The sequence below is a fragment of the Streptococcus infantis genome (assembly GCF_047465035.1).
Classification (GTDB): Bacteria; Bacillota; Bacilli; order Lactobacillales; family Streptococcaceae; genus Streptococcus; species Streptococcus infantis_T.
Genome location: NZ_JASHAQ010000005.1, coordinates 1 through 57,671 on the forward strand (window position 1 = coordinate 1; position 57,671 = coordinate 57,671).

Here is a 57,671-nt window from a genome sequence, read left to right on the forward strand (position 1 = left end):
GATAGGAAATATCCCTTTTTATTTTTCTCAAATACAGATTTTCGGATGGAATATCAGATGATGAGACAACATATTTTTGAAAAGTAAAAAAGACAAACGCCAAAAATGACATTTGTCTTCGTTCTGACCTGTATATGATACAGGTTTTACAATTCATTGACGACATAGTCGAAAAGTGTTTTATCTTTGGGGCGATTTTCAAAAAGAAATTCCGGATGCCATTGAACACCGAGGTAAGGGAAACCATCAGTCGTTGTTACAGCCTCGATAATACCATCTTTAGGATCATGAGCGACAACCTTTAGATTTGGAGCAAGGTCTTTAATGCTCTGATGGTGGAAAGAGTTGATATGAGAGATTTCTCCATAGATATCTCGAAGAATAGTATCAGGCTCAGTTACTAAACGTTGTGTTGTGTACTCGGCAGAACAATCCTGCCAGTGGTCTTCAATATCTTGATAAAGAGTTCCTCCCATAGCCACATTAAAGAGCTGGGTGCCTCGACAAACAGAAAAAATCGGTTTCTTTTGTTTGATGGCTTCTTTTATAAGAGCTAGCTCAAAAATATCTCTTTGAAGGTGGTAGTCATCGCTGTCGATTGTTTTAGGCTCACCGTAGAACTTGGGATCGACATTTTGTCCACCAGTTAAAATGAGTTTATCAATCAAGCCAATGTAGTAACTGGCCATTTCTTGATCACCAATTGGTAGGATAATGGGAATTCCCCCAGCTTCCTTGACTCCTTCAACAAAGCCCTTTGCAGCATAGCTCATCATAAGCTCATCATCAGGATGAGCTTTTTCGTTTCCTGTAATCCCAATAACTGGTTTTTTCATAAATGCTTACGCTTTCTAATCCTCTTTTCTCATGAAATAGAGGAGAGTTTGCAATTCACTAGTTAAATCCACATATTGAGCTACCACATCTTTTGGTAGTTGAAGATGAACGGGTGAAAAGCTTAAAATTCCTTTAATACCAGCATCGACAAGGAGATTGGCTACTTCTTGTGACTTGACACTCGGTACAGTTAAGATTGCAGTTTTAACATCTGCATTCTTTATTTTATCCTTGATTTGGGAAATTCCATAAATTGGGATTCCATCAGGGGTTTTCGTCCCAACTTCAGGATGATCATCCAAATCAAAAGCCATAATGATTTTCATTTTGTTTCGTTCGTGGAAACGGTAGTGAAGGAGTGCATGCCCCATATTACCAATCCCCACTAACATAACATTCGTAATAGAATTATCATTTAGAAGATCAGCAAAAAACGTCATTAGTTTTTTGACATCGTAGCCAAATCCACGGCGACCAAGTTCACCAAAGTAGGAAAAATCTCGTCTAACGGTAGCAGAATCAATACCAATGGCCTCGGCAATTTGTTTTGAGTTGGCTCTTTCAATCTTTTCTGCATGAAATCTTTTAAAGATACGATAATAAAGAGAAAGTCTCTTTGCTGTTGCTTTTGGAATAGCAGACTGTTTTTCTTTCACAAAATCACAACCTTTCTAAATACTATTTTATAGAAAGATTGTGAAAAAATCAACAAAAATAAGAAAAAACTAAGAAAATCTTAGTTTATCTTTGTAAAATCATAGTGAAATAGAAAACGATAGAGATCTCCCAGAAGACCTTGATAGATTTCTTTTCCCTTATAGGTAAGAGAAGTAATGACGGTCGTATCTGGAAGAGTCACACATCCTGAAAGTGACAACATGAGTGCTTCGTAATCTTCGTATTCTAAAATGCGATCGACTTGATAGGTATCCTTATAGGTTAATCGAAACATAGGGACCTTCTATCTTTCACTTTTAGTGAAGACACCACGCTCCACAAGACTGTCCATCAAGAAGTAGAATTTCTCTTGGTGGATATGAGTTTCTTCTGACTTAAAGATATCAACCAAACGTAGACCAAATTTATCAGTGATGTTGATTTTTGCACCAGTTAAGTCTTTGTTGATGATAATCTTAAGTTGGAAACCTTCTCCACTATTTGGAACCTTCTCAAGAAGGCGTGTTAATTCATAGTTACCAACCTTTGTTTCAAAAAAAGTGTTATCTTTTAGAGTAAACTTTTTGACAGTAGGGCTAAGTGTGTAATTATAACGGCAATTTTTAAGACTAATGGTTTTTTCGAATGCCATTGAGTTAACCTCCAATGATTTCTTTTAGAGTTTGTGCGAGAGTGATTATTTCTTGCTCTGTATTTTGAGGTGAAATGCTGACGCGAACGGATTCGTGTAAGCGAGGAGAGTCTTCACCGTAGAAAGCCTGAAGAACATGACTAACTTGAACGACACCTGCAGTACAAGCAGAGCCAGTTGAAATAGAAATACCTTCAAGATCTAGACGAAGGAGTAGTAGATCATTACGTTGACCTGGGAATCCAATATTAAGGACATAAGGTAGCTGGTCATTTCCTTGATTGAGGTAATAGTCTGTGTCAGCCATTTCCTTTAAGAATGTTTCTTTTAGTTTTTGAACCTTTTCAAAGTTTTGTGCTTGGTTTTCAAGATCATCCTTTAGAGCTGCTACCATTCCCACAATGGCAGGAAGATTTTCTGTTCCTGCTCTTTTTTTCTGCTCTTGATCGCCACCATGAAGGTAGGAGTCAAAATCTGTAGATGCAGCATAGAGAAAACCAACTCCTTTTGGACCATAAAATTTGTGTGCAGAAGCGCTAAGAAAATCAATTCCCAATTTTTCGGGAAGAATCTCTAATTTACCAACTGCCTGAACCGCATCGACATGATAGACGGCTGGATGATTTTTTAGAACTTCCCCAATTTCAGCAATAGGTAAAAGTGTACCAGTTTCATTGTTTGCAAACATAGTAGAAACAAGAATGGTATCTTCACGCAGTGCATTTTTGACCTGGTCTGCAGTAATTTCTTGATTTTCAGGCTGTAAAATAGTCACTTCAAAACCGAAATTTTCAACCAAGTATTTGATGGGTTCTAGAACAGCATGGTGCTCAATCGCAGTAGTGATAATGTGCTTTCCACGATTTTGATGGCGAAGGCAGTAGCCGATGATAGCAGTATTATTGCTTTCAGTACCACCAGTGGTAAAGAATATATGTTGTGGCTTTGTTCCTAGTAAACTTGCTAGTTCTTGACGAGCTTCTCGTAATAGTTTACCTGCTTGGCGCCCATGTCCATGAATACTAGAAGGGTTGCCATAAGTTTCTTGCATGACTTGAGTCATTGCTGAGATAGCTACTGAAGACATCGGAGTCGTTGCAGCATTATCCAAATAAATCAAAAACTCACCTAATTTCTATTTAAATAGTGGACTAACTGGTTTTCTTTCATGAATACGAACCATAGCATCACCAATCAATTCGCTAGCAGTGATATATTGTACGTTTTTAGGTTTTCTACTTTCTGTCAATACAGAATCTGTAACCAAGATTTCCTTAATATTTGTTGCATCTAATAACTCTGCAGCACCGTTAACAAATAGTCCATGACTTGAAACCGCGTAGATTTCAGTAGCACCATCGCGTTCCAAAATTTTAGCAGCTTCAGAGAAGGTACGGCCAGTGTTCAGAATGTCATCGATCAAAATTGCCTTTTTACCTTCGACATCTCCGATGATGTAACCTTGACTGCGTTCAGAATCATCTTGTGCATAATCAATGATGGCAATTGGAGCATCAAGATATTCAGCAAGACTACGAGCACGTTTTACACCAGAGTTTTTAGGACTAACAACAACCACATCGGAGCCAGTCAACCCTTTGTCACAGTAGTGTTTTGCAAAAAGTGGGATAGTATAGAGGTTATCAACTGGAATGTCAAAGAAACCTTGAACCTGAACGGCATGGAGGTCAAGAGTCAATACACGACTAACTCCTGCTTTCACCAACATATTTGCAACCAGTTTTGCAGTAAGTGGTTCGCGCGAAGAAGCGATACGGTCTTGGCGAGCGTAGCCGAAGTATGGAAGTACAACGTTAATGGTATTAGCACTAGCACGAACACAAGCATCAACCATAATCAAGAGTTCCATCAAGTGGTTATTTACTGGATAACTAGTTGATTGGATGATATAAACATCATATCCACGAACACTTTCTTCGATGTTAACTTGGATTTCACCATCTGAAAATTGGCGTGAAGATACTTTTCCAAGTGGAACACCTGCAGCATCTGCGATTCTTTGAGCAATTTCCTGGTTGGAAGATAGTGCGAAAAGTTTCATGTTTTTTGTATCTGACATCGATAAACCGTCCTCTTTAAACTATGTGAATCGCTGTAGTAAAACACTTTTAATGATAAATGCTCTCTACAAAAGATTCTATTATTTTTCATCCCTTTTATTTTATCAAAAAAAGAAGATTATTTCAGTATTTTTTCATATTTTCTATAAAACGAACCAATTTCGAAGGAGCTTTTTTGTAATGGATTTCATTGACTTGTAAAAATTCTTGGAAATCAAGGCTACCTTGCTTACCATCTTCTACTTCTAATTCAAGCTCATAGTCAACAATATCAAAGTATTCACTTTGATCAAGAGCCATGAGTCCGATAGGAGTTTGCTTTTCGTAACGAACAGTAGTTAGGCAACCTAAAACTACCCAGCCACTGGTTGAAAGTCCACGGCTAGTCAATTCGTCAAGAATCATTCCTTGTGGAAGTTTACATTCTTTGAGACAATAGTTTGCTTCCTCTAGGCTTAAATCTTGATTGTACTCCATATTTCCAACTTTTTGTGGAATTTTTATGGTCAATTCAGCGCTATTTTCAAAAGTACGAATGCGCATAGCAATTTTATGCTTACGAATGTAAAAATCAGGCGTGTCTAGGTAGTAATTTTTTTGTGTAATAGGTGTGACTCCTGAAAAGTGCTCCTGCAATCTTTGATATTCATCCTTTTCTAGAAGTGTTTTCATTTCAATTTCTAAATGTTTCATTTTTTTTACTTTTTCCTTATCTTTGAAAGCGATTGTATGGTATAATAAGCATTGTATTTATTGTATAAGATTTTTCCTAGAAAATCAAAAACTAGATAAATCGAAGTGTATAGAGAATTGGATGAAAAAGATATATGATTACAGAATGGGAAGAATTTTTAGATCCTTACATTCAGGCTGTCGGAGAGCTGAAGATAAAACTCCGAGGTATTCGAAAACAATACCGCAAACAAAATAAACATTCTCCAATTGAGTTTGTAACTGGTCGAGTCAAACCGATCGAAAGTATAAAAGAAAAAATGGCTCGTCGAGGGATTGGATACGATACGTTGGAACAGGACTTGCAAGATATTGCAGGTTTACGCGTCATGGTTCAATTTGTAGATGACGTGAGCGAGGTTGTTGCCATCCTTCGTAAGAGGCAAGACATGAGAGTGGTACAAGAACGTGACTACATTACTCATCGAAAGGCTTCAGGCTATCGTTCTTACCATTTGATTATTGAGTATACTGTGGATACGATCAATGGGGCAAGAACGATTCTGGTGGAGATTCAGATTCGTACCTTGGCTATGAATTTCTGGGCTACCATCGAGCATTCTCTTAATTATAAATATCAAGGGGATTTTCCAGAAGAAATTAAGAAACGTCTGGAAATCACAGCAAGAATCTCTCACCAATTGGATGAAGAAATGAGTAAAATTCGTGATGATATCCAGGAAGCACAGGCACTCTTTGATCCATTGCATAGAAAGTTAAATGACGGGGTAGGTAATAGTGACGATACCGATGAAGAATACAGGTAAACGAATTGATCTAATCGCTAATCGCAAACCTCAAAGTCAACGAGTCTTATATGAATTAAGAGATCGACTAAAAAAGAATAACTTTATATTAAATGATAAACATCCCGATATCGTGATTTCCATAGGTGGGGATGGGATGCTTTTGTCTGCTTTTCACAAGTATGAAGACCAGTTGGATAAGGTTCGCTTCGTTGGTGTTCACACAGGTCATTTAGGCTTCTATACGGACTACCGTGATTTTGAACTAGATCAACTGCTTACTAATCTACAGTTGGATACTGGGGCTCGTGTGTCTTACCCACTGTTAAATGTAAAGATATTTTTGGAAAATGGAGAAGTGAAAATTTTCCGAGCTTTGAATGAGGCTAGCATTCGGAGAGCTGATAGGACTATGGTTGCCGATATTATCATTAACCAAGTGCCATTTGAACGTTTTAGAGGAGATGGCCTAACGGTATCTACGCCAACTGGGAGTACAGCCTATAATAAATCTCTTGGTGGAGCTGTTTTACATCCTACTATTGAGGCCCTACAATTGACAGAAATTGCGAGTCTTAACAATCGTGTCTATAGAACCTTAGGTTCTTCTATCATTGTACCTAAGAAGGATAAGATAGAATTGATACCAACTCGTAATGACTATCATACGATTTCTGTTGACAATAGCATTTATTCTTACCGTAATATTGAAAGAATAGAATACCAGATAGACCATCATAAGATTCATTTTGTAGCAACACCAAGCCATACTAGTTTTTGGAATCGTGTCAAAGATGCCTTTATTGGTGAGGTGGATGAATGAGGTTTGAATTTATTGCTGACGAACACGTCAAGGTAAAGACATTTTTGAAAAAGCATGAAGTCTCTAAAGGTTTGCTGGCCAAAATCAAGTTTCGAGGTGGAGATATTCGCGTAAACGGTCATCCACAAAATGCAACCTATCTCTTAGATATTGGGGATGTGGTTGTCATCGACATTCCTCCTGAGGAAGGTTTTGAGACACTGGAAGCAATTGATTATCCACTGGATATTCTGTTTGAAGATGATCATTTCTTAATTCTAAACAAACCCTTTGGTGTGGCCTCGATTCCTAGTGTCAATCATTCCAATACCATTGCCAACTTTATCAAGGGCTACTATGTGAAACAGAACTATGAAAATCAGCAGGTTCACATTGTAACCAGACTAGATCGCGATACTTCGGGTCTCATGCTTTTTGCTAAACATGGTTATGCTCATGCTAGACTAGACAAGCAGTTGCAGAAGAAAGCCATTGAAAAGCGCTATTTTGCTCTGGTTAAAGGAGATGGGTTTCTGGAACCTCAAGGTGAAATCATTGCTCCAATAGCCAGAGATGAAGATTCTATCATCACTCGCAGAGTAGCAAAAGGTGGCAAGTATGCCCATACTTCCTATCGAATAGTGCAGTCTTATGGCAATATTCATCTAGTTGATATTCGACTACATACGGGAAGGACACACCAGATTCGTGTTCATTTCTCCCATATCGGTTTCCCTTTGCTTGGCGATGACCTCTATGGTGGTAGTCTTGAACATGGCATAGAGCGCCAAGCTCTACATTGCCATTACTTATCGTTTTATCATCCTTTTCTTGAAGAGCAGCTGGAGATGGAAAGTCCACTGCCGGATGATTTCAACACTCTTATAACTCAGTTATCAAATAATAATATATCTTAAAAGGAGTCAAAACTCATGGAAGTTTTTGAAAGTTTAAAAGCCAACTTAGTTGGTAAAAATGCACGTATTGTCTTGCCAGAAGGTGAAGAACCACGTATTCTTCAAGCTACAAAACGCATCGTAAAAGAAACAGAAGTTATCCCTGTCCTACTAGGAAATCCTGATAAAATTAAAATCTATCTTGAAATCGAAGGAATCATGGATGGTTATGAAGTCATCGACCCAGCCCACTACCCTCAATTTGAAGACATGGTAGCATCACTTGTAGAACGTCGTAAAGGAAAAATGACTGAAGAAGAAGCTCGCGAAATTTTGGTTAAAGACGTGAACTATTTTGGTGTTATGTTGGTTTACATGGGCTTGGTAGATGGAATGGTTTCAGGAGCTATTCACTCTACTGCGGCAACTGTTCGCCCAGCCCTTCAAATCATTAAAACTCGTCCTAATGTTAGCCGTACTTCAGGTGCCTTCCTCATGGTTCGTGGTACTGAACGTTACCTCTTTGGTGACTGTGCCATCAATATCAATCCTGACGCTGAAGCTTTGGCAGAAATTGCGATTAACTCTGCAATTACAGCTAAGATGTTTGGTATCGAACCAAAAATTGCTATGCTAAGCTATTCAACTAAAGGTTCTGGTTTTGGTGAAAGCGTTGATAAGGTCGTTGAAGCAACTAAGATTGCTCATGATCTTCGTCCTGACCTTGAAATCGATGGGGAATTGCAATTTGATGCTGCCTTCGTTCCAGAAACAGCTGCTCTCAAGGCACCAGGAAGCAAGGTTGCTGGACAAGCAAACGTCTTTATCTTCCCAGGTATCGAAGCAGGAAATATTGGCTACAAGATGGCAGAACGTCTCGGTGGCTTTGCAGCAGTTGGTCCAGTATTGCAAGGTTTGAACAAACCAGTTAATGACCTTTCTCGTGGATGTAACTCAGATGACGTCTTCAAACTTACACTAATCACAGCAGCACAAGCTGTACACCAATAAAATAAAAGATAGCTCCTTTTCTGTTAAAGGAGCTTTTCGTTGAATTTCAAATCTAAAGATGATAAAATGTATTTACAAATCATCTTTACAAAGAGGTATTAATCATGGCAAGTACTCAACCTGTTAATTTTAGAGCAGATTCGACTTTTTACCAACAAACGAAAGAAATCTTAGCTGATGAAAAGTTAACCCTATCAGATATTTTTAATGCTGCACTTCGTAAAATTGCGACAGGTGCAGTTGATCCTAAAGAGTTCGTATTTAGTGATTTACAAGAGACTCAATATCAGGTTGCTTTTGAAGACTTGAAAAAGGAAATCTTGATGGGACATCAAGAAATTGAGCAAGGTAAACTAACGTCTTTGGCAGGTGTAAGAAAGGAATTTGGACTTGACTAAGCATAAGCGTTACCATGTTTCTCTTACGGATCAAGCTAAGAAAGACTTGAGAGAAATACATGATTATATTGTACTGAATTTTTACAGCCAGCAATCTGCCGATAGTAAACTAGACCTTATTCTAACGGCACTAGAAACTTTAGAAACCTTTCCAGAAGCATGTCCTTTGGTTTCAAGTCGAGGTTATGGTGAATTAACAGATGACGGAAAACGTTATCGATATATGCCAATTGAAAATTACTTAGCTTTTTATTATATCGACAAATATGAGGTTTATGTCTCCAGAATTTTAAATTCCAAGCAGAATTGGGCTAAGTTATTCAATAAGTAGAGGTAAAATTTTTTAAATTTTTTTGAATCATTTAGTCCCACTCTTTGTCCCCTCAAGAAAGGAAGTTTTTAAAATTGAAATACAAATTTCTATTATTCGACCTAGATCACACACTGCTCGATTTTGATACTGCTGAGGATATAGCTCTGACGCAAATCTTAGAAGAAGAAGGAGTTGAGGATATCCAAGCATACAAGGATTATTATGTACCTATGAACAAATCACTTTGGAAGGATTTGGAACAGAAAAAAATTACAAAAAAAGAATTGGTCAATACACGTTTTGCAAAATTGTTTGCTCATTTTGGTATTGAAAAAGATGGGGCCTACTTAGCAGAGCGCTACCAGTTTTTCCTATCGAAACAGGGGCAGACTTTCCCAGGTGTGGAAGATTTATTAAAAAATTTGATACATCAGGGCTATGAACTCTATGCTGCTACAAATGGAATTACCTCTATTCAGACAGGTCGTTTGGAGCAATCTGGTATTGCACCATTTTTCAAGAAAATCTTCATTTCAGAGCAACTCCATACCCAAAAACCAGATGCAGCATTTTATGAGAAAATTGGAGCTCGAATCCCTAACTTTGATAAAGATCATGCCCTTATGATTGGTGATTCCTTATCAGCTGATATTCAGGGTGGAAATAATGCGGGGATTGACACGATTTGGTACAATCCTCATCATCTCGAAAATCACACACAATCCCAGCCGACTTACGAAGTCCATTCTTATCAAGGCTTGCTGGATTGCTTAGATAAACTGTAAAAAGTGGTTTCCATAGCCACTTTTTGCTATAATAGAGGCAGTATTAACGAAGGAGTCGGCTATGGAACACTCATCTTGGCATGCTTTGATCAAGGAGCAATTACCTGAGGGTTATTTTGGAAAAATCAATCACTTTATGGAGCAAGTCTATGCTCAGGGAACTGTTTATCCGCCTAAGGAAAAAGTTTTTCAGGCTCTTATAACAACTCCTCTGGAAGAGGTTAAGGTAGTGATTCTGGGACAGGATCCCTATCATGGGCCTAGTCAAGCTCAGGGCTTGAGTTTTTCAGTTCCAGATACTATTCCAGCACCTCCTTCTTTGCAAAATATTTTAAAAGAGCTTGCGGATGATATTGGGGTAAAACCGTCACATGACTTGACCTCTTGGGCAGAGCAGGGTGTTTTGCTTCTCAATGCTTGCTTGACTGTCCCTGCTGGGCAGGCTAATGGTCATGCTGGTCAGATATGGGAACCTTTTACAGATGCTGTGATCAAGGTTGTCAATAACCTAGATAAACCCGTAGTTTTTGTACTCTGGGGAGCCTATGCACGTAAGAAGAAGTCCTTGGTTAAAAATCCTCAACACTTAATTATCGAATCAGCTCATCCAAGTCCTCTTTCTGTTTACAGAGGATTTTGGGGCTCCAAGCCTTTTTCCAAGGCCAATGCATTCTTAAAAGAAACAGGACAAGAGCCAATCGATTGGCTTAGATAAGGAGAGAATATGCCTCAGTTAGCGACAATTTGCTACATTGATAATGGAAAAGAATTGCTCATGCTCCATCGCAATAAAAAGCCTAATGATGTCCATGAAGGAAAATGGATTGGTGTGGGTGGTAAGCTGGAGCGTGGTGAGACTCCACAGGAATGCGCAGCGCGTGAAATTCTCGAAGAAACAGGGCTCAAAGCCAAGCCAGTTCTAAAAGGTATCATCACTTTTCCTGAATTTACGCCAGATTTAGACTGGTACACCTATGTTTTTAAAGTGACGGAGTTCGAGGGTGACTTGATTGACTGCAATGAGGGAACGCTAGAATGGGTTCCTTATGATGAAGTTTTAAGCAAACCGACTTGGGAAGGAGACCATACCTTTGTCGAGTGGCTCTTAGAGGATAAGCCTTTCTTTTCAGCCAAGTTTGTCTATGATGGTGATAAGTTATTGGATACCCAAGTGGATTTCTACGAATAAAGGAGTAAAGCGATGTTAGTAATCAAAAACGGCCGTGTGATGGATCCAAAGTCTGGTTTGGATCAAGTTTGTGATGTTTTGGTTGATGAAGGGAAAATTGTTCAAATCTCTCCTGAAATCCAGGAAGAAGGTGCTCAAGTAATAGATGCTACTGATCTTGTGGTTGCGCCTGGATTGGTAGATATCCATGTTCATTTCCGTGAACCTGGTCAAACACATAAAGAAGACATCCATACAGGAGCACTAGCAGCAGCTGCAGGTGGTTTTACGACAGTCGTAATGATGGCTAATACCAATCCAACTATCTCAGATGTTGAGACTTTGCAGGAAGTCCTTCAATCTGCGGCCAAGGAAAAAATTAATGTAAAATCTGTCGCAACGATTACCAAAAACTTTAATGGCCAAGATTTGACAGATTTTAAGGCGCTTTTAGAAGCTGGTGCTGTTGGTTTTTCTGATGACGGAATTCCTCTTGAAAGTAGTAAAGTTGTCAAGGAAGCTATGGAAAAAGCTAAAAAACTCAACACCTTTATTAGCTTGCATGAAGAAGATCCTGGTTTAAATGGTACGCTTGGTTTTAACGAAAATATCGCAAAAGAACATTTCCATATCTGCGGTGCTACTGGGGTTGCAGAGTATGCAATGATTGCGCGTGATGTCATGATTGCCTATGCAACCAAGGCTCATGTTCATATCCAGCATTTGTCTAAGGAAGAAAGTGTTAAAGTTGTAGAGTTTGCTCAAAATATGGGAGCAAACGTAACTGCAGAAGTAGCACCACAGCATTTCTCTAAAACAGAAGCACTCCTTTTGACACAAGGTAGCAATGCTAAGATGAATCCTCCACTTCGTTTGGAATCAGATCGTCGTGCCGTGATTGAAGGTCTCAAGTCGGGTGTCATCACAGTTATTGCGACAGACCACGCGCCTCATCATGCAGATGAAAAAAATGTTGAGGATATTACCAAAGCGCCATCTGGTATGACAGGTTTGGAAACATCTCTTGCTCTCGGTTTGACTTATTTGGTCGAAGCTGGTGAGTTAAGTTTGATGGAATTGCTCGAAAAGATGACCTATAACCCAGCCAAACTTTATAACTTTGAAGCAGGTTACTTGGCTGAGAACGGTCCAGCAGATATCACTATTTTTGATGCCAAGGCTGACCGTCTTGTGGACTCCCATTTTGCTTCTAAAGCGTCTAACTCACCATTTATCGGTGAAAAGTTAAAAGGGCAGGTTAAATATACTATCTGTAAGGGCCAAATCGTTTATCAAGCAGAGTAGGAGCTTGAGGATGAATTATTTTCGTAAACTTAGAGATAGAAAAAGAAAGGCTTGTCACGGAGTGTTTTGTCCTGCTGCCAACCGTACTAAACTTCAATATGAAACCAAGGAAAAAGCTGACCACGCCGTAGACTATGATAATGGTGGCTTGGTTAGGAGCTATTATTGCGACACTTGTAATTGTTGGCACACGACATCGAAAGCTAGTAATCCACCATTAAGCTTGAAAAAATACGGCTTAAAGCTTTTTGGCTTGGATGAAAAGGAGTAGAAAGAGAAGGTATGTACTCAACTCAACATCTCAAAGATAAAATTATCTTATTTTTAAAAATATTCTTTCCGATATTGATTTACCAATTTGCTAATTATTCGGCCTCCTTTGTTGATACAACAATGACGGGTCAGTATAATACACTGGATCTGGCAGGAGTTTCCATAGCTACAAGCTTATGGAATCCTTTTTTCACCTTTCTGACAGGGATTGTCTCAGCCTTGGTCCCTATTATTGGTCACCATTTGGGACAAGGAAAAAAGAAAGAAGTTTCTTCGGATTTTTATCAATTTCTTTATTTGGCTTTAGCCTTATCTATCGTACTTTTTGGCTTGGTTTTCTTTTTAGCACCAATTGTATTACAATTCATGGGATTGGAAGTGGCTGTATCCAGCGTTGCCATACGTTATCTGTGGCTCTTAGCCATCGGTATTATTCCTCTCTTGCTTTTTAGTGTTATTCGATCGCTACTTGATACGCTAGGACTGACAAAATTGTCTATGTATCTCATGCTCCTCTTGCTACCCTTAAATAGTGGTTTCAACTATGTATTGATTTATGGAGCTTTTGGTTTTCCTGAGTTAGGAGGTGCAGGAGCAGGTCTGGGGACTTCCCTTGCCTACTGGGCTTTGTTGCTGATTTCGGTTTTGGTCTTGTTAAAGCATAAAAAGCTCAAGGAATATCAACTCCAAAGACCTATGCCTCTACAAATCAAAAAAATCAAGGAAGCTATTTATCTTGGTCTACCAATTGGTGGGACGGTATTTGCTGAAGTTGCCATTTTTTCAGTTGTTGGTTTGATTATGGCGAAATTCTCATCACTTATTATTGCCAGTCATCAGTCAGCTATGAATTTTTCAAATCTGATGTATGCTTTTCCTATGAGTATTTCAACTGCTATGGCTATTGTGATTTCTTATGAGGTAGGAGCTAAACGATTGGACGATGCTAAACAGTATATTCATATTGGGCGTTTAACAGCTATGGTGTTTGCAGTTTTAACACTTAGTTTTCTCTACATCTATCGTGAAAATGTAGCCAGATTATATGGTCAAGATCCAGAATTTATCCAACTGACAGCTTCTTTTATGACCTATAGCTTGTTCTTCCAGTTAGCTGATACCTTTGCGGCACCTTTGCAAGGGATTTTAAGAGGTTACAAGGATACGATTGTTCCTTTTTGCCTTGGTCTTCTTGGATACTGGAGTGTTGGGATTCCGCTTGGGTTATATCTTGATTATTCGACTAGTTTAGGTGCGTACTCCTATTGGATTGCTCTCATCATTAGTTTAATGGTAAGTGGAATTCTTTATCAGTGGCGTTTACAAGTTATTATGAAAAGATTCAAATAATTTGTTGAAAAATAATGAAAAAATAACTTGTGAAATTTGTATTTTATATAAAGAAAAGTCTTGGTTTTACTGACTTTTCTTTTTGTATATTGTGAAAAATTGCAGGCATATTTTTTGACACAAATTAACATATACAGTAAAATAGAACTATAAGAAATTAAACTTAGAAAGGCAAGATTATGTCAACTTTAGATAAAAATCTTTTGCTTGAGATGTTCCGTAAGATGGAAGAAATTCGTCGTATGGACTTAAAAATTGCTCAATTAGTAAAAAAAGGTAAAGTGCCCGGTATGACGCACTTTTCTGTTGGTGAGGAAGCTGCCAACGTTGGGGCTATGTTAGCTCTAAACGAAGATGACCTCATAACCTCAAACCACCGTGGTCACGGACAAGCCATTGCTAAGGGTATCGACCTCAATGGGATGATGGCTGAAATCCTTGGTAAGTATACAGGGACTTGTAAAGGTAAAGGTGGATCAATGCACATCGCCGACCTTGATGCAGGTAACCTTGGTGCCAACGGTATTGTTGGTGGTGGTATGGGAATCGCAGTAGGTGCAGCCCTTACTCAACAAATGAAAAACACTGGTAAAATCGTTGTCTGCTTCTTTGGTGATGGTGCGACTAACGAAGGTGTATTCCATGAAGCTGTTAATATGGCTTCAATTTGGAATCTTCCAGTAATTTTCTACTGTATCAATAACGGTTATGGAATCTCTGCCGATATTAAGAAAATGACAAATGTCAAGCATATCCATGAGCGTAGTGCTGCTTACGGTATTCCTGGAATGTTTATCGAAGACGGTAACAATGTTATCGATGTCTACGAAGGATTTAAGAAAGCAGTTGACCATGTTCGTTCTGGTAAAGGCCCTGTCTTAATCGAAAGTGTAACCTATCGTTGGCTTGGTCACTCATCATCAGACCCTGGTAAATATCGTACACGTGAAGAAGTCGATATGTGGAAGGAAAAAGATCCAATCGAAAACCTTCGCAAATACCTTGTTGAAAATAAGATTGCTAGTGCAGAAGAACTTGAAGAAATTCAGGCTCAAGTCAAGGAAGCAGTGGAAGCATCTGTTAAGTTTGCAGAAGAAAGCCCATTCCCTCCACTAGAATCAGCATTCGAAGATATTTACGCAGACTAAGGAGAAGTAGAGAAAATATGGAAACTAAATTAATGTCTTTCCGCGATACCATTATCCTTGCAATGTCTGAGGAAATGCGTCGTGATGAAAATGTGCTTTTGATGGGTGAAGATGTCGGAGTTTTCGGTGGAGACTTCGGTACTTCAGTAGGTATGCTTGAAGAATTTGGTCCAGAACGTGTTCGTGACTGTCCGATTTCTGAAGCTGCAATTTCTGGTGCAGCTGCTGGTGCTGCAATGACTGGACTTCGTCCAATCGTAGATATGACTTTTATGGACTTTTCTGTAATTGCCATGGATGCTATCGTTAACCAAGCCGCTAAAACTCGTTATATGTTTGGTGGAAAAGGTCAAGTACCAATGACAATCCGCTGTGCAGCTGGTAATGGTGTAGGTTCTGCAGCACAACACTCACAATCATTAGAAACATGGTTTACGCATATCCCAGGATTGAAAGTAGTAGCTCCAGGTACACCAGCTGATATGAAAGGACTTCTTAAGTCTTCTATTCGTGATAACAACCCTGTTATCATTCTTGAATACAAATCAGAATTCAACCAAAAAGGTGAAGTGCCTGTTGATCCTGACTACACCATTCCACTTGGTGTCGGAGAAATCAAACGCGAAGGTACTGATGTCACTGTTGTAACTTACGGAAAAATGCTTCGTCGTGTTATGCAAGCAGCTGAAGAGTTAGCTGAAGAAGGTATCTCTGTAGAAGTAGTAGACCCACGTACCTTGGTTCCACTTGATAAAGACATCATCATTAACTCAGTTAAGAAAACTGGAAAAGTGGTTCTTGTCAATGACGCTCATAAGACAAGTGGATTTATCGGAGAAATCTCAGCTATCATTTCTGAATCAGAAGCATTTGATTACTTGGATGCACCTATTCGCCGTTGTGCTGGTGAAGATGTACCAATGCCTTATGCACAAAATCTTGAAAATGCAATGATTCCGACAGTTGAAAGCATCAAAGATGCAATCCGTAAAACTTATAACAAACAATAACACATAATATAAATTATGTAAAAAAATTAATTAGACGAGAAGCTTTGTATCTTTTAGGTGCAGAGTTCTCTGCGTTCTTGATATCTTAGATTAGAGCACGGGCTAAAAGCTCGGAAAAAAGATAAATCTCCTTGACTTCATCGAAGTCTGCGTAGATTTCCTATTTTTCAGTCGCTTTTAAACGCCCTTAGTATCTTATAATTGAATTCGGACGGAGGTCTGCGAAAAAAAGATAGATTTCCTTGTGTTCATGGAACACATCGTCAATCTCCTATTTTTTCATTGCCCTCTTCGTCCTTAATATCTTGTAATAGAATAGGAGAGGTCATGGCTGATGATAAGCTAAGAGCGACTCCTGCAGCTAGAAAATTAGCGGATGATTTAGGAATTAATCTCTACGATATTTCTGGCTCAGGCGCAAACGGTCGTGTCCACAAAGAAGACGTGGAAACATTTAAAGACACTAATGTGGTTCGCATTTCACCACTCGCAAAACGAATTGCACTAGAGCATAATATTGCTTGGCAAGAAATCCAAGGAACTGGTCATCGTGGTAAGATTATGAAGAAAGACGTTTTAGCCTTCCTTCCTGAAAATATCGAGAACGATACCATTAAGTCTCCTGCACAAATCGAAAAAGTGGAAGAAGTTCCTGATAACGTAACACCATACGGTGAAATCGAGCGTATTCCGATGACACCGATGCGTAAAGTTATTGCTCAACGTATGGTTGAGTCTTACTTGACTGCACCAACCTTCACGCTAAATTACGATGTAGATATGTCTGAGATGCTTGCCCTTCGTAAGAAGGTCCTTGAACCAATCATGGAAGCAACTGGTAAGAAAATCACTGTTACAGATCTGCTTTCACTTGCGGTTGTTAAGACACTTATGAAACACCCATACATCAATGCTTCATTGACTGAAGACGGCAAGACAATTATCACCCACAACTACGTCAACCTTGCGATGGCTGTTGGTATGGATAATGGTCTTATGACTCCAGTCGTCTACAACGCTGAAAAGATGAGCTTGTCTGAGTTGGTAGTTGCATTCAAAGATGTCATCGGACGTACTTTGGATGGTAAACTAGCTCCTAGCGAATTGCAAAATTCAACCTTCACAATCAGTAACTTGGGGATGTTTGGTGTTCAATCATTTGGTCCTATCATCAATCAACCAAACTCAGCAATTCTCGGGGTTAGCTCAACAGTTGAGAAACCAGTTGTAGTTAATGGTGAAATCGTGATTCGTCCAATTATGAGTCTTGGATTGACAATTGACCACCGTGTCGTAGATGGTATGGCTGGTGCTAAGTTTATGAAAGACTTGAAAGCTTTAATTGAAAACCCAATCTCAATGTTGGTTTAAAATATTTGTTTTAGAAATATAGATAGAGGAAGTAAGATATGGCCTTAGAAGTAATTATGCCAAAAGCCGGCGTGGATATGACAGAAGGACAAATCGTCCAATGGAATAAAAAAGTCGGAGAATTTGTAAAAGAAGGAGAAATCCTTTTGGAAATCATGACTGACAAAGTCAGCATGGAATTGGAAGCAGAAGAAGACGGTTATTTGATCGCTATCCTAAAAGGTGACGGAGAGACTGTCCCTGTTACTGAAGTTATCGGTTATCTTGGTGAAGAAGGGGAAAATATCCCAACAGCTGGAGCATCTGCACCAGAAGCAAGTCCAGCACCTGCAGCAAGTGCTTCGAACGATGATGGTAAGAGCGATGATGCTTATGATATCGTTGTTATTGGTGGTGGACCTGCTGGTTATGTTTCTGCCATTAAAGCAGCTCAATTAGGTGGTAAGGTTGCTCTTGTTGAGAAATCTGAACTTGGTGGAACTTGTTTGAACCGTGGATGTATCCCAACTAAAACTTACCTTCACAACGCCGAAATTATCGAGAATATCGGTCACGCAGCAAATCGTGGTATCGTAATTGAAAATCCTAACTTCACTGTTGATATGGACAAACTTTTAGAAACTAAATCTAAAGTTGTTAATACTCTTGTTGGTGGTGTTGCAGGACTTCTTCGTAGCTATGGAGTTGATGTTCATAAAGGTATCGGTACTATTACTAAAGATAAGAATGTCTTGGTAAACGGTTCTGAATTACTTGAAACTAAGAAGATCATCCTTGCTGGTGGTTCAAAAGTAAGCAAAATCAACGTTCCTGGTATGGAATCATCACTTGTGATGACGAGTGACGACATCCTTGAAATGAATGAAGTGCCAGAAAGCCTTGTTATCATCGGTGGTGGGGTTGTCGGTATCGAACTTGGTCAAGCCTTCATGACATTTGGTTCAAAAGTAACTGTTATCGAAATGATGGATCGTATCGTTCCAGCTATGGATGCTGAAGTATCTAAGAACCTTCGCTTGATCCTCGAGCGCAAAGGTATGTCTATCTTGACGGGTACTAAACTCCAAGAAATCATTGAAGAAGACGGCAAACTCCGTATCAAAGTTGAAGGAAAAGATGATATCATTGCTAACAAAGCTCTTCTATCAATCGGTCGTGTTCCAGATCTTGAAGGTATCGGAGAAGTTGAGTTTGAGTTAGACCGTGGTCGTATCAAGGTTAACGAGTACATGGAAACTTCTGTTCCAGGTATCTACGCACCAGGTGATATCAATGGTACTAAGATGTTGGCTCACGCTGCCTTCCGTATGGGTGAAGTAGCGGCTGAAAATGCTCTTAAAGGAAACCACGCTGTTGCCAAATTGAACTTGACTCCTGCAGCTATCTATACACTTCCAGAAGTAGCAGCAGTTGGTTTGACTGAAGAACAAGCTCGTGAGAAATATGATGTCCAAATCGGTAAATTCAACTTTGCCGCAAACGGACGTGCAATTGCATCAGATGCTGCTCAAGGATTTGTTAAAGTCATTGCAGACAAGAAATATGGTGAAATCCTTGGTGTTCACATCATTGGTCCTGCAGCAGCTGAATTGATCAACGAAGCGTCAAGCATCATCGAAATGGAAATCACTGTTGAAGAAATGCTTAAGACAATCCACGGACACCCAACATACTCAGAAGTTATGTACGAAGCGTTTGCGGATGTTCTTGGAATGGCTATCCATTCACCTAAGAAAAAATAAATAAGTTTTTCAACTAAATTTTCTTAAAGTAGTACGGACGGCAGCGACCTCTATTAGAGTTCCATGTCTAAAAATTGAGCCTCTTGTCTCAATTTTTCCGAGAAATGTAACGTGTTATCGTTACATTTCTTTTTACCACTTTAGAAAATTGGATTGTTATGAACAGAATTTAAAAACTAGATTTTTGGAAATACTATGAAATACATTATCAATCATTCAAATGACACTGCCTTTAATATTGCTTTAGAGGAATATGCTTTTAAACATCTTTTGGACGAGGATCAAATCTTCCTTCTTTGGATCAACAAACCATCTATCATTGTAGGACGTCACCAAAATACGATTGAAGAAATTAACCGTGACTATGTTCGTGAACACGGAATTGAAGTAGTACGTCGTATCAGTGGTGGTGGAGCAGTTTATCATGATTTGAACAACCTCAACTATACAATCATTTCAAAAGAAGATGAAAACAAGGCCTTTGACTTCAAGAGCTTCTCTACTCCAGTTATCAACACTTTGGCGGAACTTGGTGTTAAAGCTGAATTTACAGGCCGCAATGATCTTGAGATCGAGGGTAAGAAATTCTGTGGAAATGCTCAAGCCTATATCAATGGACGTATCATGCACCACGGTTGCTTGCTCTTTGACGTGGATTTGTCAGTCCTAGCTAACGCACTAAAGGTATCTAAAGATAAGTTCGAATCTAAAGGGGTTAAATCAGTCCGTGCTCGAGTAACTAATATTATCGATGAGTTACCAGAAAAGATCACTGTTGAAGAGTTCCGTGACCTACTTTTGGAATACATGAAAAAAGAATACCCTGAAATGACAGAGTATGTATTCTCAGATGAAGAATTGGCTGAAATCAATCGTATTAAAGATACTAAGTTTGGAACTTGGGACTGGAACTATGGGAAATCACCTGAATACAATGTCCGTCGTGGAACTAAATTCCCAAGCGGTAAGGTTGAAATTTTTGCTAATGTTATTGAATCCAAAATCCAAGATATTAAGATTTACGGCGACTTTTTCGGTATCGAAGATGTAGCAGCAGTAGAAGATGTCCTTCGTGGTGTTAAATACGAACGCGAAGATGTACTTAAAGCACTTCAAACCATTAACCTAGGTCGTTACTTCGCAGGAATCACTGCAGAAGAAATTGCTGAGGCGGTTGTTGAATAAAATAAAAAGAAGTTGGTTAGTCCAACTTCTTTTTTTGGAAATTTGATTTACATAATTTATATTATGTATCTTTACAAACTATCTAAAGCATTTTTTTGCTCATCATTAACGATATGGGTATACAAGTCAGTAACTTGTGTGCTTGCATGTCCTAGCTGGTGACTGACCAGAACCTGTGATTTGGTTGCATCATAGAGACGAGTTGCTAGTGTATGACGCAGTTTATGGGGTGTTACGCGGACTTTGAAGTCTTCTGAATACTTGGCTACCATCTTTTCGACACTAGAAGCGTCAATACGGTTTGGAACACCTCTATATAAAGTTAGAAAGAGAGATGTATCAGTCTTTTCTGTCTTATAACGTTTGTCTCGAATAGCAAGATATTGCTCCAGATAAGGCTTAGCAAAGGCAGCGACATTAACCGAGTCTCGTTTTCCACCTTTTCGAGTAACATCAATCACCATCATCTTGAGGTTGAGATCTCGAAGGTCTAGGTTAACGGCTTCAGAGAGACGGACACCAGAAGCAAGAAGCAGTGCAATGATGGCTAAATCTCGCTCTTTATTCTTGTTAAAGGATGATAAAGCACGATTTGAGAGAGTTTTAGGGTATTCCTCATCGATATAATTCAAAAATCCCTCTGTTTCATCGCCTAAAAAGAGCTTTTGCTTGATATTTTCAGCTCGCGCCGCCAAGGTTTCTTTCTTTTTCTTGGTAGCAACCTTCTTCATAACATTGCGATAGAAATAAGGTTCACCTTGCTCATTTTCAACTTCCTCAGTCAAATACTTATAAAGACTAGAAAGCGCAGATAAAGTACGGTTAATGGTTGTTTGAGAAACCCCGTTTTTCGTCGTATTGGCATTGAGCAAAGGACGTTCACGTAAGTAAAGAATAAAAGATTCCATGTCTTTCTTTGTCATATTCTCAAGTACATCTAAAGGTATATTTGCCATGGTGTCAGCATTCGATATACCAGATTCTAAAACCCAGCTGAAAAATCGATCGTATTCCTTTAAGTATTCGTACAAGGTCGTAAAACTGTATGGAACAGCTAGTTTTGATTGATAATATTCCAAAACATACCAGGGCATGACTTGTTTAAGTTTATCAATCCGTTCTAATAAGATCTCGCGTTTCATGTTTTTTCTCCAAATCTTTCTATACTAGTAGTATAGCATAGCCAGATATATTTTTCAAGAAAATTATAGTTTTTCGGAAAGATGTTACAGGAGATATATAGGATTGTCTTAGTAAGCTATATAATGGAAAAATAGCTTAAAATTTGGTAATTCATTGCTTTATTGAACTTATAGTTTTAAAATTTCTAATCTTCTACAGTGTATTTGATTGTAATAAAAAACTCGATACCATTATTTAGGAATCGAGTTTTGATTCATATGACTCGGTCTATCTTTTTAATTACTAATTTTAGACCAACTATATACGAGACATAACATAAATTATGTAAATATGTTTTCCTACAACAACAAATCTTTCACTTTTCCAATTTCACTTTTTGGAATTACGAGATGAATCATATCACCTAGATACATCCTTGTAGATCCATTAACTGTCTTACTTTTACCGTTATGTACCTGGGTTGTGATAAGCACATTGTGTGGTAAATTGAGTTCATGTACCTGCTTACCAGCTATCTTATCAGAAACTGGGATTTCAATTAGGGTAACTTCTCCATCATCACTTGCGGTTTCTGGTAACATTTTTTCAAGCATGGCTTCATAGACAGGCGCCCCTTTGAGCAGATCCATAACAATATAGGCAACTAGGGTCACCATACCTAAAGGCATGAGATTTCGGATATCACCGACCATCTCAGTTACAAGAATCATAGCTGTCAAAGGTGCTTTTGAGATAGCCCCAAAATACCCGCTCATTCCAAGAATCACAAAGATAGGGAATTGCTGCTGTGTAACGAGGCAAAGATTGACACAAATAACACCTACCAGGGCACCAAGTAAGGATCCTAAAGCTAAAATTGGCAAGAAAATACCACCTGGCAGTCCACTACCATAACTGATCATACTCCAGATAAAGCGAATGATGAAGTAAATTAAGAGAATTTGGAAGCTAAAATCCTGTTCTGTTAAGGATAAGACAACCTGATTGCCTCCACCAAGTATCTGTGGCAGGAAAATTCCTACTGGAATGATAAGAAGAAAGGCTAGAATAGGATAATAGGCCTTATCCAGATGAATCTTTTGACCAATCCAATCATATACTTTTCCGACATTCAGAACGGCTTTTTCATAGAGAAAACCTGAGAGTCCTAGAAAAATCCCCATCACCAGATAAATCCAATATTGGCTCAAGTTCATGAGAGGGATATTGTCCGGCATATCAAGTACAGGTGTTAAGCCAAAGATGAGAAGGGAAACAAAGTTTGCTACTAGACTAGCAGCCAAGGTAGAAACCCAGAAAAATCGTGAAAAATGATGGTAGACTTCTTCTACTACAAATAGGAGTCCTGCAATAGGTGCATTAAAAGCTGCAGCAAGTCCAGCAGCAGCTCCGCTAGCAATCAAAGAACGCTCCTCAACAGGGCTAGACTTGAGCCATTTAGCAATTCCTTTTCCTCCAGCGGCACCTAGCTGAATACTGGGACCTTCACGGCCTAACATGAGTCCGCTCGCAATGGCCAAGATACCTAGAATGTATTTCTTCCAGAGGACACTCCACCAGTTGAGAGACATGAGACCTTTTAACTCTGCCTCAACTTGAGGAATACCAGAACCTTTGATATCTTTTTCTGAGCGTGTTAATTTGGCACTAAGTAAGCAAATGAGGATATAAAACAATAAAATGATCAATAGATTCCGTATCAGATTCTCTTGGTCTTGATAAAATCCTTGAACGATATGAAAGCCTTTTTCGATCAAAAATCGAAATGATCCTACAATAAGTCCTACGACTAATCCAACAATAATACCTCGCCCTACTTGAGCTAAGATCGTACTGGACGCGAAGGCAAATTCTTTCTTGGAACTAAGTATTTCCTTCTGTTCCTCCATAATTCTCTCCTTTAATTATCTTTTACTAGTTTCTGAAACGATCGTTTTAATCGGTTCAAAACTGGTGCGATGAATGGATGTAACACCGTACTTTTTAATTCCTTCTAGATGCTTAGCAGTTCCATAGCCAGCATTTTGAGAAAAATCATAACCTGGAAATTCCTGATCATAGTTTGCCATGATTTTATCTCTGGTAACCTTAGCAATGATGGATGCAGCTGCAATAGATAGGGAATTCGCATCTCCTTTGATGATGGATGTCTGAGAAATCGGCAAATCCAACTTCATAGCATCAATCAAAAGGTGTTCTGGTTGAGGGTCAAGCTGAGAGATAGCTTCTTTCATAGCTAGTTTAGTTGCTTCATAGATATTGACTTGGTCAATGACATGATTATCCATAATCCCGATACCGATTGCTAAGGCATTCTCTTTGACAGCCTGAAAAATCTCCTCATGTTTTCTCTTAGGGATCTTTTTACTGTCATTCAAGCCTTTTATTTTACAATTTTTGGGCAGAATGACTGCTGCAGCAACAACAGGACCTGCTAAAGGTCCACGTCCAACTTCATCTACACCAGCAATGAAACTAATACCTTGAGCGTAAAGCTCTTTTTCATAGCTAAGCATAGTTTCTAAGCGGAGATTTTCATCAATGTCAGCTTGAATGGCTTTCTTACGCTTTTCAATTTCCTTTTGAACACCTGAGCGAGAATCTTTCTCAAATTCCTTAAAAAGGGGACTTTTAAGATCTGTTATCTTTGTTAATGCTTCTTTTATTTCTTTAATCGTTGCCATTGAGGTCTTCCAATGTATCTAATGTGTAATTACCAAGTTTTCCATCACGAACTTCTTTAACAAAGAGATTGTAAAAACGATCATAATCATCACGGAAACCAAGTATACGAGTCATATCCATAATAATTTCAGGAGCTTCATCATCCAGATTCATTTGTTTAAAACGTTCTTGAAGCTTATCGGGATAATGGGTTTTAAAGTAGTTGAGACCGAAAATAGTCACTTCATCCATTGGAAGCAACTGATCCTTGATTGCTCCAGTAAGGGCAAGTTTAAGAGCGACCGTTTCATCTTCGAATTTTGGCCAAAGAATCCCTGGAGTATCCAAGATTTCAAGATCCTTATTTGTTTTGAGCCATTGTTGACCTTTTGTCACACCAGGCTTGTTACCAACTACAGCAATTTTCTTACCAGCCAAACGGTTCATCAGAGTCGATTTACCAGCGTTTGGAATACCGATTATCATGGTGCGTAAGGTTTCAATTTGAATACCACGTTCTCTTTGACGAGCAATCTTATCTGCCATGAGTTTCTTAGCAGCGTCTGTTACGACTTTAACTGTAATTTGCTCTTTAGAGTTGATAGCAAGTGTCTGAATGCCTTGTGATTCAAAGTGCTGACGCCATTCTTTTGTTAATACTGGGTCCGCTAGGTCTGCCTTGTTTAGAATCAATAGCCTTGGTTTGTCCCCGATGATTTTCGTCAGCATCGGATTTTGACTAGACAAGGGCAAACGTGCATCTACTAAAACTGTCACAAAATCAACAAATTTTAAATTTTCCTGGACCTGACGACGCGCCTTGGACATATGTCCAGGAAACCATTGAATAGTTGCCATTCTGTAAAATTCCTTTCTTTTATTGGATTTGTATCTATTCTTTCATATTTAAAAATTAAATAGATATCCTTTTTCTAAAAATAAATCACTATCTTTTATTATAACATGATTTCTCATATTTGACGCTTGATTCAATGCCGATTGTAAAATGTTTTCTAAGTCAATCAGTCACAAATTAAATTCCTCATTGTCTAAAACAATTGAAAAATAATAGTATTCACCATGATCTTTAACATAGTTGCTGATATATTTTTCTGTTTGAAAAATGGATTTCCTGCTATCAATAGTTGGATCTTGTTTCTCGTAATACCAATTATCATAAGTATGTGTCAGTTGGCCATTCTTGTAGCAAAACACATCTCCACCTAATATTGTCAGATTGTTTGCTTGGAAAATAGCAAGTAAGTCTGGGATTGCTGAATAATCATAAGCGTATGCATCAATCCCTAAGTCACGTAGATCAATTCCTCTTTTATTTATATTCTCAATATTCTGTTTCATAAAGTTAATTCCTCAAGTTTCTCTTGATAAGCAAAATCGATAACCACCATACAGTCGTTATCGATTTTAATGATTTTTAATCTTTTTCGCCTAGTTGACTATTGATTCTCATCATGATACTTGCAATTTTTTCTCCCCAGTATGGATCTGAAGCATAAAGAACATTCATACCTGATGATTTATTTCCTAGGTATGTTCTGCCATTATCGATGTAATTTTCGCGAATCCACTTAGCTGCACCTAAGATACCCTTGTCAACATCGTCGAAGCTTTTAGCTGAATCATATGGTGTTGTATCGTAAGCTGCGATACCGAAGAAATTATTTTTATCCTTAGCAATTTGGCTACGTCCCCATGAACTTTCAAGGGCACTATGGGCGATTAGATATAGAGCGTTGATCTGATAACGTTCTTCAGCTTCTTTAAAGATTGCCCCCTTACCTGCCAGACGACTTCCCTTGATATTCATAAGAGAATAGACTTTATCTAATTCCTCAGCCGTGTAATTGCTTGGTTTTCTTAAATCTCTAAATAAGAAAGGATTTTCAACTGTAAAGTTTTCAAAGTTAATACCATCAGCTGAATAGTATTTTTTGCCAATGGCCATTGATGAATTATGAGGTGCTACACGGATACTTGCGTATGGTGACAATTCGTGGTAGAGATAGTTACCATCAGTGGCATAGTGAGGAATAAAGTCACTATCAGAGCTGACTGCTACTAGATCACTCTTGTTCATATATCCTGAAAGGCCTGAAATTTTGACTGGAAGTCGACCGTCTTTGGCTTCTGCACCATCAATCGCTACAATACTTCCTTGCGAAATATAGCTGAGTTTCTCACCAGAAGCGCTATATACATTTGCTGTAATTGGTTTTACTTTATAGTATGCTGCTGTATCAGAAATCCATTTTCCATTGTTTTGGAATGAATAGTCTTTACCTTTGATTTTGAAAGTCCCTGTTACATATACCCCATCCTCTTTGAGGTAATACCAAGCATCATAGTTCTTATCAAAAATCCATTCATTCTTAGCCATATAGCCACCAGATTTTAGATAGTAAGCACCCTGCCATTGATTTTCAGCATAGGTGCCGTCCGACTTGAGGTAGAACCAGCTATTATATTTCTTATCAAAGATCCATTCATTCTCAGCCATGGCTCCACTATCTTTTAGATAGTATTTAGATTTCCATTGGCTACTTAGCATGTCACCATCTTTATTAAAATAGTACCATGTACCGCTGATTTTCTCCCACTTGTCACGATTGATTTTTCCTGCTTGATTACCGTAGTACCATTTATCAGCAATTTTTACCCAAGAAGATTCTGCCATAGCACCGCTATTATTCAATAGATAATCATTAAAGATAGTGCTACTAAGCATGATACCATCTTGATTGAAATAGTACCAAACACCAGCTATCTTTTTCCAAGTATTACGAGTAACTTTCCCGTCCTCAGTGGCATAATACCATTTATCAGCAATTTTTACCCAAGAATTTTCTTCCATAGCACCACTATTCTTGAGAAGATAATCATTATAAATAGTATTACTTAACATTGTGCCGGATTCATCAAATCGGTACCAGACTCCAGCTATCTTTTTCCAACTATTACGAGTAACTTTCCCATCTTCATTGGCATAGTACCATTTATCAGCAATTTTTACCCAAGAAGATTCTGCCATAGCACCGCTATTATTCAATAGATAATCATTAAAGATAGTGCTACTAAGCATGATACCATCTTGATTGAAATAGTACCAGACTCCTGCTATTTTTTTCCAATTTGAAACAGGCTGATTATTTTCATAATAACGCCATTGGTTATTTTCTTTTTGCCAACCTTCTTTGTTAACTACCTCTACTATTGCTTCTTTTGAAGATTGTTCCTGGGTATCAGGAGTTTTAGAGGTTGCTTTTTCAGCTTCGCTTTGTTTTTTTCTTCTCATTGCTTACTGTATTCGAAGAAGCTCTTTCTGATGATTGAATATTATTGGTGGCTTGAGAATCCTCGGCATAGACGGTCGTTTTTGCAAAACCTGCCATAGAGAGGGCAACCGTACTTGCCAGCAATATTTTTTTCATTCTTTTTCTCCTAACAAATACATAGATATTGTATTTGATGCTTCTATATATTGTGTAAAAAACAGTATTTATCCACTATATTATACAATATTCTGTTAAATATAAAAGTAGTATCTTTCAGAAGAAAAGAACTTGTAATATTTTTAAAATATTTTAGAAATAAAAGTCAATAAAAAGTAGTCGAACATCAGCTGTACGACTACTTTTTTATAAAATTATACCTGACTATAGACTTCTTTGCTATTCGTCTTGGTTGCTTTAGCAGAATTCTTCCAAAGGTTTGGATTTATGAAAATAGTGACGATTGCTAGTATTGCAAACCCAATCCCAACATACCAGTAGGGTGCATCCAAGGTTGTTGAGCGTCCTGAAAGATTGACAATCCCGCGGAAAAGTGTACCTGCTGTAATAATCGCTACTGCCGAATTCCATAGATTTAGACTAATACGAGAGAAATGAGGGAGAATCTTGAGAAAGATTGCTAGTAGAATCCCCCCTACAAGAGGTGCTGCAAATAAATAGTGCATATGAACAGAAATTTCTCCAAAACTAAAAGCTTCGTAGATTCTAGAAAATGCAAAGAAGAAAATAGTGATTAGTGTATAAGAAATGACCGTTTTTTTAAATCGTTTTTTTCCAAAATTAGTAACCAATGTAGACAATGTCACTCACCGCCCTTTCTGAAATTTTATTTCCACCAGTCGTTGGTTTATTGATAACCTGACCGTTGAAGTAAAGTGTAGATGATCCACCACCATCAAGGTTGTAGGCTGTTTTTGCTCCATAAGATTTCATAACCTCAGCAAGCTGATAAAGAGAGAGACCTTCACTTTCAGAGGTACGTCCATCTGAAACCACGATGATATAGTGGTTTTCATCGATAATACCAATAGCTGTACGAGGATTTGAAGCCATGGCCTGTCCTACTTCTGTATTGGTATCAACTGCAATTTCACCATTTTCGACCAAGGCTGGTCCAAAAGCCAAGAGATTGACGACACCGTCATTTACTAGTTGCTCAGCTGAGATCTGATCTTCGTAAATAACCTTGAAAGAGCCATCTTTATAAATAGCTAAGTCACCATTACTAGAATCTTCGCGAACAGTATCACGATAAACTACTCCATTACGGATGACATAACCTGTAGAGTTAGCACCATAGTAATCCCCGTTTACTGCTAAAATGGCATTGTTGTCAGCTGCAGTTACAGAGGTTTTTGCAGTTACGTTAGTTCCATAAGCATTTTGAGCGAAGGCAGTTTTCAGATAATCTGATGAGCTCAGAGTAATATCAGCAACGTAGACTTGGGTATTATTGACCGTCGTTTCAGACAAATTAACAGAAATATTGTCATCTTTATAACTAGAGTCAGTGACAGTAGCCGTTTTAGCAGCTTGACTTGCTGCTGCAGCATTGGAACTTGTGCTCGTTGTGGCAACTGTCGAGATAGTTTCAGCAAGGACAAAGGTCTTTAGCATTGAGTAACTAAAGGATCCTGTCAAGAGTAGACCAAGAACTGAGGCGTAAGCATAGCGTTTCTTTAAAAATTTCATAATACAGTTGATGTCCTTTCCTTAAAGATGAATTTCTTCTGCACTGTCCAAGAGACAGTGAAGAGAAGAATGCCGACGATAACTTTAGCAATCAGAAGGTTGATACCAAAGACTGTAAAGAAGAGACGAATCAGTAGCGTGTCTAAGACAAAGAGTCCAACTGCTAGACCAAAGTATCCCATCCCTGTTTTCACAAGGCTATCGTCATTTTTAAAGACTAGTTTCTTATTTGTAGAATAGTTGAAAATAGAGCTAGTCACACGAGCAACTCCGTTTGCTAGAAAGATTCGTAGACTCGTCGGAACTGTCGGCAAAATCAAGATTGCTAGGGCGTAAACGACATAGTCTACAACAAAGCTACTAAGAGATGATAAGGCAAATTTAAAGATATTTTTATAAATCATGAGCCCGTCTTGGATTGGACGGAAGTGTGAAGCCTCATTATCGTTGATATAGACAGTTTCAATAGGCACTTCTAGAATCTCGTATTCTTTTGTTGCTTCGAGCAACATATTCATTTCATATTCATAACGTTGACCTTCAATCTTAAGCATAAACGGTATCAAGTTTGTCGTAAATGCACGAAGTCCAGTTTGCGTATCTGTTACTCCTACTCCTGTTTGAAGTTTAAAGAGAGCTTTGGTTAAGCTGTTACCAAAACGGCTACGAAGGGGAACTTTTCCAGAAAAGGCACGTACACCCAAGATTAGCTTGTTTGGATTTTCTGAAGCTTTATTAGCCGTGCGGAAAATATCCCATACCTTGTGCTGTCCATCTGCATCTGCTGTGACAACCGTACCATAAATGTTTTGTTCTTGGATATAAGTAAAGGCTGTTTTTAGAGCCTGCCCTTTACCTTGGTTCACTTGGTGACGAATGACAGTAGCAAATTGTTTTGCTTTATCAAAGATTTTTTGGCACTCTGATGAACTGCCGTCGTCTATGACTAAGATATGAAAATCACTCTTTTCGTGAATTTTTTCGATGAGTTTTATAAGTTGCTTATCTGGTTGATAAGCTGGAATGACTATGTAGTTCATATCGATACCTCTTTCTTTGATGATGGTATAACTATACAGAACATCGCTTAAAGATACCTTATATCAGTTTTCTTTAAGAAAAAGTTTAAAAAACTTTAAGCTTTAAAAAGGGCTTATCACTTAATAAGAAATTTAGTTTGAATTTTCAGATAAAAATAAATATACAAAAACCCTCAAATAGCAAGAGTATTTGAGGATGAATCTTATCATAAAATGCGAGTACTTAATCTATTTTCCCCCTTAATCTCTCCACAAAGAGATAGGCTGCGGGACAGGTTAATGTATTTTTGATTGTGAGATTATTGATTTGGTAAATCTTCTTACGGTCAGTATGTGGAAATTCACGACAGGCTTTGGGACGGACATCGTAGATGGAACAGAGATTATCGCCACCTAAAAATGGACAGGGCATAGATTTAAAGACCTTATCTCCATCCTCGTCTACCTGCAAAAACTCAGCTTCAAAGGCTGGCAATTTCATTTTAAAATACTTGGCAATACGTGTGATATCTGCTTCTTTAAAGTCTGGACCAAGACTCTTGCAGCAGTTAGCGCAGGCTGTACAATCAATTTCATTAAAAACTTCTTGATGGATTTCAAGCGCAATTTTATCTAAATTTTTAGGAGCTTTCTTCTTTAGATTTCCTAAAAACTTACGATGCTCTTTTTGTTTTTGCAAGGCTAGTTGGTGATAATATTCGATATCGATTTCTTTTGACATAGTTTCTTTCTAATTTTTAATGTTGATACAAACATCGGTATGAGTTCTCAATTTGATACAAGCTTAATTAAAAAATTTTTTAACTTATTAATCCGTACCCACTAACTCGCAATTTATATAATCATCAATCGAAATCACTTTTAACTTGGCTCCTTTTTGGATAATGACTTCATAATAATATGTCTCTTCATCATTAAGATTTCCTACATAAAATGCGTTAGTTCCTTTAGGAATTTTAATACGTAGTTTTTTATAAGGATCTCTTAATTCGAATCCTTTGACAAGAGAAGTATGAAGGAAGCCTTTCTCTTTAAAATCAATATATTCTTCCACTTGAGCTGATTCTACCATTTTTTCTAATATTTCCATCCTAACTCCTCGATATACCACAATATCTTTTTTTGTGCTATATTTTTTTAGAGTGTGGTAAATATTTTCTATCGATTCATCAACAATACTTGACCTCAATCTACCATTTATGGTTGGCCCCGAAGAAGCAATAATATATTCGTCAGTTGGTATTTTCCCCACTAACCTTGGTGGCTCATTATTTAGATACCTTTCGACAAACTGGGGTATATCAGCTTGGGAACTCGAAAGTAAATCCCATTTCTGGCCAGTTCTAAGTATTTTCCCTTTTAGTTTATAGTAAAACTCGTTCATAAGACTTTATCCTTACCTGCTTTTTACACCCATTATATCAAAATTTCTTAGAATTACTCTACTACCTCTACACCATTCTTAAATTTTATAGCTACTGTTTGGTCACAAAAAATTTTAATTTCAGATAACATAGTTTCCCAAAGTAACCCATCAAACTCACTTATAAGCTCACTTTGCTGATTGAGTGTTTCTAAAAATTCTTTGAGATCTTTCTGATGACGTGTCGCTTCCAGTAGTTGCTTCTAGCAAGAGTTTTAGATTCTTCCATATACTGTTTTAATTGTGTTATGAATTGCTCAATTTCTCTAAGATATTCTTCATTTTTCATAAAATCACCTCATTTCAACCATAAAAATATTATGATGCATTCCTTGAGACAGCTTAGATGAGGCCTAAACCTTTTCTAAAAGATTACAAATCTCAACAAATAGCTCATAATTTTCAATCACTACTATTTCTAACTTCTCTCTTGTTCGTGTCAGGTTTTGATAAAGCATTTTATCCAAAGGGTAATATGAATCTGAAATTCCTAGCATTTTGTATGTCTTAGATTTTCCCTTCGCTTCGTCAGTAAAAGTATGCTCATAATAGTGAAAATTTGTATCCATAGGTATAATTACATTATCAAACTCTTGACCGATGACCTTATGTGAATTTTTTCCGTAGTCTCCCAATTTATCAAGTTCCTCATCAGCTCTTGGATTATCAGGAAAACGACCTGACTTAGTGTAATTCAAAACTGTCCATTCCCTCTGAGAGTCTTTTGAATTTAAATAATTATCGCCATGTTCTCTATTGTAAAAAAATTTTACTGAAATTTTTTTATTTTTATTATCAATTTTGGTAAACTGTTCTGACCTTTTAAATAAAAGTTTAATAAAGTCACTCATAGTGGGATTTGTTCTAAAACGATCTTTTAGTCCAAAAACCTCCCCACGTTCTTTAATAAAATCATATAATAAAGTAGCATTGTTCGAATTTTCATCTGGACTCAATATCTGTCGACCATCCATAGAAGCTATAAAACTTGAATTTGAGCTAATCATCGCTTTAGTGAGTTCAGTTAACTGATTATACCGCCCCCTTCTCTAAGTCTTTGAGCCTCATCAATAATTATAAAATCATACTGATTAGAATTCTCCATGACCGTTGAAAAACTTGTTATAGGAACAATATTAAAGCCGTGCTTATTTAGCTCATATTGGCCTTTATTTAAGGTAGCACCATGAATTATGATAGCTTTCTTACTTTGTTGTTTAAGTATTTTTGCTATATGATATATAAGTAAAGACTTACCTGTCCCTGGATTTCCTTTAATCCCAACAATCCTTTTGTTCTCAGCACCTTCAACTATTTCTTTCACAATATCTTGTTGGTGGCTTGTCAAAAAATATTTACTTTCTAAAAATCTATCTATATCATTAAATGGGGAGACCAAATAATTTTTTATATCAAATAAATTATCCACTTCTTCTAGATTATATTGACTAATTACTTGTTGACAAATAACTTCATTAAAATATGACTTACCCACATTTTCATTAAAATTACCAGTTACAGGGTCATATTCAATAAAACTAGAAATATCTGGTGAGTAACTAAAATACTTAGTTGGTTTAGAGAGAAAATTTAAGTAAAAATGATTTTTTATTAGTTGTTCTTTTTGCAACTCTACTGTAGTATCACTTTTTAACTCAATATTGATGTTATAATTTTCGCCGAATCTAAGTAAATCAAATTCCTTATTAATTTGAGGTATCACATACCCAAATAAGAAGTCATCCGTATGACAAATAATATCGTTAGTAGACATGTCACATGTATACAAAAAATTTAAAAATTTTACAAAGGTAACTAGCTCACGCTCATTTTTAAACTGATAACCGATTTGTCTTAATCTTTCTTCTACCACTTCATAGATATTATATAGTGATCTTTCAAAATCATCAAGATTATTTATTGAGCTATTGTTACTTGTTCTAGCCACTTGTAAAACATACCTAGTTAAAGATTCAAAGTCCATTATAGCCTCACATTTAATATTTTTACTTAATTATATCATAATTTAGGATATGATTGTATTAATTACAGAACTCTTACTTCCCTGATTGTTACATAAACAAAATTATGTAATGTAACTTTGGTAGATAATTTTAACAATGGACTTCCTGCGAAACTAAAATCCTAGTTCACGGTTGATAATGCCAGTAATCAAATTCATTCGTAATCCAAATCGTTTGCGTCGATTTCGATAGGTTGTTGAAAATATTTTAAACGTTTTTACTTTGGCAAAAATATTCTCAACCTTGGTTCTCTCTTTAGATAGCACATGGTTATAGGCTTTATCTTCAAGAGTTAGTGACTTAAGTTTGCTTGATTTCCTCGGAGTTTGCGCTTGTGAATACACCTTCATGAGTCCTTGATAACCACTGTCAGTCAAGATTTTACCAGCTTGTCCGATATTTCTGCGACTCATTTTGAACAATTTCATATCGTGGCAATAGTTCACAGCGATATCCAATGAAACAATTCTCCCTTGGCTTGTGACAATCGCTTGAGCCTTCATAGCATGATATTTCTTTTTACCAGAATAATTCGCTAGTTGATTTTTTTAGGACGATTTATTTTTACCTCTGTTGCATCCACAATCACCGTATCCTCAGCACTAAGATGAGTTTTTGAAATCGTAAAACCACTTTGAATAAGAGTTGCTTCAACCCATTGACTCCGACGAATTAAGTTGCTTTCGTGAATGCCAAAATCAGCCGCAATTTGTTCATAAGTGCGGTATTCTCGCATGTATTGAAGAGTAGCCATGAGGAGATCTTCTAAGCTTAACTTAGGGGTTCGTCCACCTTTTGCGTGTTTACGTTGATAAGCTGTTTTTAACACAGCTAACATCTCTTCAAAAGTAGTACGCTGAACACCAACAAGGCGTTTAAAGCGTGCATCAGTTAATTGTTTACTTACTTCATAATTCATAGTTTTATTGTATCATATTTTGTTTCGCAGGAAGTATAATAATAAGTCTCTCCATGCAGGACGAAAACTACCGCTATACTATCATTCTTTCTAAAAAAGGTTTGATGCAGTTGGTTAAAATGCCTTCTATCCAAGATTTTTGAGCGGATGATAGGTTTTCTGCATCTAAACATTCCTTTAGAAAATCACGTACCTGGTCGGGGGCTATTTCAAATTCAAAAGCCTTCATTCTGTAGAAAAAGTCAAACAAAGTGTTAGAGAGATAGTCAGTTGAAAATGGAATTTCTCCAGTTTTTCGATACATGATTAGAAGTCGGGAAAATCGAGCTTTTTCTTCGGGTATATCCTTAAAATACGAGTTAAGCAACCAGACTTGCTTTTGTTTTCTTTCAAGATGATCTTGACTAGCAATGCGTTGATCCTTTTCAAGTTCTCTTTGGTACTGTTTTGATTTTATAGAACGTTCTGTCCGATTTTTACCGAAGAGAATCTTTTCCCACTGGCGTTCTTCTAGAGTCAGTGTTTCGCTCAGTCCAAAGTAATCTTGATAGACACGTTCAGCTGGTCCCATTGCTAGAACTAGATTATCCGCATATTGTTTAGCAATCTTGTCTCGCTTCTTTCGTTCCTTTTCTGCTTTGATGCGAAGTTCTTGCTCATAGTCAATTTTTTCTTTTCCTAGTTTAACTAGATAGAGTTGATCGTCAGATTTTCCAAGTAGAAAGGGTTTAATAAATTTCTCAAGAACTTCTTCCATACGAGCTTTCTTCACAGGCTCTGCCTTAGTCCAACTTCCACCTTGAAAAACCTCCAAAAAGAGTTGATAATCCTTTTCTGGTGAGAATTGATTACCTCGATTTGACTTAAAAGCTCCCTTTTTCCATAGCCAGTTGATCAGTCGCTCATCAAAATCTGTTTTATTAACTCGAATGGCTTCTTTTTTCTGGGCTTTTCTGGTCAGATTTTCAAGCTTTCTGAGAAGTTTTTCCTCCTCTTCTAGCTGTTGATCTAGGCTAATTCTTTGGAAATGGCGAACACAGTCACTCCCAATGGGAAAGAGACGTTTGCCGGTAACACCGTTAAAAAGTTCATAAGCATACTTAATAGCATTGCCACAGACACAATTACTCCGACCGATTCCATTAAAAATCAAGGAAACTTCACTCCATTCTTTGGTAGCTTGTTCCCAAGTATCGGCTTTAGAGGCCTCTAAAACTGCATCATATAAGTTTTTTCTAACAGGAATGGACATGATGCCTCCTTTCTTTTTATAGTTTAACGACTTCTACTTGGTCTTTACCAAGTAGAATCAAATATTTCTCAACTGTTTCTATCTGATAAGAGCGAGATAGAGCCTCTGCATAGAGATCTAATTGTCCTCGATAGCGTTCAACAAGCTGACTAGCATGCTCATAACGGTCTGTCTTGTAGTCAAAGAGAACAATTTTATCCTCATAAACTAGATAACCATCTAAAATTCCACGGACAACAAAGTTTTCTTGGCTTTTCTCGTCTCTTTTTAACATTGAGAAAGGTTGTTCTCGATAGAGTTTATCTTGATTTGCAAGAATCTCTTGACCTAGAGCTGTATCAAAGAAAGACAAGATTTTTTCCAGATTAACTTTATCTTTAACAGCTGAAGTTGCCTGAACTTGCTCCAAGGCATCTGTCAAGGTTTCCAAAGTAGGTTTCTTAGCGAGATTGATTCGTTGCATCAATTCATGAGTAGCACTACCAATTTCAGCTCCAGTGACTTTTTCTTTCTTGGAGAAGTCTGGAAGTTCAAACTGAATCATAGTTTCTTTTGGTTTAGATTGACCAGCTACTACTACACCTTCCATATCCATGACTGGTTCATAAAACTTCTTAATCTGACTTGGGGTCTGAACACTCGGAAGATTAATCGCTGCACGGTGGATTTCATTATACACTTCCACTTCTTTCAGCATTTCTAAAGCTTCCTTAATGGTATCAGACTGACGGTTGCTTGTCTGAGAAAGATCTTGGAGCTGGCTTTTAGTTTCCAATTTACCGATAGCTTCTTCTGTCAGTTGTTCTTCACCCTCGAAACGAATACTAAAGTGTAAGTCCTCTTTAGAAAAAGCTTGATAGATGGCCCAAATCCAGTCCTGGAAATTTTGAGCGTCAAGTCTTGTTTCACGAGTCAAAAGACCTTGCCCATTTGTCGGGTATTCTTTAGACTCCAACTTTTCCCTTGATCCCTTTCCAACTAGATAGAGTTTTTTCTCAGCACGAGTCATGGCTACATAAAGTAAACGCATCAACTCAGAATAGCTTGCTAATTGGAGCTCCTCCTCATTTTGACTATAAGTCAAGCTTGGAATCGATAACTTAATCGTAGATGGAACATATTCCTCTTTGGCATTTGTAGCTACTCTAGCAACATACTTGAGCCCAAGGCCATTTTTACGACTTAGGATAACTTCAGACATGGAATCTTGCTTGTTAAATTGCTGATCAATATTGAGAATAAAGACATAAGGGAACTCAAGCCCCTTACTCTTATGAATACTCATAAGCTCCACAGCATCCTTAGGTGGAGCTACAGTGACACTGGCAAGGTCGTGCTTGGCTTCCAAGACTTGATCAATCATAGTAATGAAACGTGATAAGCCTTTAAAATTACTCTTTTCAAACTGGTCAGCTCGTAGTGCTAGGGCATAGAGGTTGGCCTGTCTAGCCTGACCATTTGGTAAAGCACCAACATAATCATAGTAGAAACGTTCGCTATAGATTTTCCAAATAAGGCCATAAAGCGAATGCGTTTTGGAATACAATCGCCAATCTTGGACGGTTTCCATGAAAAAGACTAGCTTCTTTTGTAATTCAGCTTTGATTAAATCCTTTTGAAGACCAATTTTCTCCTGAGCATTGACTAGTTTCTCATAAAAGTTTTCTTGAACCTTATCCTCGGATTTCTGAAGGGCTAATCGAGCCAATTCATCTTCATCAAAGCTAAACATCGGAGACTTCATTAAAGCAACTAAAGCGAAATCTTGAAGAGGGTTATGAATGACACGAAGGGTATCTAACATGACTTGGACTTCTAAAGACTGTAAATAGTTGCTTTGGGCACCATCTGTCTTGACTGGAATCCCATACTCAGACAAGGCAAGTAGAACCTGGTCATTGCGACTTCTGCTTGCAGTCAAAAGAGCAATGTCCTTGAAGGGCACACCTTTATCATTGTGGAGATGCAATATCTCCTTAAGAACCATTCGCATTTCACCAGTCAGTTTATTGGTTGTAATATTTTCTTCGTCATTAGTATCGCTATCTTCATCCTTATCATACAAGAGGACTTCTGCTGTATTTTCTGGATTCGGTTTTAAATCTGTATTTCCGAAAACAAGTTGATGCATGTCGTCATAAGAAATCTCTCCAACTTCCTCATCCATGAGATGCTTAAAAACGTCATTGGTAGCATTTAGTACTTCAGAACTACTACGGAAGTTTTCCTTAAGCAGTATTAATTGATCTTCTTTGCTATCCTGAGCAAAACTGTGGAATTTTTCATTGAAGATTTGGGGATCTGCCTGTCTAAAACGATAAATAGACTGCTTGATATCTCCCACCATAAAACGATTATGCCCGTTCGAGAGAAGTTCCAACATTCTTTCCTGGATATGGTTGGTATCTTGGTACTCATCGACCATGACTTCGTGGAAACGTTCCTGATACTCTTGACGCACCTGAGGAAAGTTTTCCAATATCTCAATGGTATAGTGGCTAATATCAGCAAATTCAAAGGCATTCTCTTCGCGTTTACGCTTTCGATAGGCATCAACAAAATCACTCATGAAAACTTGAAAAGTCTTTGCTAAGTCCCAAGACTCTTGATGATATTTTTCCTGGAATTTCAATAAAGTAATTTGGTCATTTAGTGCAATTAGCTTTTCAAACTTGTCTTTTCTCTCTTGGTTGTACGCTTCTTTCAGTTCTAAGAGTTCAGCCTTGCGACTAGCATTTGTGAGAGCACGGCCACCCTTATCCTTAGAAATACTCACAACTCGCTCTAGAACTTCTTGATATTGATTAAAAGTTGATTCATTGGTTAAAGCTCCAATTTCATCAAGAACGTGTTGGACAGCTTCTAAGTAGGCTGCTTTCCCAAATTCCTTGGCATCATTCTCTAGATGGTAACGGAAGAAACTTTCTAAATCCAAGAGTCTTTGCTGAATGTCTTGAGCCAGCTTTTCTTTAGAACTTGTAAAATCGGCCTTTTCGAATCCTTTTAAGAAAGATTCCTGTAACCAAGCCTGAGGATTACTTGTAGATTGCAAAAAGTCATAAATCATATAGACCTGTTTACGCAATCCACGTGCATCCTTACTTTTACCCGCAAAGTTCTTGACCAACTGACTAAACTGTTCTTGTTCCTTACCTTGGTAGTGACTTTCGAAAACTTGTCGAAACACATCATTCTTTAAGAGGAGTTGCTCACTTTCATTCTCAAGAATCCGAAAGTTTGGGGCGAGGTCAATCAGATAACCATGTTTAGCCAGGAACTTCTGAGTAAAAGAGTCCATAGTTCCAATAGCAGCGTTTGGTAAATCAGCTAATTGTCTTCCAAGATGCTTTTTTAGCTCCATATCTTGAGTCTCTTGGATTTGTTGGCTGATTTTCTTTTCCAAGCGTTCTTTTAACTCGGTTGCTGCCTTTACCGTAAAGGTTGAGATAAAGAGTTGGCGAATTTCTACTCCACGCGCTAGTTGATCAAGAATTCGTTCAGCTATGACAAAGGTTTTTCCTGAGCCAGCTGATGCTGAGACCAGAATATTTTGACCAGAACTGTAAATAGCTTGAATTTGCTCAGCAGTTTTCTTGGGTTTCTTGTCAGATTGAGCTTCTTCAATTTGCAACTTTTCAATCTCTTCTTGGGATAAAAATTTCATCGCTCCAACTCCTCTCTAATTTTATTAAACCATGTTTCTTTATCATTGCTCTTAGCAACCTTATCTAACAATCTTGCCTGACCTAAATGGTAATTAGCTTCAAAACCAGTTATCGACTGATATTGTTGGACATAAGGGGCAATACTTCTGCCGTCTTCTGTGTAAGGATTGATAGCAAATCTACCAGATAAAATCTTCTCTGCAGCTTTCTTATAGATAAGGGCGTTATAGTCCAGCAATAACTGGAATTCCTCATCAGACAACTGATAGGTCTTGTTTTTATTGTAAAGTTCCCCAAGATTCTTTATCTCTTTTTCGAGAAATAACCCTTGATATTTCATACTCTTAGTCGTTTCTGCTAAAGCCTTTGAAAGAGTTTTGACAGTTTGTAAGGACTGAACTGGCTCAGCCATCTCTAAATACATAGCACCAAAGAAGTCGGTATTTCCTTCTTTCTTAAGAGCAGCCAGATAGGTTGGTAACTGTGAATTAAGGCCGTTATAAAAGAGAGGGAAGTTAAACTGAGTTAGAGAAGATTTGTAATCAACAACACCAATAGCATCACTTGTCTTTAAGCGATCTATACGGTCAACTTTACCACGGACATAGACATTTCTGCCGTTTTCTAACTGAACAAAAGCTTGTTCCTTACCACCAAAGACTGCTTCTTCCTGAATTGTTTCAATTTCAGAATTGTGACGAAGAATGTGCCCAGTTGCACGAGCAACATCCAAAAGAACTTCCTTGGTTAATTGGGCTTCCAAACTTTCTTGATAAATGGCTTGAAACTCACGTTCTTGACTGGTTTCAGAGATTGCTTGTTCTAAACGACGATCAAAAGGTGTATCAACAGGAAGTTTCATAGCTCGTTCAAAAATACGATGCAAGAAATTTCCATGACTTCGTGCATCAGGTCGCAGTCGCAATTCTTCCTGTAAGCCTAAGACATATCGAAGGAAATAACTGTATTCGTTTCGATAAAACTCTGTCAATCCCGAAGTTGATAGATAAAAATCTTGATCTTGAGGATACAAGGCTTCCAAAGTTTCAGTAGCTAAGGTCTTACTTCGTGGACTTGTCGGTAGGACAGGATTATCAAGACCTTGATCTTCTAATTTTCTGCCCATAACACGAGCTAGAACCTTAATAAAGGTCAAGTCCTGCTCACTTGTCTCCGACTCACCTTGCTGGTGATAAGTAACAAGACTAGACAAAAGACTGTGATAAGAACCAATATCATCCTTTGATAGGTTTCTTCGATCGATTCTCTTTTCAATCTTGGTAAAACCAAAATCCTGCAATTCTTTTAGATAAATCGACTCTTTACTCTCGTTTTCATTGAGTAAACTTGGCGCTGATAAGACCAATTGCTTCTTAGCAGAGTTTACCAAAGAAAGCATGGTATAGCGATTCTTCTTAAGATTTTCTTGGCTAGCAATCAGCAATTGAGAGCCATCTTCAGTAATCTGGTTTAAAACTTCTCTTTCTTCATCGCTTAAAAGACTAGTATTTTGAGTGATTTTAGGTAGATGATCCTGCGTTAAGCCAAGTGCATAGATGTAATCAGAAGTCAAAGGCGAGATCAAATCATAACTTTGCACCAGAACCGTATCTACCGTTGCAGGGATTGTACGATAATTTGATAAGGACATTCCTGAATGAAGAAGAGCTAAGAAATCATCTAAAGCAACCTGAGTCCCCTCAAATACGGTCGCAAATTGCTCCATTACGTGGCAAAATGCTTTCCAGACCTCCTCTTGTCTTTCTTGCTCTGCCGCTTCCATCGTTTCAGATAAGGATTGTAATTGCTTGGTCACAGATGCATCCTTCAAAAAGTTATTCCATTTTGTAAGGATATTTTCAGTCTTTTGCTTACGACTGGATAATAAAGTTTCTAGTGGATTTAGGACACGGACACGCAGCTCATTTAATTTTTCTAAATCAAATTTTCCATGATGATTTTTTGTAAATTTTTGTTTAAAGTTAGAAAGTCCATCAATACCTAAATAGCGGATATATTGTTCAAAGCTATCGATTTCTTCTTGAGCAAGGTCGGTATATAAGCCAGTTCGTAAGAGATTAATCAAATCTTCCTGACGGAAATTGTATCGTTTCAAACGCCCGATGGATTCTACAAATTGAGTTAGAGGATGATGAGCCATAGACTCACTCTTGCCCAAATAAAAAGGAATTTGATATTGATTAAAAATTGTCTGCAAGGACAGTTTATAGAACTCTACGTCACCAAGTAGGATTCGAAAATTCTTATAGCTAAGTTCTGGCTCTTGGTGCAATTTCTGGCGAATACTACGAGCAACTAACTCCAGCTCTTCTTTTTGTGTCAGACAAGACCAGATTTGCAAGTCCTTTCTATCTTCGTCATTCACATCTAAACTAATTTCAGAATAATCATAAGCACTTTCCAGTAATTTTGAGGCTTTGGCAAAGGCATCAAGTTTCTCATGTTCTTGATAAGTATTTTCTGCCTTAGTCTGATATTTAAAGGCCAAATGTCTCAAAAACTCAACACTGGCTTGATAGAGGTTACCTTCACTAAATGGACTTGTATAAGCTTTTTTAGTCGCATAAGCCCCGATAACAATTTCAACACCCTTACGATAAAGTAGATCCACTAGGTGTTCTTCTTCTGCAGAAAATCGGGTAAAACCATCAATGACTAGGGCAATCTTACTAAAATCACTACTTACTTTATTTTCTTCGATAGCATTGATCAGATATGACAATTGACTCCCTTGCGAAACTTGACCTTGATTCAGATAAGCTGTTACCTTTTCAAAAATCAAGAGTAAATCAGAACGTTTATCAGCGTCAGATAGACTTTCTAAATCCAAAAAGCTCATCTTTGCAGTTGTCATTTCATGATAAATCTCAATCAGTTGTTGGATGAATTGCGGATCTTGCTTAATAGCCCCGTAAACTCGCAAATCCTTAGCGTCTATCTCAGACAAACATTTATAGAAAACCATGCCCAGACCAATATCATCGAGACTAGACTTCGCTGGTATATCGTTTAAAACCAGATAACGAGCCATTTGAGCGAAGCGCGTGACTGTGATCGCAAAAGAAGCCTGCTGACTCAAGCACTCCAGCACGGCACGTTCCTTTTCAAAAGAAAGAGAGTTAGGGGCGATATAAAAGACTCGTTTACCTTGGGCAACCAGTCCCTGAGCCTCCTTGGTTAGGATTTCTGTTAAAGAAGTCCGAATATCGGTATAAAGTAGTTTCATCTCAGCCTCGTTTGATTTTTTCATTACCTTTCATTATACCATTTTTTGACTGCTAATCCTATAAATAGAGGGCTCTTTAACATCTCAAGAAAAGAAAAATGCCAGAAATTTCCGGCATTGATTGATAAGCACTAACTTCATGAAAATACGAGAATCCATAATTCCCAAAATGCAGCAATGTTAATCATGATATGGAGCAAAATAGGATAATAGAGAGAATGAGTTTTTCGGTAGAGGAAAGCTAAAATTGCTCCTCCACTTGCATAGGTGAAAAAGGCGAGCGGTGTTATACCATCAGCAACATGCACATAGCCAAAGACACAGGCTGATAGTAAAACATCTCCATACCAAGGTGAATCTTTAAAAAATGTATTCATCAGAACTCCTCGGTAAACCAATTCTTCTGAAATTGGTCCTAGCAGACAAGTAATAAGCAAAAAATACAGCAACTCTTGTCGCCCTGTCATCTCAATCATTTCATTTAAAGCCATTTGATTGGACGTGGCTGGGGTTAAAAAGGAAAACACAATACCTGAAAGATGATTGACTCCATAAGCAAGAAGCAAATAAACTGGATATCTCCATTTCCACTTCAACTCAAGAATTTTCCTACCTTCGAATACTAGTAAATAAAGAATAGCTATAAAAGTAACGATGAGCTCTAAAAAAGCAAGAATCAAGAAATACTCTCGACTAGCAACTACAAATCTAGCTGAAAAGTGATTAAAAATCCACCAAAACCAAGTCTTCCTATAAATGATTACCAATAAGGCTAGTAAAATCTGTACTACTCTTTTTTTCATGCCAAGTCCTCTGCTTTTTTATCCATTATCAGTATATTGCAAATTTAGTATAGCATATATTTGCCAAAAAGCTTCTTCCAATCATGAATTGTAATTGAAACGTCCTAAATTGACATAGTAATCCTTCTTTCCTCCAAAATATGCTATAATATAGACAAAACACGTGAAAAGGAACTACTATGATTAAACTACTTGCCCTTGATATGGACGGAACTCTGCTCAACGAAGCCAAAGAAATTCCTCAGGCTCATATTGATGCCATTCATAAGGCTATCGAAAAAGGCGTCAAACTGGTTCTCTGTACTGGTCGTCCTCTCTTTGGGGTTCTTCCCTACTACAAGAAACTAGGACTAGATTTGCAGAATGAATACGTCATCGTCAACAATGGTTGTTCTACCCACCAAACTAGTGACTGGGGCCTTGTTGACTGGCGAGAACTTAGTAAATCAGACATTGAATACCTGAATGACCTTGCTGAAAAGAGTGAGGTTCAGTTAACTCTCTTTGACGAGGAACACTACTTCGTTCTCGGAGGCGAACCAAATCCTATCGTAAAATACGATGCGACACTTGTCTTTTCTGACCTGACTGAGATTTCACTAGAGGAAGCTACCAGTGGTAAATATCGCATGTTCCAGGGTATGTTCTTAGGTACAAAAGAACAAACAGATGATTTTGAACAACGATTTGCTGATGAACTTTGTCAGAGATTTAGTGGAGTTCGTTCTCAACCAGTTATCTATGAAGCAATGCCACTCGGTACAACTAAGGCTTCTGCACTTTCTCGTCTGGCTGAGATTTTGGATATCCAAGCTTCTGAAATCATGGCCATGGGTGATGCCAATAACGATATTGAGATGTTAGAATTTGCAGGGCTTGGGATTGCCATGGGAAATGCTAGCGACTATGTCAAATCTCTCGCGGATGCCGTAACTGCTAGCAATGAAGAAGATGGTGTTGCACGCGCTATTGAGAAATATATTTTGTAGAAAATTAAAAAGCAACTAACAGTTCATTCTGCTAATTGCTTTTTTCTGTATTAAATTAAAGCTGTCAATGCGGTAATAATCCCAAAAACAATACCTGGTGCATTGGCTGCTGCCAAAGGGATATCACGTTCTTTTTTAAAGAGTCCGTAGTATACCCAAAGACTGCAGTTAATTGCAGCTACTGCTGGTTGGATAAAGTTTCCTTTTTGACCCGCAAGGTTGTTCATAATTTGTGGAATATATGAGATATACATCATTACAGACATAAAGGTTGCAATCCAACCCAATGTTTTCATTTGTTTTTCAGTCATTTTCTTCTCCTTTCAAAAACAGTTTCAATTATACACTATTTGTTTTAATCGTGTAAGCAAAAAACTTTTTTGTTAAGAAAATGTAAATTATCACAAGATTGTGACCAGATATAACTTTTTGTTCTTATCTTTAGAAAAGGTATGGTGGCTAACAGTTTTATCATACTATTATTATTTAAAAAATCTCGGATGACCATTTACATCCAAATAAAAAACTACCTTCGCCTCCTTATCTGAAATTACTAATGTATAGTCTTCGAATAAAAAATTATTTGGCAGATACTTAACTAATATAAACCATAATGTTGAACCTTTGTAATCCATCTTTTCAAACTCATATGGATAAGAGTGCTCTAATCTTAAAAGGTTAGGATCTAAAACACATTCACCCTCAAGTTTATTATTAGAATGAAAGTTTTTACCAATTTCAATAACCTGTAAAGGTGATAAATTCGTCTTCTTTTTCATAGTCATATACCACTGATTTCCATAGAACAAATGAATCTATTATCATTAACTTCAAAAATTGAAACTATGTACTACTTCTTCTCAATCGGTGCTACACTGGCTAAAAGTTTTTTGAGGCCGACATCTGGGAAATTGATTTTCAATTCCTGTGTTGAGCCGCTACCTGATACTTCAAGAACAGTTCCTTCACCCCATTTCTTATGAAGGGCAATATCACCAATAGACCAGCTTGTCTCACTAGAAGTCGATGTAGAACCAGCTGAAAACTGTCCAAAAGGTAGTCCTTTTGATTCAATTGATCTTGGTGCTGCGTTGCGTTTACGATCTTGTAGAGCTTGAGCTAGGCTCATGCCTTGACCAAAGGCGACACCTCCGCTACTATAGGATGCTTTGAAGCTACTATTAGCAGGACGCGCCAAACCTTGATAAGTTAACAAATCTGAACTAATCTCATTGATAAAGCGTGTTGGGCGATTATAGTTCGTTCGACCAAATAGCAAGCGTGAGTTAGCATTGGTTAGATAAAGAATTTTCTCTGCGCGCGTGATACCGACATAGGCAAGACGGCGTTCTTCTTCCAATTCATCCATGTCCTCTGCTGCACGACTAAGCGGAAAGACATTTTCTTCCATTCCAATCAAGAAGACAACTGGAAACTCGAGTCCCTTGGCCGCATGGAGCGTCATCAAGGTTACTTCTGATGTTTCCTGACTGCCAGAGTCTGTATCTGCAATCAAGGCCAAGTCATTGAGGAAGCGACTGAGTTTATCCAAGCCAGTTTCCTCTTCTTGATTATCTGGATTATCATCGAAATTCTTGGTAACAGAAAGGAACTCTTCGATATTTTCAACACGAGCCTTACTTTCTAAGGTTGCTTGAGCATTGAGAATATCCACGTAGCCTGTTTTTTCCAAGACTGCTTCCACTAACTCAGTAATGCTTAATTGATCCAGTTGCTCCCGCAAATCAAGAATCATATTGGCAAAATCCCAGATTGACTGGGCTGCCTTACCTTTAATCCCTGATAACATGATGTTAGCTGAAGCATCAAGCATCGACATGTTTTGTAGGTTGGCAAAGCCACGGATTTTCTCTACTGTTCCTGGTCCAATGCCACGTTTTGGTTCATTGATAATCCGCTCAAAACTGATATTATCACTCAAATTGGCAATGAGATTCAGATAAGCGATAATATCACGAATTTCCTTTCGGCTATAGAACTTAGTTCCACCGACCATAGTATAAGGAATATTAGACTTGAGCAGAGCTTCTTCAATGGTACGAGACTGGGCATTAGTACGGTAAAGAACTGCAAAGTCCTTGTGGAGGAAGTTTTGGCTTCGACCAAGTTCATCGATGGTTTTAGCAACAAAGACAGCCTCGTCTTGTTCATCATTAGCACGATAGTAGACAATCTGTTCCCCATCCGCATTTTGAGTCCAGAGATTCTTAGGACGGCGATTTTTATTGTTTTTGATGACATCATTAGCTGCTTGGAGAATGGTTTTGGTTGAGCGGTAATTTTCCTCCAATAAAACAACCTTGGCTTGAGGGTAGTCCTTCTCAAAATCCAAGATATTCTGCATATCAGCACCACGCCAACCGTAGATAGACTGGTCAGCATCCCCAACTACGCAGATATTTTGGAAACGAGAAGCCAAGAGTTTAACTAATTGATACTGAGCATGGTTGGTATCTTGATACTCATCAACATGAATGTACTGGAACTTCTGTTGGTAATAAGTCAAAACATCAGGATTTTGATCAAAGAGACGCAAGGTCAACATGATTAAGTCATCAAAGTCCACCGACTCTGACTGACGAAGTTCTTTCTGATAGGCCGTATAACACTTAGCTACAATTTGAGTGTACATATCTCCTGCCTGGGCAGCATAAGCAACATCGTCAATCAGATCATTCTTAGCATTGGAAATGGTTCCCAAAATGGTACGTTCATTCCATTTTTTAGGATCCAAGTTCAACTGCTTAAGAATGCGTTTCATGAGCGTTCGCTGCTCTCCAGGATCTACAATCGTGAAATTGCGATTGTAGCCAATATGATCCGCATCGCGACGTAGGATACGCACGCACATAGAGTGGAAGGTCGCAATCAAACAATCCTGAGTAGCTGGGTCGAGGTTATAAGCACGCTCCTTCATTTCACGGGCAGCTTTATTGGTAAAGGTAATGGCCAAGATATTCCATGGGTTGACCATCTTTTCATCAATTAAGTAGGCAATACGGTGGGTTAAAACACGAGTCTTACCAGATCCCGCCCCCGCCATGATCAGCAAGGGTCCTTCTGTGGTTTGAACGGCCTCGGCTTGACGGTCATTCATTCCCTTTAATAATTCGTTCATTTTCTCTTCCTTATTCTTCAAGTCAATGTTTCTATTATATCAAAAAAGTTTGAAAATAACTTTTCTTAGATCTCTTCTGATTATTTTAGTTGGCAAGACAAGAAGAGGCTGGGACAAAAGTCCTAGCCTCTCAATTCTCTTTGGATTGTCGAGCAAGACGCAGTGGTTGAGTGGGCTCTACTACGCTGACTTCATCAGCTTTTACAGCCCTACTCAACTGTGCGGAGGTGGGACGACGAAATCGAATTCTAACGAATTACCGATTTCTGTCCCACTCTCAGTAATTCTTCTATTAATCCTTTATTGACTGCAAAAGTGTCATTAGGGCTTGGGCAGAACGACTTCCTGCTTCTACGATAAATTCATCGAAGGAGAGGGATGCTTCATGGTTGGCATTGTCACTCATGGCACGAACGACTAAGAAAGGAAGGTTCAAAGCCTGAGCTGCTTGAGCAATAGCTGCCCCTTCCATCTCTACAGCAAGAACTTGAGGGAAATGCTCTTTTATCGCTTTGATTTTATCTTCTCCAGCAACAAAACTGTCTCCTGTCGCAATCAAACCTAAATGCCAAGTTTGGTCCAGTTTAGACAAACTCTCTTGAATCAAACTGATAAACTTTTTGTCTGATTCAAAATAGAGAGGCTGTTGAGCCATTTGACCGTAATCATAGCCAAAGGCAGTCACATCAACATCGTGGTAGGCAAGCTTGTCTGCAATCACTACATCCCCTACTGCGATTCCACTTGCCACTGCACCAGCAGATCCAGTATTAATCACTGCATCAACTTGAAAGTGATCCGCTAAGATAGCGACACTCATCGCAGACATGACTTTACCAATACCACTCTCTACAAGTACAAGCTCAACAGAACCAATCTTACCAGTATGATAGCTATGTCCCAGAACCTTTTCTTCACTGGCTTCGTCCAAGTGTTGAATCATGTAAACTAGCTCTTCTGGCATAGCTGCAATAATTCCAATTTTCATGATAGCTCCCCTAAATAAATCTCATTGCTAGAATCAACAAAATCAAGAGAAAAATAACTGCAAAAAGAATCTTGTTTAATTTAGAATTAAAGACATTTCTCTTAGTATTTTCAATCCGACGACTTTTGTGAATAGAAGGTTCAACTTCTATGGTCAGTGTATCCTGGCTAAAACCATGATCTCTGGTTCGTGAATAGCCAAAATTTTGAGAAGAAGTCGGTAAAATCTTAGTTTCCTCATCATCTAGCAAGGGAGGACCTGAGATGTCCTCTCCTCGATTGGCACGTTCAATCATTTCATCTGTTAATAAAGGTTTACCCATGGGTTCCTCCACTATTTTTTTGTAATTCCCAGTACTGGATAGCCATGATGGTCTTTGCATCACAAATATCTCCTGACTGGATCAGTGCTTTAGCTTGGTCAAGATTGACTTCAAGCAACTCCAAAGTCTCATCTTCATCCTGAGGACGAGGATTTTCAACTTTTGTCAAATCACTTGCCAAGTAAAGTTTTAAGCGCTCGTTACAAAATCCAATCGCTGAGTAAAAATCATAGACAAGGCTTAATTTTCCAGTATAGGCTGCCTCTTCCTCTAATTCACGAAGGGCTGCTGCTTCTGGTTCTGCATTCTCCCCGATTTCAAGTTTACCTGCAGGAATTTCATAAGAGACTTTTTCAATCGCCTTGCGATATTGTTTAACAAGGACAATCTTATTTTCTGGAGTGACTGCAAGGACACAAACTGCTCCATTGTGGAAAATCAAATCACGTTGCGCTCTACCTTTGCCAGAAGGTAGTTCAACCTGGTCTTGAACCAATTGGAAGATCGCTCCTTTATAGATTTCTTTACGACTTATAGTCTTTTCTTCGAATTCCATCGTTAGCTCCTATTTATTATTAGGATGATGAGGGAGGCGAGTTGCATATTCATCCTTATTGACTTGACGACCTCGTCCAATAGCAATGGCATCAGCTGGGACATCTTTAGTAATGGTTGAACCTGCTCCAACAAGAGAATTATTTCCAAGCTCTACTGGAGCAATGATAGTTGAATTTGAACCAACGAAAACATTGTTACCAATGGTTGTTTTAAACTTGTGTTGACCATCGTAATTTACAGTGATTGTTCCAGCACCAAAGTTGACATCACTACCAACTTCACAGTTACCAATATAAGTCAAATGACCTGCCTTAGTATTCTCCCCAATGCTAGATCCTTTGACTTCAACAAAGTTTCCAATGTGCACATCTTTTGCAAGGCTTGATCCTGGACGAATATGAGCATAAGGACCAACTGTAACGCCATCAGCAACTGAGCTTTCCTCAATCATTGAATTGGTAATCACTGCTCCTGCACCGATGCTACTATTAACGATATAAGTCCCGTTTGTTAAGATTGTTTCTGGACCAATCTTACTTGCACCTTTCAGTGTTACATTTCCTTCAATTTGAACTTCTGGAGCGATTTCAACATCAATATCAATGTAAGTAGCTTCTGGATTCACAAAACTAACCCCATTGACCATATGCGCTTGGTTAATACGGCGACGCATAATGCCTTCAGCTGTCGCAAGGGCAACACGGTCATTTACACCGAGACTCTCATCAAAGTCTTTAAGAGTATAAGCGCCGACTTTTTCTCCTGCTTCACGGAAAATACCAATCACATCTGTGATATAGTATTCGCCTTGGGCATTGTTAGTGTTGATATTCTTCAAAGCTTCAAAAAGACGAGCATTATCAAAGACATAGGTTCCTGTATTGATTTCCTTGATTTGTTTTTCAAAATCAGTCGCATCCTTCTGCTCCACGATACGAAGCACTTCAGCATTCTCGTTACGAACAATACGCCCATAACCAAACGGATCATCAGCTTCTGCAGTTAGGATTGTCGCTACATTTTTGTGATTTACGTGGAAATCAATCAAGTTCTTTAGACTTTCACCAGTAATGAGTGGTGTATCACCAGCAATAACCAATGTTTGTCCAGAAAGTCCTTCAAGAATTGGCTCAGCCATCATAACCGCATGACCAGTTCCTAATTGCTCAGACTGTCTTACAAAATCAGTTTGACCAGCTAAAACTTGCTCCACAAGTTCTGCCTTATGACCCACAACCGTTACTGTTTTTTCAGGATTGATTGCCCCTACACTACGAAAAACATGATCCAGCATTGAAATTCCTGCAACCTTGTGCATGACTTTTGGTAGATCTGACTTCATACGAGTACCTTTACCCGCTGCTAAAATAACTGCATAATTTGCCATATTTTTCTCTTTTCTATAGAAATTCCTTTTAATTATATCATATTTTTGCTCTTTCAAACACAAAAGAGGGCAAATGCTTTAAAACATCGCATTCTCTAGATGATTTCGAGTATTTTTTTTTGATTTTTTTCACCATTTACGATACACTATAAAAGTATGAGAAAGAAAATAAATCCTGTTTTTATTTTTACTGTATTAGCTACTCTTGTGGGTATTTTAATCATCAATAGACCCAAGTTTGAAGACCATCCAGTCAAAACAAAGCAAAATCCAGTTCAAGTAGAAACTCAAGCTTTACATAATATCAACAAGCCGATTATTGATGTTTCTGGCTGGCAAAGACCATCAGAGATCAATTATGACACCTTAGCTCAAAATATTTCAGGTGCAATCGTTCGGGTTCATAGTGGAGCTCAAGCTTCTGTTGAAAACGATGCTTCATTTAAAAATGGGGTTGATAAGGCTTATAAAGAACACATCACAGAATTTCAAAAACGGAATATTCCAGTCGCTGTTTATGCCTATGTAGCTGGTAAAAATGTCGAAGAAATGGAAAAAGCTGCCGAAGTTTTTTATAATGCTGCTTCTCCCTATAATCCTAGCTACTATTGGTTGGATGTTGAAGACAAGACTATGTCTGACATGAACCAGGGTGTTGAGGCCTTCCGTGCTAAATTAGCTTCATTGGGTGCAAAAAATATTGGCATCTATGTTGGTGTTTACTTTATGGAGGAGCATAGTATCAGTACGGAGAATTTCTCAGCAATCTGGATACCGTCCTATGGAACCAACTCGGGTTACTACGAGAGTGCTCCAAAAACAGATCTTAACTATGAACTTCACCAATATACCTCTCATGGAAGCCTTGGAGGCTTTGAAAATCATCTGGATTTGAACCTTATTTCTTCATCAAAGAACAAGGAAGAAACCTTTAGAAAATTATTTTTAAATCCTTAATCACTATCACCATAAGCAAGTCAGACATTGCTTTCTGCTTGCTTTTCTTTATTTTTCAGTATTAAATCACTGTTTTATCTTTATAGAATATGAATCTCGGAGGACCTCTATGTTATCATGGTTATCAAAAATTATTAAGGGAATTGTTATTGCTCTCGGTTTCATTCTACCAGGGATTTCTGGTGGCGTTCTTGCCGCTATCTTGGGAATTTATGAAAGAATGATTCGTTTTCTTGCCCATCCTTTTAAGAATTTAAAAGAAGATGTGCTCTTTTTCCTTCCTGTCGGTATTGGGATGCTTCTAGGTATCGGACTTTTCTCCTATCCAATCGAGTATCTTTTAGAGAATTATCAAGTGTACGTATTGTGGAGTTTTGCTGGAGCTATCATTGGTACCATCCCAAGTCTTGTCAAAGAATCAACTCGTGACTCTGATAGAGACAAGGTTGACCACATATGGTTTTGGGCAACCTTCATCATCTCAGGTATCGCCCTCTATGCCTTGAATTTTGTAGTTGGTTCTCTATCTGCAAGCTTCCTTAACTTCACACTGGCTGGTTGTTTGTTGGCACTTGGTATTTTGGTTCCTGGGCTTAGTCCTTCCAATCTTCTCTTGATTCTTGGCCTTTATGGGCCTATGTTAACAGGGTTTAAGACTTTTGATTTATTTGGCACCTTCCTTCCAATAGGAATTGGAGCCGCTGCTACTCTTATAATTTTTTCAAAATTTATGGACTACGCTCTCCGAGTCTATCAATCTCGTGTCTACCACTTTATCATCGGAATTGTTCTTTCAAGCACAATCTTAATCCTCATTCCAAATGCTGGTAATGCTGAAAGCATCAGCTACAGTGGATTATCTCTTGTGTCTTATGTCATCATTGCCTTTTTCTTCGCTCTAGGTATTTGGTTAGGTATTTGGATGAGTCAATTGGAGGATAAATACAAATAATGGCTAAAAAAGTAAAAGTCAAAAAAACCTTGGTCCAACAAATTTTAACCAAGGCAGGAATAAACCATACAGGTATTCAAATTAATGCCTTGGAAGGTGAGATGCCTCAAGGTTATGAAAAGAGTCAGATTTTCAAGACTCTAGCACTTCTGGGAGATAAGACTGGACCCATTATCGGAATCCTTCCTATCACTGAACATCTTTCTGAAAAGAAACTGGCTAAGATTTCTGGTAATAAGAAAGTCAGCATGATTCCACAAAAAGACCTCGAAAAGACAACTGGCTATATCCATGGTGCCAATAATCCAGTTGGAATCCGTCAAAAACATAACTATCCTATCTTTATCGACCAAACTGCTCTTCGACTGAATGAAATGATTGTTTCCGCAGGGGAAGTTGGTCATAGTATCATTATCAATCCTCAAGATCTATCATCCTTTGTTAATGCTGAATTTGCAGATATCTTGGAGGCAAGTAACACATGAAATTCTATTTTATTCGTCACGGTAAAACACTTTGGAATCTTGAGGGACGTTTTCAAGGAGCAAGCGGGGACTCTCCACTCCTTGAGAAATCCATTGAGACCTTAAAACAATTGGGCCAGTATCTCCAGGAAATTCCATTTGATGTGATTTATTCTAGTGATCTTCCTCGTGCCGTAACTTCTGCTCAGATTATCCAAAGTCAACTGAAAGTTAGCTGTCCCTTACGAGAAACATCCCTTCTAAGAGAATGGCAACTTGGAAAACTTGAAGGTGCAAAATTTGCGACCTTGGAAGCCATCTATCCCGAGCAATTAAAAGCTTTTCGTACCAATCTAGCGAAATTTGATTCGACTATGTTTGGTGCTGAGTCTGTTTATCAAACAACACAACGAACTATCAATTTTGTTAAATCACTTCAAGATCAAGATTTTGAACATGTTTTAATTGTCGGTCACGGAGCCAATCTCACAGCCAGTATTCGAACTCTTCTAGGCTATGATACTCCACTACTTAGAAAAGATGGCGGTTTAGCAAATGCTAGTGTGACTATTGTCGAAACAGAAGACTTTAAAAACTTCAACCTTTTGGAATGGAACGACACTTCTTACCAAGATAATAACTGAACTTAGCAATCACTGTTAAGTTCTTTTTAGATTTTGTAGAATATCCGTGAATTTATTTGACTTTTATGATAAAATGGGAGTATCGCAAAAAGACTCATCGTATCAAGAATTGAGTAAAAACTAGGAGGAAAAAATGTCAACAGAACATATGGAAGAACTAAATGACCAGCAGATCGTTCGCCGTGAAAAAATGGCTGCGCTCCGCGAACAAGGAATCGATCCATTCGGTAAACGATTTGAACGCACTGCTAACTCACAAGAATTAAAAGATAAATATGCTGACCTCGATAAGGAACAACTACATGAATTGAACGAAACTGCTACTATTGCAGGTCGTCTTGTTACCAAACGTGGTAAGGGTAAGGTTGGATTTGCCCACCTTCAAGACCGCGAAGGTCAAATCCAAATCTATGTTCGTAAAGATGCTGTCGGTGAAGAAAACTACGAAATCTTTAAAAAGGCTGACTTAGGAGACTTCCTTGGTGTCGAAGGTGAAGTTATGCGTACAGATATGGGAGAACTCTCTATCAAGGCTACACATATTACTCACTTGTCCAAAGCCCTTCGTCCGCTTCCAGAGAAATTCCACGGTTTGACTGACGTTGAAACCATCTACCGCAAACGTTACCTTGATTTAATTTCAAACCGTGAAAGCTTTGAACGCTTTGTTACTCGTTCAAAAATCATCTCTGAAATCCGTCGTTACCTTGACCAAAAAGGCTTCCTTGAAGTGGAAACACCTGTTCTTCACAATGAGGCTGGTGGAGCATCTGCGCGTCCATTTATCACTCACCACAATGCTCAAAATATTGATATGGTGCTTCGTATCGCGACTGAGCTTCACTTAAAACGTCTTATCGTCGGTGGTATGGAACGTGTTTATGAGATTGGCCGCATCTTCCGTAACGAAGGAATGGATGCTACCCACAACCCTGAGTTCACTTCTATCGAAGTTTACCAAGCTTATGCAGACTTCCAAGACATTATGGACTTAACTGAAGGCATTATCCAACACGCTGCTAAATCAGTTAAAGGTGATGGTCCAGTCAACTATCAAGGAACTGAGATCAAGATCAATGAACCATTTAAACGTGTACACATGGTTGATGCAATCAAGGAAATTACAGGTGTTGATTTCTGGAAAGATATGACTTTAGAAGAAGCTAAGGCAATCGCTGCTGAGAAGAAAGTTCCAGTTGAAAAACACTACACTGAAGTTGGTCATATCATCAATGCTTTCTTTGAAGAATTTGTTGAAGAAACTTTGATTCAACCTACCTTTGTCTATGGTCATCCAGTAGCTGTATCTCCACTTGCTAAGAAAAATCCTGAAGATGAGCGCTTTACCGACCGTTTTGAACTCTTCATTATGACTAAAGAATACGGAAATGCCTTTACTGAGTTGAACGACCCAATCGACCAGCTTAGCCGTTTTGAAGCTCAAGCCAAAGCCAAAGAACTTGGTGACGATGAAGCGACAGGAATCGACTATGACTACATTGAAGCTCTTGAATACGGTATGCCACCAACAGGTGGTTTGGGAATCGGTATCGACCGTCTCTGCATGCTCCTCACTGATACAACTACTATCCGTGATGTGCTTCTTTTCCCAACTATGAAATAAAATACAAATCTCCTAGTCACATTCTAGGAGATTTTTTAGTATTAATATAAAAGACAAACTCGATTTTGAGCTTGTCTTTTTGTTGTTTAATTAGAATAATCCAAGAACAGTTCCATCACTTTCAACATCCATGTTGAGAGCTGCTGGTCGTTTTGGAAGTCCTGGCATGGTCATGACATCACCAGTAAGGGCAACGATAAAGCCTGCACCAAGTTTTGGTACCAATTCACGAATGGTAATTTCAAAGTTTTCAGGTGCTCCAAGTGCGTTTGGATTATCTGAGAAACTGTACTGAGTCTTAGCCATACAGATTGGTAGTTTATCCCAACCATTTTGAACGATTTGAGCGATTTGGGTTTTAGCTTTCTTCTCAAAGTTTACTTTGCTTCCGCGATAGATTTCAGTGACAATCTTTTCAATCTTTTCTTGAACAGAAAGGTCGTTGTCATAGAGACGTGTGTAGTTTGCCGGATTTTCAGCGATAGTATTGACAACCGTTTCAGCAAGCGCTACTCCACCTTCAGCTCCATCAGCCCATACGCTAGCTAATTCAACTGGAACATCAATTGAAGCACATAGTTCTTTCAAAGCTGCAATTTCAGCTTCTGTATCAGAAACAAATTCATTGATAGCAACAACCGCTGGAATACCGAATTTACGAATATTTTCAACGTGGCGTTTCAAGTTAGCAAAACCTGCACGAACTGCTTCTACGTTTTCTTCTGTTAGAGCATCCTTAGCTACTCCACCGTTCATCTTAAGAGCACGAAGTGTTGCGACAATGACTACTGCGCTTGGAGCTGTTGGTAGGTTTGGAGTCTTGATATCCAGGAACTTCTCTGCACCAAGGTCTGCACCAAAGCCAGCTTCTGTCACTGTGTAATCTGCTAAACGTAGAGCAGTTTTTGTTGCCAAAACTGAGTTGCAGCCATGGGCGATATTAGCAAATGGGCCACCGTGTACGAATGCAGGTGTACCATAGATTGTTTGAACCAAGTTGGGTTTAATAGCATCTTTCAAAATCAATGCCAAGGCACCCTCAACCTGTAAATCACCAACTGAAACTGGTGTGCGGTCATAACGGTAGCCGATGACGATATTGGCTAAACGACGTTTCAAATCTTCAATATCAGTTGCCAAACAAAGGATAGCCATGATTTCTGAAGCAACAGTGATATCAAATCCATCTTCGCGAGGAATTCCATTAAGAGGACCACCGAGTCCAACAGTTACATGACGAAGAGCACGGTCGTTTAAGTCAACAACACGTTTCCAAAGAATACGACGTTGGTCAATTCCTAGCTCATTTCCTTGGTGCAAGTGATTGTCAATCAAGGCAGAAAGAGCATTGTTGGCAGTTGTGATAGCATGCATATCACCAGTAAAGTGAAGGTTGATATCTTCCATTGGTAGTACTTGAGCATAACCACCACCAGCTGCACCACCTTTAATCCCCATTACAGGACCAAGAGAAGGTTCGCGAATAGCAATCATGGTTTTCTTGCCAATCTTATTCAAAGCATCAGCAAGTCCGATGGTAATGGTTGACTTTCCTTCACCAGCAGGTGTTGGATTGATAGCTGTAACCAGGATCAATTTACCGACTGGATTTGCCTCAACTTCACGAATTTTATCAAAGCTAAGTTTAGCCTTGTACTTTCCATACAACTCCAAATCGTCTGCAGAAATCCCAAATTGATCAACGACCTCAACGATTGGTTTTAGATCAATACTCTGTGCAATTTCAATATCTGTTTTCATAACAAACTCCTCTACCTCAAATGTGTTAATTCATTATAACACAAAACAAGATTTTTAACAGACATAAAGCTTTATAACGTTCGTAAATATAGCGCCCTCAAAGGATTTATTGGCTACTATTTAAATTTTTATATGCCTTTATAAGTTTTAACTATAGTTTAAAGTTAGGATTTCACATAATATTTTATCGCTTTCATTTTACTTACTGCTCATTTTTTTGTACAATAGTTCTATGAAAATT

At 38.2% G+C, this 57,671-nt stretch carries 58 protein-coding genes (1 of these 58 running past the window's edge); 24 read left to right on the forward strand and 34 right to left on the reverse strand.

From position 1 onward, the window contains the following. Window positions 1-146 precede the first annotated feature (146 nt). From QM406_RS03115 to QM406_RS03145, 7 genes are all read right to left on the reverse strand, one after another. Window positions 147-836 (reverse strand): gamma-glutamyl-gamma-aminobutyrate hydrolase family protein, encoded by a 690-nt coding sequence (locus tag QM406_RS03115; RefSeq protein WP_414273384.1) that lies wholly within the window; start codon window positions 834-836, stop codon window positions 147-149. Window positions 837-851: 15 nt separating this feature from the next. Continuing rightward, a complete protein-coding gene (locus QM406_RS03120; RefSeq protein ID WP_311522274.1) occupies window positions 852-1,493 on the reverse strand; it encodes a redox-sensing transcriptional repressor Rex in 642 nt (213 codons plus the stop codon). An 80-nt stretch (window positions 1,494-1,573) separates the two neighbouring features. Next, on the reverse strand, window positions 1,574-1,789 hold the full coding sequence (locus tag QM406_RS03125) for a DUF4649 family protein (protein WP_414273385.1): 216 nt from the start codon (window positions 1,787-1,789) through the stop codon (window positions 1,574-1,576). 9 nt (window positions 1,790-1,798) lie between these two features. Next, complete coding sequence (locus QM406_RS03130; protein WP_414273386.1) at window positions 1,799-2,146, reverse strand: DUF1831 domain-containing protein; 348 nt, start codon at window positions 2,144-2,146, stop codon at window positions 1,799-1,801. A gap of 4 nt (window positions 2,147-2,150) precedes the next feature. Then, window positions 2,151-3,266, reverse strand: a complete 1,116-nt coding sequence (locus QM406_RS03135) for a cysteine desulfurase family protein (RefSeq protein WP_414273387.1) — start codon at window positions 3,264-3,266, stop codon at window positions 2,151-2,153. Window positions 3,267-3,281: 15 nt separating this feature from the next. Further along, a complete protein-coding gene (locus QM406_RS03140; protein ID WP_049526337.1) occupies window positions 3,282-4,226 on the reverse strand; it encodes a ribose-phosphate diphosphokinase in 945 nt (314 codons plus the stop codon). 124 nt (window positions 4,227-4,350) lie between these two features. Beyond that, entirely contained in the window at window positions 4,351-4,920 is a 570-nt protein-coding gene (locus QM406_RS03145; protein ID WP_414273388.1) for a CYTH domain-containing protein, read from the reverse strand. A gap of 134 nt (window positions 4,921-5,054) precedes the next feature. Here QM406_RS03145 and QM406_RS03150 point away from each other — a divergent pair, with 134 nt between their 5' ends. From QM406_RS03150 to QM406_RS03230, 17 genes are all read left to right on the forward strand, one after another. Beyond that, window positions 5,055-5,726: a GTP pyrophosphokinase family protein gene (locus QM406_RS03150; protein ID WP_000627444.1), complete on the forward strand. Its 672-nt coding sequence runs from the start codon at window positions 5,055-5,057 to the stop codon at window positions 5,724-5,726. After that, window positions 5,710-6,528 carry an NAD kinase gene (locus tag QM406_RS03155; RefSeq protein ID WP_025171265.1) on the forward strand — a complete coding sequence of 273 codons (819 nt, stop codon included), beginning with the start codon at window positions 5,710-5,712 and terminating at the stop codon, window positions 6,526-6,528. The genes QM406_RS03150 and QM406_RS03155 overlap by 17 nt, the downstream gene beginning before the upstream one ends. Then, window positions 6,525-7,424, forward strand: a complete 900-nt coding sequence (locus tag QM406_RS03160) for an RluA family pseudouridine synthase (protein WP_223338466.1) — start codon at window positions 6,525-6,527, stop codon at window positions 7,422-7,424. Before QM406_RS03155 ends, QM406_RS03160 begins: the two co-directional genes overlap by 4 nt. Before the next feature lie 15 nt (window positions 7,425-7,439). After that, window positions 7,440-8,414: a phosphate acetyltransferase gene (pta, locus tag QM406_RS03165; RefSeq protein ID WP_049548636.1), complete on the forward strand. Its 975-nt coding sequence runs from the start codon at window positions 7,440-7,442 to the stop codon at window positions 8,412-8,414. 104 nt (window positions 8,415-8,518) lie between these two features. Further along, entirely contained in the window at window positions 8,519-8,812 is a 294-nt protein-coding gene (locus QM406_RS03170) for an antitoxin (RefSeq protein ID WP_414273389.1), read from the forward strand. Beyond that, a complete protein-coding gene (locus tag QM406_RS03175) occupies window positions 8,805-9,143 on the forward strand; it encodes a type II toxin-antitoxin system RelE/ParE family toxin (protein ID WP_414273390.1) in 339 nt (112 codons plus the stop codon). The genes QM406_RS03170 and QM406_RS03175 overlap by 8 nt, the downstream gene beginning before the upstream one ends. Window positions 9,144-9,217: 74 nt before the next feature. After that, window positions 9,218-9,910 carry a YjjG family noncanonical pyrimidine nucleotidase gene (locus QM406_RS03180; RefSeq protein WP_414273391.1) on the forward strand — a complete coding sequence of 231 codons (693 nt, stop codon included), beginning with the start codon at window positions 9,218-9,220 and terminating at the stop codon, window positions 9,908-9,910. Between the two features lie 61 nt (window positions 9,911-9,971). Next, complete coding sequence (locus tag QM406_RS03185) at window positions 9,972-10,625, forward strand: uracil-DNA glycosylase (RefSeq protein WP_414273392.1); 654 nt, start codon at window positions 9,972-9,974, stop codon at window positions 10,623-10,625. Window positions 10,626-10,634: 9 nt separating this feature from the next. Beyond that, the gene (locus tag QM406_RS03190) at window positions 10,635-11,099 is read left to right on the forward strand and encodes an NUDIX hydrolase (RefSeq protein ID WP_223326646.1); all 465 of its coding nucleotides are present in this window, start codon (window positions 10,635-10,637) and stop codon (window positions 11,097-11,099) included. A 12-nt stretch (window positions 11,100-11,111) separates the two neighbouring features. Beyond that, window positions 11,112-12,383, forward strand: a complete 1,272-nt coding sequence (locus QM406_RS03195) for a dihydroorotase (RefSeq protein ID WP_414273393.1) — start codon at window positions 11,112-11,114, stop codon at window positions 12,381-12,383. Window positions 12,384-12,393: 10 nt separating this feature from the next. After that, window positions 12,394-12,654, forward strand: coding sequence for a hypothetical protein (locus QM406_RS03200; RefSeq protein ID WP_075230518.1), 261 nt, complete (start codon window positions 12,394-12,396; stop codon window positions 12,652-12,654). 11 nt (window positions 12,655-12,665) lie between these two features. Continuing rightward, window positions 12,666-14,006: an MATE family efflux transporter gene (locus tag QM406_RS03205; RefSeq protein WP_414273394.1), complete on the forward strand. Its 1,341-nt coding sequence runs from the start codon at window positions 12,666-12,668 to the stop codon at window positions 14,004-14,006. A gap of 179 nt (window positions 14,007-14,185) precedes the next feature. After that, window positions 14,186-15,154: a thiamine pyrophosphate-dependent dehydrogenase E1 component subunit alpha gene (locus QM406_RS03210; protein WP_070460439.1), complete on the forward strand. Its 969-nt coding sequence runs from the start codon at window positions 14,186-14,188 to the stop codon at window positions 15,152-15,154. A 17-nt stretch (window positions 15,155-15,171) separates the two neighbouring features. Beyond that, window positions 15,172-16,164: an alpha-ketoacid dehydrogenase subunit beta gene (locus tag QM406_RS03215; protein ID WP_075231349.1), complete on the forward strand. Its 993-nt coding sequence runs from the start codon at window positions 15,172-15,174 to the stop codon at window positions 16,162-16,164. A gap of 327 nt (window positions 16,165-16,491) precedes the next feature. Beyond that, window positions 16,492-17,535 carry a dihydrolipoamide acetyltransferase gene (locus QM406_RS03220; protein ID WP_214261909.1) on the forward strand — a complete coding sequence of 348 codons (1,044 nt, stop codon included), beginning with the start codon at window positions 16,492-16,494 and terminating at the stop codon, window positions 17,533-17,535. 38 nt (window positions 17,536-17,573) lie between these two features. Further along, window positions 17,574-19,277, forward strand: coding sequence for a dihydrolipoyl dehydrogenase (gene lpdA / locus QM406_RS03225; RefSeq protein ID WP_414273395.1), 1,704 nt, complete (start codon window positions 17,574-17,576; stop codon window positions 19,275-19,277). A 195-nt stretch (window positions 19,278-19,472) separates the two neighbouring features. Then, complete coding sequence (locus QM406_RS03230; protein ID WP_414273396.1) at window positions 19,473-20,462, forward strand: lipoate--protein ligase; 990 nt, start codon at window positions 19,473-19,475, stop codon at window positions 20,460-20,462. Between the two features lie 71 nt (window positions 20,463-20,533). Here the strand turns inward: QM406_RS03230 and xerS are convergent, their stop codons facing one another. From xerS to QM406_RS03325, 19 genes are all read right to left on the reverse strand, one after another. Continuing rightward, window positions 20,534-21,604 (reverse strand): tyrosine recombinase XerS, encoded by a 1,071-nt coding sequence (xerS, locus tag QM406_RS03235; RefSeq protein ID WP_414273397.1) that lies wholly within the window; start codon window positions 21,602-21,604, stop codon window positions 20,534-20,536. Between the two features lie 339 nt (window positions 21,605-21,943). After that, complete coding sequence (locus QM406_RS03240) at window positions 21,944-23,494, reverse strand: chloride channel protein (RefSeq protein ID WP_414273398.1); 1,551 nt, start codon at window positions 23,492-23,494, stop codon at window positions 21,944-21,946. A 15-nt stretch (window positions 23,495-23,509) separates the two neighbouring features. Further along, window positions 23,510-24,289 (reverse strand): ribonuclease HII, encoded by a 780-nt coding sequence (locus QM406_RS03245; RefSeq protein WP_371558881.1) that lies wholly within the window; start codon window positions 24,287-24,289, stop codon window positions 23,510-23,512. Beyond that, window positions 24,276-25,127, reverse strand: coding sequence for a ribosome biogenesis GTPase YlqF (ylqF, locus tag QM406_RS03250; protein WP_320692420.1), 852 nt, complete (start codon window positions 25,125-25,127; stop codon window positions 24,276-24,278). Before ylqF ends, QM406_RS03245 begins: the two co-directional genes overlap by 14 nt. A 168-nt stretch (window positions 25,128-25,295) precedes the next feature. After that, on the reverse strand, window positions 25,296-25,628 hold the full coding sequence (gene imm40, locus QM406_RS03255) for an Imm40 family immunity protein (protein ID WP_371558863.1): 333 nt from the start codon (window positions 25,626-25,628) through the stop codon (window positions 25,296-25,298). A gap of 76 nt (window positions 25,629-25,704) precedes the next feature. Then, on the reverse strand, window positions 25,705-27,582 hold the full coding sequence (locus QM406_RS03260; protein WP_414273399.1) for a glucosaminidase domain-containing protein: 1,878 nt from the start codon (window positions 27,580-27,582) through the stop codon (window positions 25,705-25,707). Beyond that, entirely contained in the window at window positions 27,554-27,718 is a 165-nt protein-coding gene (locus QM406_RS03265) for a hypothetical protein (RefSeq protein ID WP_399553129.1), read from the reverse strand. Before QM406_RS03265 ends, QM406_RS03260 begins: the two co-directional genes overlap by 29 nt. Before the next feature lie 215 nt (window positions 27,719-27,933). Continuing rightward, window positions 27,934-28,380 (reverse strand): hypothetical protein, encoded by a 447-nt coding sequence (locus tag QM406_RS03270; RefSeq protein ID WP_311522386.1) that lies wholly within the window; start codon window positions 28,378-28,380, stop codon window positions 27,934-27,936. Next, window positions 28,361-29,272 (reverse strand): phosphodiester glycosidase family protein, encoded by a 912-nt coding sequence (locus QM406_RS03275; protein ID WP_049526308.1) that lies wholly within the window; start codon window positions 29,270-29,272, stop codon window positions 28,361-28,363. The genes QM406_RS03270 and QM406_RS03275 overlap by 20 nt, the downstream gene beginning before the upstream one ends. Beyond that, window positions 29,269-30,312: a glycosyltransferase gene (locus QM406_RS03280; protein ID WP_414273400.1), complete on the reverse strand. Its 1,044-nt coding sequence runs from the start codon at window positions 30,310-30,312 to the stop codon at window positions 29,269-29,271. Before QM406_RS03280 ends, QM406_RS03275 begins: the two co-directional genes overlap by 4 nt. 223 nt (window positions 30,313-30,535) lie before the next feature. Then, on the reverse strand, window positions 30,536-31,033 hold the full coding sequence (locus tag QM406_RS03285; RefSeq protein WP_414273401.1) for a YkgJ family cysteine cluster protein: 498 nt from the start codon (window positions 31,031-31,033) through the stop codon (window positions 30,536-30,538). An 87-nt stretch (window positions 31,034-31,120) separates the two neighbouring features. Further along, entirely contained in the window at window positions 31,121-31,696 is a 576-nt protein-coding gene (locus QM406_RS03290; RefSeq protein WP_414273402.1) for an ADP-ribosyltransferase, read from the reverse strand. Window positions 31,697-32,088: 392 nt separating this feature from the next. Next, window positions 32,089-32,691 (reverse strand): hypothetical protein, encoded by a 603-nt coding sequence (locus tag QM406_RS03295; RefSeq protein ID WP_414273403.1) that lies wholly within the window; start codon window positions 32,689-32,691, stop codon window positions 32,089-32,091. A gap of 68 nt (window positions 32,692-32,759) precedes the next feature. Further along, window positions 32,760-33,719, reverse strand: a complete 960-nt coding sequence (locus tag QM406_RS03300; protein ID WP_414273404.1) for an ATP-binding protein — start codon at window positions 33,717-33,719, stop codon at window positions 32,760-32,762. Between the two features lie 153 nt (window positions 33,720-33,872). Further along, a protein-coding gene (locus tag QM406_RS03305; RefSeq protein ID WP_414273405.1) for an IS5 family transposase occupies window positions 33,873-34,678 on the reverse strand; the annotation gives its coding sequence in 2 pieces (ribosomal slippage) (window positions 33,873-34,301 and window positions 34,304-34,678; 804 coding nt in all). Window positions 34,679-34,751: 73 nt separating this feature from the next. Next, window positions 34,752-35,930 (reverse strand): hypothetical protein, encoded by a 1,179-nt coding sequence (locus QM406_RS03310; RefSeq protein WP_414273406.1) that lies wholly within the window; start codon window positions 35,928-35,930, stop codon window positions 34,752-34,754. A gap of 16 nt (window positions 35,931-35,946) precedes the next feature. Continuing rightward, window positions 35,947-39,594: a helicase-exonuclease AddAB subunit AddA gene (gene addA, locus QM406_RS03315; protein WP_414273407.1), complete on the reverse strand. Its 3,648-nt coding sequence runs from the start codon at window positions 39,592-39,594 to the stop codon at window positions 35,947-35,949. Next, window positions 39,591-42,842, reverse strand: a complete 3,252-nt coding sequence (rexB, locus tag QM406_RS03320; RefSeq protein WP_414273408.1) for an ATP-dependent nuclease subunit B — start codon at window positions 42,840-42,842, stop codon at window positions 39,591-39,593. Before rexB ends, addA begins: the two co-directional genes overlap by 4 nt. Window positions 42,843-42,979: 137 nt before the next feature. After that, entirely contained in the window at window positions 42,980-43,645 is a 666-nt protein-coding gene (locus tag QM406_RS03325; RefSeq protein ID WP_414273409.1) for a lysostaphin resistance A-like protein, read from the reverse strand. Between the two features lie 179 nt (window positions 43,646-43,824). Here QM406_RS03325 and QM406_RS03330 point away from each other — a divergent pair, with 179 nt between their 5' ends. Then, entirely contained in the window at window positions 43,825-44,634 is an 810-nt protein-coding gene (locus QM406_RS03330) for a Cof-type HAD-IIB family hydrolase (RefSeq protein ID WP_371607725.1), read from the forward strand. Between the two features lie 50 nt (window positions 44,635-44,684). Here QM406_RS03330 and QM406_RS03335 read toward each other — a convergent pair whose 3' ends face one another. The 7 genes from QM406_RS03335 to glmU form a co-directional block, all read right to left on the reverse strand. Then, window positions 44,685-44,945, reverse strand: a complete 261-nt coding sequence (locus QM406_RS03335; RefSeq protein ID WP_049504794.1) for a SemiSWEET family transporter — start codon at window positions 44,943-44,945, stop codon at window positions 44,685-44,687. Between the two features lie 171 nt (window positions 44,946-45,116). Continuing rightward, on the reverse strand, window positions 45,117-45,413 hold the full coding sequence (locus QM406_RS03340; RefSeq protein WP_414273410.1) for a hypothetical protein: 297 nt from the start codon (window positions 45,411-45,413) through the stop codon (window positions 45,117-45,119). 71 nt (window positions 45,414-45,484) lie between these two features. Then, complete coding sequence (gene pcrA, locus QM406_RS03345; protein WP_414273411.1) at window positions 45,485-47,773, reverse strand: DNA helicase PcrA; 2,289 nt, start codon at window positions 47,771-47,773, stop codon at window positions 45,485-45,487. A gap of 292 nt (window positions 47,774-48,065) precedes the next feature. Continuing rightward, complete coding sequence (locus tag QM406_RS03350; RefSeq protein WP_414273412.1) at window positions 48,066-48,761, reverse strand: 5'-methylthioadenosine/adenosylhomocysteine nucleosidase; 696 nt, start codon at window positions 48,759-48,761, stop codon at window positions 48,066-48,068. 10 nt (window positions 48,762-48,771) lie between these two features. After that, window positions 48,772-49,083, reverse strand: coding sequence for a cell wall synthase accessory phosphoprotein MacP (gene macP, locus QM406_RS03355; RefSeq protein ID WP_060955683.1), 312 nt, complete (start codon window positions 49,081-49,083; stop codon window positions 48,772-48,774). Beyond that, window positions 49,076-49,639 (reverse strand): NUDIX hydrolase, encoded by a 564-nt coding sequence (locus QM406_RS03360; protein ID WP_414273413.1) that lies wholly within the window; start codon window positions 49,637-49,639, stop codon window positions 49,076-49,078. Before QM406_RS03360 ends, macP begins: the two co-directional genes overlap by 8 nt. A gap of 9 nt (window positions 49,640-49,648) precedes the next feature. Then, the gene (gene glmU / locus QM406_RS03365) at window positions 49,649-51,028 is read right to left on the reverse strand and encodes a bifunctional UDP-N-acetylglucosamine diphosphorylase/glucosamine-1-phosphate N-acetyltransferase GlmU (RefSeq protein WP_414273414.1); all 1,380 of its coding nucleotides are present in this window, start codon (window positions 51,026-51,028) and stop codon (window positions 49,649-49,651) included. 156 nt (window positions 51,029-51,184) lie between these two features. On the opposite strand from glmU, the gene QM406_RS03370 reads away from it, so the two are divergent. The 5 genes from QM406_RS03370 to lysS all read left to right on the forward strand — a co-directional run bounded on the left by QM406_RS03370 (window position 51,185) and on the right by lysS (window position 55,669). Then, window positions 51,185-51,985, forward strand: a complete 801-nt coding sequence (locus QM406_RS03370) for a glycoside hydrolase family 25 protein (protein ID WP_414273415.1) — start codon at window positions 51,185-51,187, stop codon at window positions 51,983-51,985. Between the two features lie 109 nt (window positions 51,986-52,094). Then, window positions 52,095-52,937: a DUF368 domain-containing protein gene (locus QM406_RS03375; RefSeq protein ID WP_248034219.1), complete on the forward strand. Its 843-nt coding sequence runs from the start codon at window positions 52,095-52,097 to the stop codon at window positions 52,935-52,937. Continuing rightward, entirely contained in the window at window positions 52,937-53,422 is a 486-nt protein-coding gene (locus tag QM406_RS03380) for an aminoacyl-tRNA deacylase (protein ID WP_414273416.1), read from the forward strand. The genes QM406_RS03375 and QM406_RS03380 overlap by 1 nt, the downstream gene beginning before the upstream one ends. Continuing rightward, on the forward strand, window positions 53,419-54,045 hold the full coding sequence (locus tag QM406_RS03385; RefSeq protein ID WP_414273417.1) for a histidine phosphatase family protein: 627 nt from the start codon (window positions 53,419-53,421) through the stop codon (window positions 54,043-54,045). Before QM406_RS03380 ends, QM406_RS03385 begins: the two co-directional genes overlap by 4 nt. A 133-nt stretch (window positions 54,046-54,178) precedes the next feature. Continuing rightward, on the forward strand, window positions 54,179-55,669 hold the full coding sequence (lysS, locus tag QM406_RS03390; protein ID WP_315639197.1) for a lysine--tRNA ligase: 1,491 nt from the start codon (window positions 54,179-54,181) through the stop codon (window positions 55,667-55,669). Window positions 55,670-55,759: 90 nt separating this feature from the next. Here the strand turns inward: lysS and QM406_RS03395 are convergent, their stop codons facing one another. After that, a complete protein-coding gene (locus QM406_RS03395) occupies window positions 55,760-57,430 on the reverse strand; it encodes a formate--tetrahydrofolate ligase (protein ID WP_075231314.1) in 1,671 nt (556 codons plus the stop codon). Between the two features lie 232 nt (window positions 57,431-57,662). Here QM406_RS03395 and QM406_RS03400 point away from each other — a divergent pair, with 232 nt between their 5' ends. Beyond that, window positions 57,663-57,671, forward strand: the beginning of a protein-coding gene (locus QM406_RS03400; RefSeq protein ID WP_075231313.1) for a phosphopantothenate--cysteine ligase. The gene runs 681 nt beyond the window's last position; only the first 9 of its 690 coding nucleotides appear in the window; its start codon is at window positions 57,663-57,665; its stop codon lies off the right edge, out of view.

Bases quoted from the DNA above. Each gene is read 5' to 3' on its own strand.
- QM406_RS03115 (WP_414273384.1), bottom strand. From the start codon at position 836: ATGAAAAAACCAGTTATTGGGATTACAGGAAACGAAAAAGCTCATCCT.
- QM406_RS03125 (WP_414273385.1), bottom strand. From the start codon at position 1,789: ATGTTTCGATTAACCTATAAGGATACCTATCAAGTCGATCGCATTTTA.
- QM406_RS03130 (WP_414273386.1), bottom strand. From the start codon at position 2,146: ATGGCATTCGAAAAAACCATTAGTCTTAAAAATTGCCGTTATAATTAC.
- QM406_RS03140 (WP_049526337.1), bottom strand. From the start codon at position 4,226: ATGTCAGATACAAAAAACATGAAACTTTTCGCACTATCTTCCAACCAG.
- QM406_RS03145 (WP_414273388.1), bottom strand. From the start codon at position 4,920: ATGAAACATTTAGAAATTGAAATGAAAACACTTCTAGAAAAGGATGAA.
- QM406_RS03150 (WP_000627444.1), top strand. From the start codon at position 5,055: ATGATTACAGAATGGGAAGAATTTTTAGATCCTTACATTCAGGCTGTC.
- QM406_RS03155 (WP_025171265.1), top strand. From the start codon at position 5,710: ATGAAGAATACAGGTAAACGAATTGATCTAATCGCTAATCGCAAACCT.
- QM406_RS03160 (WP_223338466.1), top strand. From the start codon at position 6,525: ATGAGGTTTGAATTTATTGCTGACGAACACGTCAAGGTAAAGACATTT.
- pta (WP_049548636.1), top strand. From the start codon at position 7,440: ATGGAAGTTTTTGAAAGTTTAAAAGCCAACTTAGTTGGTAAAAATGCA.
- QM406_RS03170 (WP_414273389.1), top strand. From the start codon at position 8,519: ATGGCAAGTACTCAACCTGTTAATTTTAGAGCAGATTCGACTTTTTAC.
- QM406_RS03185 (WP_414273392.1), top strand. From the start codon at position 9,972: ATGGAACACTCATCTTGGCATGCTTTGATCAAGGAGCAATTACCTGAG.
- QM406_RS03190 (WP_223326646.1), top strand. From the start codon at position 10,635: ATGCCTCAGTTAGCGACAATTTGCTACATTGATAATGGAAAAGAATTG.
- QM406_RS03195 (WP_414273393.1), top strand. From the start codon at position 11,112: ATGTTAGTAATCAAAAACGGCCGTGTGATGGATCCAAAGTCTGGTTTG.
- QM406_RS03200 (WP_075230518.1), top strand. From the start codon at position 12,394: ATGAATTATTTTCGTAAACTTAGAGATAGAAAAAGAAAGGCTTGTCAC.
- QM406_RS03205 (WP_414273394.1), top strand. From the start codon at position 12,666: ATGTACTCAACTCAACATCTCAAAGATAAAATTATCTTATTTTTAAAA.
- QM406_RS03210 (WP_070460439.1), top strand. From the start codon at position 14,186: ATGTCAACTTTAGATAAAAATCTTTTGCTTGAGATGTTCCGTAAGATG.
- QM406_RS03215 (WP_075231349.1), top strand. From the start codon at position 15,172: ATGGAAACTAAATTAATGTCTTTCCGCGATACCATTATCCTTGCAATG.
- QM406_RS03220 (WP_214261909.1), top strand. From the start codon at position 16,492: ATGGCTGATGATAAGCTAAGAGCGACTCCTGCAGCTAGAAAATTAGCG.
- lpdA (WP_414273395.1), top strand. From the start codon at position 17,574: ATGGCCTTAGAAGTAATTATGCCAAAAGCCGGCGTGGATATGACAGAA.
- QM406_RS03230 (WP_414273396.1), top strand. From the start codon at position 19,473: ATGAAATACATTATCAATCATTCAAATGACACTGCCTTTAATATTGCT.
- xerS (WP_414273397.1), bottom strand. From the start codon at position 21,604: ATGAAACGCGAGATCTTATTAGAACGGATTGATAAACTTAAACAAGTC.
- QM406_RS03240 (WP_414273398.1), bottom strand. From the start codon at position 23,494: ATGGAGGAACAGAAGGAAATACTTAGTTCCAAGAAAGAATTTGCCTTC.
- QM406_RS03245 (WP_371558881.1), bottom strand. From the start codon at position 24,289: ATGGCAACGATTAAAGAAATAAAAGAAGCATTAACAAAGATAACAGAT.
- ylqF (WP_320692420.1), bottom strand. From the start codon at position 25,127: ATGGCAACTATTCAATGGTTTCCTGGACATATGTCCAAGGCGCGTCGT.
- imm40 (WP_371558863.1), bottom strand. From the start codon at position 25,628: ATGAAACAGAATATTGAGAATATAAATAAAAGAGGAATTGATCTACGT.
- QM406_RS03260 (WP_414273399.1), bottom strand. From the start codon at position 27,582: ATGAGAAGAAAAAAACAAAGCGAAGCTGAAAAAGCAACCTCTAAAACT.
- QM406_RS03265 (WP_399553129.1), bottom strand. From the start codon at position 27,718: ATGAAAAAAATATTGCTGGCAAGTACGGTTGCCCTCTCTATGGCAGGT.
- QM406_RS03275 (WP_049526308.1), bottom strand. From the start codon at position 29,272: ATGAAATTTTTAAAGAAACGCTATGCTTACGCCTCAGTTCTTGGTCTA.
- QM406_RS03280 (WP_414273400.1), bottom strand. From the start codon at position 30,312: ATGAACTACATAGTCATTCCAGCTTATCAACCAGATAAGCAACTTATA.
- QM406_RS03285 (WP_414273401.1), bottom strand. From the start codon at position 31,033: ATGTCAAAAGAAATCGATATCGAATATTATCACCAACTAGCCTTGCAA.
- QM406_RS03290 (WP_414273402.1), bottom strand. From the start codon at position 31,696: ATGAACGAGTTTTACTATAAACTAAAAGGGAAAATACTTAGAACTGGC.
- QM406_RS03300 (WP_414273404.1), bottom strand. From the start codon at position 33,719: ATGGACTTTGAATCTTTAACTAGGTATGTTTTACAAGTGGCTAGAACA.
- QM406_RS03310 (WP_414273406.1), bottom strand. From the start codon at position 35,930: ATGTCCATTCCTGTTAGAAAAAACTTATATGATGCAGTTTTAGAGGCC.
- addA (WP_414273407.1), bottom strand. From the start codon at position 39,594: ATGAAATTTTTATCCCAAGAAGAGATTGAAAAGTTGCAAATTGAAGAA.
- rexB (WP_414273408.1), bottom strand. From the start codon at position 42,842: ATGAAACTACTTTATACCGATATTCGGACTTCTTTAACAGAAATCCTA.
- QM406_RS03325 (WP_414273409.1), bottom strand. From the start codon at position 43,645: ATGAAAAAAAGAGTAGTACAGATTTTACTAGCCTTATTGGTAATCATT.
- QM406_RS03330 (WP_371607725.1), top strand. From the start codon at position 43,825: ATGATTAAACTACTTGCCCTTGATATGGACGGAACTCTGCTCAACGAA.
- QM406_RS03335 (WP_049504794.1), bottom strand. From the start codon at position 44,945: ATGACTGAAAAACAAATGAAAACATTGGGTTGGATTGCAACCTTTATG.
- QM406_RS03340 (WP_414273410.1), bottom strand. From the start codon at position 45,413: ATGAAAAAGAAGACGAATTTATCACCTTTACAGGTTATTGAAATTGGT.
- pcrA (WP_414273411.1), bottom strand. From the start codon at position 47,773: ATGAACGAATTATTAAAGGGAATGAATGACCGTCAAGCCGAGGCCGTT.
- QM406_RS03350 (WP_414273412.1), bottom strand. From the start codon at position 48,761: ATGAAAATTGGAATTATTGCAGCTATGCCAGAAGAGCTAGTTTACATG.
- macP (WP_060955683.1), bottom strand. From the start codon at position 49,083: ATGGGTAAACCTTTATTAACAGATGAAATGATTGAACGTGCCAATCGA.
- QM406_RS03360 (WP_414273413.1), bottom strand. From the start codon at position 49,639: ATGGAATTCGAAGAAAAGACTATAAGTCGTAAAGAAATCTATAAAGGA.
- glmU (WP_414273414.1), bottom strand. From the start codon at position 51,028: ATGGCAAATTATGCAGTTATTTTAGCAGCGGGTAAAGGTACTCGTATG.
- QM406_RS03370 (WP_414273415.1), top strand. From the start codon at position 51,185: ATGAGAAAGAAAATAAATCCTGTTTTTATTTTTACTGTATTAGCTACT.
- QM406_RS03375 (WP_248034219.1), top strand. From the start codon at position 52,095: ATGTTATCATGGTTATCAAAAATTATTAAGGGAATTGTTATTGCTCTC.
- QM406_RS03380 (WP_414273416.1), top strand. From the start codon at position 52,937: ATGGCTAAAAAAGTAAAAGTCAAAAAAACCTTGGTCCAACAAATTTTA.
- QM406_RS03385 (WP_414273417.1), top strand. From the start codon at position 53,419: ATGAAATTCTATTTTATTCGTCACGGTAAAACACTTTGGAATCTTGAG.
- lysS (WP_315639197.1), top strand. From the start codon at position 54,179: ATGTCAACAGAACATATGGAAGAACTAAATGACCAGCAGATCGTTCGC.
- QM406_RS03395 (WP_075231314.1), bottom strand. From the start codon at position 57,430: ATGAAAACAGATATTGAAATTGCACAGAGTATTGATCTAAAACCAATC.